Raw genomic sequence first — 50,240 nt, forward strand, 5'->3', positions numbered from 1 at the left:
GCACACCCCCACGACGGCCTCCTGGACCGCGCTCCTGCACGGCGGGGCGGGCGGAGCCCCGAGCGGGCCGTACGGCCGGCTGCCCGGTCCGTACGGCCCGCTCGGGGCTCCGGCGGCGTCAGAGGTTGCCGCGCTTCTCCTGCTCGCGCTCGATGGCCTCGAACAGCGCCTTGAAGTTGCCCTTGCCGAAGCCCATGGAGCCGTGCCGTTCGATCATCTCGAAGAAGACCGTGGGCCGGTCCTGGACGGGCTTGGTGAAGATCTGCAGCAGGTAGCCGTCCTCGTCGCGGTCGACGAGGATCTTCAGCTCCCGCAGCGTCTCCACGGGGACGCGGGTCTCACCGGCCCATTCGCCGAGCGTGTCGTAGTACGAGTCGGGGGTCTCCAGGAACTGGACTCCGGCGGCGCGCATCGCGCGCACCGTCGAGACGATGTCGTTCGTGGCGAGCGCGATGTGCTGGACGCCCGCACCGCCGTAGAACTCCAGGTACTCGTCGATCTGCGACTTCTTCTTCGCGATCGCCGGCTCGTTGATCGGGAACTTGACCTTCAGGGTGCCGTCGGCGACGACCTTGGACATCAACGCGCTGTACTCGGTGGCGATGTCGTCGCCCACGAACTCCTTCATGTTCGTGAAGCCCATGACCTTGTTGTAGAAGCCGACCCACTCGTCCATCTTGCCGAGTTCGACGTTGCCCACGCAGTGGTCGATCGCCTGGAAGTTGCGCTTGCCGGGCTCGACGATCGGCTTCGCCGGGACGTAGCCGGGAAGGAAGACGCCGTCGTAGCGGGACCGGTCGACGAGCGTGTGCCGGGTCTTGCCGTAGGTGGCGATGGCGGCGAGTACGACGGTGCCGTGCTCGTCGCTCTCCTCGTGCGGTTCGGCGAGACCCTGCGCGCCCTGCGAGACGGCGTACTCGTACGCGGCACGCGCGTCGGGCACCTCGATGGCCAGGTCGACGACGCCGTCGCCGTGGGCGGCGACGTGCTCGTTGAGGAAGCGTCCCCAGTCGGTCGACGGCTTGATGACGGAGGTGAAGACGAAACGGGCGGAGCCTGATTCGAGCACGTAACTGGCGGTCTCACGGCTGCCGTTCTCCGGGCCGGAGTAGGCGACGAGCCTCATGCCGAACGCCGTCGAGTAGTAGTGGGCGGCCTGCTTGGCGTTGCCGACGGCGAAGACGACCGCGTCCATCCCCTTCACCGGGAACGGGTCGGCCTGCCGGGCGTCCTCGTGCGATGCCGGCGCGGGAGCTGCGTGGGTCTCAGTCATGACTTCAGGCTCCCGCCGTTCCACAAGGTGCGCAATACTTCGCGTATTTACTGAGCACCTTGCCTAGTGATCACCCGTCTTAGCGGGTCTATCTGTACAAGGTGCCCAGAAACTTGGTTACGGAGGGGGAAGCCTTGGGTATTGATCGACTCGACGGAAAGCTGCTCGAACTCCTCGCGGACGAACCGAGGATCGGCGTGCTCGAGGCGTCGCGGCGTCTCGGAGTGGCGCGCGGCACCGTCCAGGCCCGGCTGGAGAGGCTCCAGTCGCAGGGCGTGATCCGCGGGTTCGGGCCCGACGTCGACCCGGCCGCCATCGGCTACCCGGTCACGGCCTTCGCCACCCTGGAGATCAAGCAGGGCCAGGGGCCGGACGTGCGCGCGCACCTCGGCTCCGTACCGGAGGTGCTCGAGCTGCATACGACGACCGGGCACGGGGATATGCTCTGCCGCCTCGTGGCACGGTCCAACGCCGACCTTCAGCGGGTGATCGACAGGGTGGTCGGTTTCGCGGGGATCGTCCGGGCCTCCACGGCCATCGTCATGGAGAACCCCGTGCCGCTGCGGATCGTGCCGCTGGTGCGCCAGGCGGCCGGGTCGGCGGACGCCCCGGACGTGCCGGGACCGCCCTCCCGGCACGGCACGCCCTGATCACGAACAGGCTCCGACCTGCCCGGACGTGATCTCGCTGTGACACGGAGGCGGTAAGCAGTGCTGGTGGCGCACGCGGCGACGCAGGTGCCGTGTGCGACGCAAGCGACGGAAGCGACGGAGACGAATGAAGAGGCGAGGGGTGCCAGAGTGAGTTTCTGGGAGTATCTCGGCAACCGGCATGCCCAGTTGCTGGCGGATTCGCTCCAGCATGCGAGCGCCGTCCTGCAGTGCATGGTGGCCGCGACCGTCATCGGCGTCGTCATCGGCGTCGTGACGTACCGCAGCGAGTGGGCCGGAGACGTCGCCACCATCACGGGCGCGACGATCCTCACGGTGCCCTCGCTGGCCCTGATCGGCCTGCTCATCCCGCTCGTCGGGCTGGGAGTGGCGCCGACCGTCATCGCTCTGACGCTGTACGGGCTGCTGCCGATCGTGCGGAACGCCATCGTCGGGCTGCGCGGCGTGGATCCCGCGCTGGTGGACGCGGCCCGCGGCATCGGCATGTCCCGGCTGCGGCAGCTCGTCAAGGTCGAACTGCCGCTGGCCTGGCCGCCGATCCTCACCGGCATCCGCGTCTCGACGCAGATGCTCATGGGCATCGCCGCCATCGCCGCCTTCGCCTCGGGTCCCGGCCTGGGCAACAGCATCTTCCGCGGCGTGGCCTCGCTCGGCAGCGCCAACGCCCTCAACCAAGTGCTCGCGGGGACGCTCGGCATCGTCGTCCTCGCCCTGCTCTTCGACGCCGCGTACGTCCTCATCGGACGCCTGACCATCCCGAGGGGGATACGTGCCTGAGACACCGGAGAACACGACAGCCGGCACCGGCCCGGACAGCGGCGGCGGCAGCAGCGCGGCCGGGAGCCCCGGCGAGGTCTCGCTGACCGCCGGCGGAGGCGGGGGCAGCCGGCAGTCCGGCGCCCCGATCAAGCTGGAGGGGCTGACGAAGCGCTACTCCGGCTCGTCGTCGCCCGCGGTCGACGACGTGAACCTGGAGATCAAGGCCGGCGAGATCGTCGTCCTGGTCGGCCCGTCGGGCTGCGGCAAGTCGACCCTGCTGAAGATGGTCAACCGGCTGATCGAGCCCACGTCGGGACGTATCCGCATCGGCGACGAGGACGTCACCGACATGGACGCCGTGAAGCTGCGGCGCAAGATCGGCTACGCGATCCAGTCCTCCGGCCTCTTCCCGCACATGACCGTCGCGCAGAACGTCGCGCAGGTCCCGAAGATGGCCGGCTGGCCCAAGGCCCGCATCAAGGCGCGGGTCGAGGAGATGCTCGACCTCGTCGGACTCGACCCGGCCGAGTTCCAGGGCCGCTACCCCCGCCAGCTCTCCGGCGGGCAGCAGCAGCGCGTCGGCGTCGCCCGCGCTCTGGCCGCCGACCCGCCCGTGCTGCTGATGGACGAGCCCTTCGGCGCCGTCGACCCCATCACCCGCGACCATCTGCAGGACGAACTGATCCGGCTGCAGCACGAGTTGCGCAAGACGATCGTCTTCGTCACCCACGACTTCGACGAGGCGATCAAGCTGGGCGACCGGATCGCGGTGCTGCGGGAGCAGTCGCACATCGCCCAGTTCGACACCCCCGAGGCCATCCTCACCAACCCCGCCGACGACTTCGTCTCCGGATTCGTCGGAGCGGGCGCGGCCCTGAAGAGGCTCAACCTGACCCGCGTGCGCGACGTGGGGATCGTCGACTTCCCCACCGCGACCGTCGAGGAGCCGCTGGAGACCATCTCCGGCATGCTCAGCACCGGCACCACCAACGAGGTGCTGCTGCTGGACCGCAAGCAGCGCCCGTACAAGTGGCTGCGGCGCGGCGACCTGGCGCACGCCAAGGGCTCGCTGGCGCGCGCGGGGACGCTCGTGCACGACACCGTCACCCGCGACGCCACTCTCAGGGACGCCCTGGAGGCCGTGCTCACCGACAACGCCGGCCGCGTCGCCGTGACGGGCAGGCGCGGCGAGTACACGGGCGTCGTCGACATGGAGACGCTGATGAACTCCGTGCACGACCTCCTGGACGCGGACCGGCTGGAGGCCATCGAGCATCAGCACAGCGTGAGCGACCAGCAGGCCCGCCGCACGTACGCCGCGCAGGAGGGCCTCACGTGAGCGGAGAGACCCCCGAGAAGCCCCGGACCGGCGCCGCGGACGCCCCCGAAGGCGGCGACGCCACGCGGACCGCGGCACGCGTCCCCGCACAGACGACCGCCGCCCGGGCCGCTGGGACCGCCGGGGCCGTCGCACTGGAGGCGCCCGGGGAGGCCGTCGCCGCGGCCCCCGCCGGAGGCGAGCGGATCACCGCGCGGCTCACCTGGCAGAAGCTCACGATCCTGCCGGGCCTCATCGCGCTCGTACTGATCGGCACCTGGCTGTGGTTCCGAGGCGCCGAACTCGACGCCATCGCCCGCAACTCCCTCGCCGACGGCAACGTGAGTCTGCGCATCCGCCAGCACATCGAGATGACGGCGATCTCCACGTTCTTCGTGCTGATCATCGCGATCCCGCTGGGCATCGCGCTCACCCGCCCGTGGCTGCGCAAGGCGACACCCGTCGCTCTGGCAGTGGCCAACCTCGGCCAGGCGGTTCCGTCCCTCGGCCTGCTGGTGCTGCTGGTCTTCTGGCTGAACATCGGCCAGACCACCGCCGTGGCCGGCATGGTCGTCTACGCCGTACTGCCGGTGCTCGCCAACACCATCGCCGGGCTGCGCGGCATCGATCCCCAACTGACCGAGGCGGCCCGGGGAATCGGCATGTCGCCGCTGGGCGTACTGGGCAAGGTCGAACTCCCCCTCGCCGTACCGCTGATCCTCGCCGGCGTCCGCAACGCCCTGGTACTGAACGTCGGTACGGCGACGCTGGCCACCTTCATCGGGGGCGGCGGGCTGGGCGACCTGATCGCGTCGGGCATCACCAACCAGCGCATGCCGGTCCTGATGCTCGGCTCGGTCCTGACGGTCGCCCTCGCCCTGCTGGTCGACTGGCTCGCCTCGATCGTCGAACTGCTGCTGCGCCCACGCGGCTTGGAGGGATCGTCCTGATGCGCACGCTGCAACCGCGCCGCGGAGAACGGCAGCCCGGCACTCCTCCCCACGGCCGGGGACGCCGGTACGGGCGGACGTACACGCTCGCCGCCGGAGCGACCGCCCTGGCCCTCACCGGCACCCTCAGCGGATGCGGGCTCGTCAGCGGCAGCCCGCTCGCCGACAACGTGAAGCCCGGCACGGTCGGCGCCGGGCAGCCTCTCAAGGGTGCCCAACTGACCGTGACGTCCAAGGAGTTCACCGAACAGATCATCCTCGGGAAGATGATGGGCCTCGTCTTCCGGGCAGCCGGGGCGAAGGTCGTCGACCGCACCGCCGTCCAGGGATCCATCGGCGCCCGCTCAGCCGTCGAGTCCGGCACGGCCGACGGCATGTACGAGTACACGGGCACCTCCTGGATCACCTACCTCGGCCACACCAAGCCGGTTCCCGACCCGCGGGAGCAGTGGGAGGCGGTGCGCAAGGAGGACAGGAAGCACGGCATCGAGTGGTTGCAGCCGTCCGTCCTCGACAACACCTACGCGCTCGTCATCAGCGACCAGCTGCAGAAGAAGTACGGCACGAAGACCCTCTCGGACGTCGCCGAACTCACCCGCAAGAACCCCAACGCGGCGAGCATCTGCGCCGACAGCGAGTTCGCCTCCCGCCAAGACGGCCTGAAGGGCATGGCCAAGAAGTACGGCATGAGGTTCCCGGCGGGCCAGGTGCACAAGATGGCCGGCGGGGTGGTCTACACGCAGACCGCGAAGGGCAAGCCGTGCGCCTTCGGCGCTATCGCGGCGACCGACGGCCGTATCCCGGCGCTGAAGCTGAAGATCATCGAGGACGACCGGAAGTTCTTCCCGAACTACAACGTCGCCCCCGAGATGAACAGCGAGACGATGAAGGAGCACCCGGAGATCGCCGGGCTGCTCGCGCCCATCACGAAGAAGCTCAACAACAAGATGGCGCAGGAGCTCAACGCCAAGGTGGACGTCGAGGGCCAGGACCCGCACGACGTCGCCAAGGACTGGCTCGTGAAGGAAGGCTTCATCAAGACCGGCTGACGGGCGCCGGGTCGACCCCGCGGCAGGGTGCCGGGCTCAGCAGGCCGGCACCCTGCCGCCGCTCTTGAGCGCCTTCAGGGCGTCGAGCGCCCCGTCGAGGTCGGTGACCGGCACCAGCCGCAGCCCCTTCGGGAGTTCGGCCTCCGCGTCGGCGCACTCGGCCTTCGGCACGAGGAAGACCGAAGCGCCGTCCCGCTTGGCCGCCTTCGTCTTCAGCGGCACCCCGCCGACGGGGCCGACCGTGCCGTCCGCCTTGATCGTGCCGGTGCCGGCGATCGTCCGGCCTCCGGTGAGACCGCCGCCGCTGCCGTCGCCGTCGATCTTGTCGATGACGCCGAGGGAGAAGAGGAGACCCGCGCTGGGACCTCCGACGTCGGCGAGCCGGAGCGAGACCCGCACGTCGCGGGAGGACCGGTGCAGCTGCCCCAGCGCCGCCTTGACCGCCGCCTGCTGGGACTGGCGCATCTCGTCCTGGTTGTGCTTCTCGACTTCTTCGGTCGTGTCACCCTCCGGGTAGACCGCTTCGCTCGGCATGACCGCCCGGTCCGTGCGGAACCAGCTGCTCAGCACCTGCGGCAGCCGCACCGTCGCGTCCGGCGGTGTCGCCGCGATGGTCGTCATCAGCAGCTTCCCGCCGTCCTTGCGCGACACGGCGCGCCCGTCCGCACCGGAGACCGTGATGACCGGCTTGCTCTTGTTGTCTCCCAGCACGTTCGCGGTGAGCCCCGGCTGCGCGAGCGACATCGGCAGCGGAGCCAGCGCGGCCACGGCGACCAGCGCGGCGAACGGGACGGCGCAGATCACCAGCGTGCGCCCCCGCGCCGTCAGACGCAGCGGCGAGCGCACCAGGGAGACGAGCCGGGAGCGGAGACCCGGGCGGGTGGCGGGTGTGTTCACCCCGGCAACCTAGCAATGCGCGCCGCGGTCGCTTCTCCCCGGCCGCGGTTCCTCACCTCAGGGCGTCGGCGACTTCCTGCGCCGCGCGCACCACGCGCTCCCCGACCTTCTGCGGGACGGAGTCGGTGAGCATGACCACGCCGACGCTTCCCTCGATGCCGGTGACGCCCAGCACCGGCGCGGCGGCACCTCCGGCACCTGCCTCCAGCTCGCCGTGCGTGAGCACGAACCCGGGCCCGAGGTCCTTGTCGGGTCCGCGGCCGGCGAGGATGGCGCGGCCCGCCGCGCCACGGTCCAGCGGGTGCCGGAAACCGGTGCGGTACGCCACGTGGTAGTCGGTCCAGCTCGGCTCGACCACGGCGACCGCCAGCGCCTCCGTGCCGTCGACGAGCGTCAGATGGGCCGTCGCTCCGACCTCCTCGGCGAGCGACCTGAGCGCCGGCAGCGCCGCCTCCCGCACCAGCGGGTGCACCTGCCGTCCCAGCCGCAGCACGCCCAGGCCCACCCGGGCGCGGCCGCCCAGATCGCGGCGGACGAGCGCGTGCTGTTCGAGGGTGGCCAGCAGCCGGTAGACGACGGTGCGGTTCACGCCGAGCTTGTTGGACAGTTCCGTCACGGTCAGACCGTGATCGGTGTCGGCCAGCAGTTTGAGGACACGCAGTCCCCGGTCGAGCGTCTGGGAGGTCTCCGCGGTCACGACGCTCCTCTTCTCGGTGATCGGCAGCACGTGGGGTGAGGGGGGGGTCGCTGCCGGATGGGGCGTGGTGTGACCGGCAAACTTAGCGACCCGCACCGCTCACCGGAAGACTCTGTCCAGAATCCGGTCACATCTGATCAGATTCGAACCCCTCAGATGACGCCCTGCGCGAGCATCGCGTCCGCGACGAGCTCGAAGCCGGCGATGTTGGCTCCCGTCACGTAGTCGCCCGGCACCCCGTACCGCTCCGCCGTCTCGTGGCAGGAGTCGTGGATGTGGCGCATGATCTCCGCGAGCCTCTGCTCGGTGTGGGCGAACGTCCACGAGTCGCGTGAGGCGTTCTGCTGCATCTCCAGCGCGCTGGTGGCCACACCTCCGGCATTCGCCGCCTTGCCCGGCCCGAACGCCACACCCGCGTTCCGGAACACCTGCACGCCCTCGGGCACCGTGGGCATGTTCGCGCCCTCCGCCACGGCCTTCACCCCGTTCCGCACGAGCTGCACGGCGTCCTCGGAGGTCAGTTCGTTCTGCGTCGCACACGGCAGCGCCACGTCGCAGTCGACCGCCCACACACTGCCGTCCGGGACGAACCGGGCGCTGGTCCCGCGGCGTTCCGCGTACTCGGCGATCCTGCCGCGCTCGACTTCCTTGACCTGCTTGAGGAGTTCGACGTCGAGGCCCTTCTCGTCGACGACGAACCCGCTGGAGTCGGAGCACGTCACCACCATGGCGCCCGACTTCTGCGCCTTCTCGGCCGCGTAGATCGCGACGTTCCCCGAACCGGACAGCGCCACCCGCTGCCCCTCCAGGTCCTCGCCGCGGGCGCGCAGCATCTCCTGGGCGAAGAGGACGCAGCCGTAGCCGGTGGCCTCCGTACGGGCCTGCGCGCCGCCCCAGCCGAGGCCCTTGCCGGTCAGCACACCGGACTCGTAGCGGTTGGTGATCCGCTTGTACTGCCCGAAGAGGTAGCCGATCTCCCGCCCGCCTACGCCGATGTCGCCGGCCGGCACGTCCGTGTACTCGCCGAGGTGCCGGTACAGCTCCGTCATGAACGACTGGCAGAAGCGCATGACCTCCGCGTCCGAGCGGTTCTTGGGGTCGAAGTCGCTGCCGCCCTTGCCGCCGCCGATCGGCATGCCGGTCAGGGCGTTCTTGAAGACCTGCTCGAAGCCGAGGAACTTCACGATCCCGATGTTCACCGACGGGTGGAACCGGAGTCCGCCCTTGTACGGGCCGAGGGCGCTGTTGAACTCCACCCGGAAACCGCGGTTGACCTGCACGCGCCCCGCGTCGTCCACCCACGGGACGCGGAAGACGATCTGCCGCTCCGGCTCGCACATCCGCTCGACGATCGCCGCCTCACGGAACTCCGGCCGCCGCTCGAACAACGGTCCCAGCGACTCCAGCACTTCACGGACCGCCTGGTGGAACTCGACGTCGCCGGCGTTCCGCCGCACCACCTCCCGGTAGAACGGCTGCAGCATGTCCCAACGGTCCGATGCCATCTGTGAGGTACCTCTTTCTGCGCGCGTCAAGGGCCCCGGCGATGGTGGTTCCACCCCGGTCCGGAACATCCGGTCGAGCCCCCGGGCGGGTCTTCCCTGGCCAGAGCACCCGCAAGCGTGAGAGTCCCCACACGCCGGTCGCACACCCCCGCTCCCCCACCTCCACGGCCCGCCTGGCCCCTCGCCGACAGAAGGCGCGACTCCCGACACACGGACACGTCGCCACCCGACGCGGAAACGCATCGTCACTCCCCGCCGGAAGCCGCCGGACGGCAGGAGGGGACGGGACGCGCAGGCGCGCGCGTCCGGACACTCAAGCGTGATTTCCGGCCCGGGCCCCCACGACCAGCACCAGAACGACCCCGGGTTGCCCGGGCCCTAAATCAAGGGGACTCCCCGCCGAAGGCAGGGGAAGCGTCCGGACCCGCACGCCGGAGCGGCACACCCCCAAAACGCCCACACGCCCCGCCGACGACCAGACCGGACCGCACGCGCACCCGCACCCGCACCCGCACCCGCACCCGGCGGATCACCGCATACGCACGGCCCACTCACGCACCTTCGCGATCCGCGCCTCGATCTGCCCCGCCGTCGCCTCGGCGCTCGGCGGCCCGCCGCACACGCGCCGCAGCTCGTTGTGGATGACGCCGTGCGGCTTGCCGCTCTGATGCACGTAGGCGCCGACGAGAGTGTTCAACTGCTTGCGCAGTTCCAGCAGTTCCTTGTGCGTGACGACGGGCCGCCGGTCCGCCGGCAGCTCCAGCAGGTCCGCCTCGTCTGCCGGCCGCTTCCTGCTGTGGGAGATCTGCCGTGCCTGGCGCTTCTGCAGCAGCGTCTGCACCTGCTCCGGTTCGAGCAGCCCCGGAATCCCCAGGTAGTCCTGCTCCTCCTCGCTGCCGGGGTGCGCCTGCATGCCGAACTCGGCGCCGTCGTACATGACCCGGTCGAAGACGGCGTCGGACTCCAGCGCCTCGAACGGCAGTTGGTCCCCGTCGCCGGTGTCCTCGTCCTGTTCCCGCTCCGCTTCCTTCAGCAGGTCCGCTTCCTCGGCGTACAGGTCGTCCTCCGCGGCCTTCTTCGGCTTGTCGAGGACGTGGTCCCGTTCGACTTCCATCTCGTTGGCGAAGCCGAGCAGCGAGGGAATCGTGGGCAGGAACACGGACGCCGTCTCGCCACGCCTCCTGGACCGTACGAACCGGCCGACCGCCTGCGCGAAGAACAGCGGCGTGGAGATCGTGGTCGCGTACACCCCGACGGCCAGCCGCGGCACGTCGACCCCTTCGGAGACCATGCGGACGGCGACCATCCACCTGTCCTGCGAGCCGCGGAAGTCCTCGATGCGCTGCGAGGCGCCGGTGTCGTCGGACAGGACGAGCGTGGCCTTGGCCCCGGTGACGTCGCGCAGCAGCTTCGCGTACGCGCGTGCCGAGTTCTGGTCGCTGGCGATGACGAGTCCGCCCGCGTCCGGGATCGACTTGCGCACCTCGCTCAGCCGCCGGTCGGCCGCGCCCAGCACGGCGGGCATCCACTCGCCGTGCGGGTCCAGCGCCGTGCGCCAGGCCTGCGAGATGGCGTCCTTGGTCATCGGCTCGCCGAGCCGGGCCTCGATCTCGTCGCCCGCCTTGGTGCGCCAGCGCATGTTGCCGCTGTAGGAGAGGAAGATGACGGGCCGCACGACGCCGTCGCCGAGCGCGCTGCCGTAGCCGTAGGTGTAGTCGGCGACCGACCGCCGCACTCCGTCCCCGTCCTCGGCGTAGTCCACGAACGGGATGGGGTTGGTGTCGGAGCGGAAGGGGGTGCCTGTGAGCGCGAGCCGGCGCGTGGCGGGTTCGAACGCCTCCTGGCAGGCCTCGCCCCAGGACCGGCTGTCTCCCGCGTGGTGGATCTCGTCGAGGATGACGAGCGTCTTGCGGTGCTCGACGCGGTTGCGGTGCAGCATCGGCCGCACTCCGACGCCCGCGTACGTCACCGCGACGCCGTGATACTCCTTGCTGAGCGGTCCGGCGCTGTAGTCCGGGTCCAGCTTGATGCCTATCCGCGCCGCTGCCTCGGCCCACTGCTTCTTCAGGTGCTCGGTCGGTGCGACGACGGTGACCTGCTGCACGACGTGGTGGTGCAGCAGCCAGGACGCCAGCGTGAGCGCGAAGGTCGTCTTGCCCGCGCCGGGGGTGGCGACGGCGAGGAAGTCGCGTGGCTGCTGCTGGAGATACGCGTCCATGGCACCTTGCTGCCAGGCGCGCAGCTTGCTCGCGGTGCCCCAGGGCGCACGCCCCGGGAAAGCCGGCGAAAGGTGGTGGCTGGAGGCGGATGCGCTGGTAGTCACGGTCTCCGGGAGGGTCGGGGCGGCGGCGAAACGACCGGTTCAGCCTACCCGCGCCGCGTCCGCCGTCTCCGGGGAGCCCGGTTCACGGCCGGCGTGCGGACGCGTCCCGCCAGCCCCTCCCGCGCCCCCGCCCGGAACCGCGGCTCCGACGCGACCACCGTGCCTGGTACGAGGGTTGGGAACCCGCACTCGCGAACCCGCACATGCGGACGCGCCCCTCATCGTGTTGGCCGCGTCCCGGCCGTCCAACGGGCCTTCGCTCCTCGCGCCGTCCGCCGGGTCTCCGCTCCGGGCCTCCGCTCCTCGCGCCTCAGGCGGTCAGCAGGACCCCGCCGTAGGAGACCCCCGCGACGACCACCCACGAGAAGAGGCCGAGCGCGGCGACGCGGCCGCCCGTACGCGCCAGCGTCGGCAGGTGCACGGCGCTGCCGAGGCCGAACAGGGCGGCGGCCAGCAGCAGTTCCTGCGCGGTGTGCGCCGCTTCCAGGGCGCCCGCGGGAAGCCATCCGGTCGTGCGCAGCGCGACCGCGAGGACGAAGCCGGCGACGAACAGCGGTACCAGGGGCGGACGTCGGGCCTCTCCGCCGTCGCCGCCACTGCCGTCACCGCCGCTGCCGCCGGCCGCAGCGCCGGCACGGCGGGCCCGCACGGACAACACGACCGCGGCGACCAGCGGAGCGAGCAGCGCGACCCGCATCAGCTTCACCAGCACGGCCTGGCCGAGCGCATGGGGACCGGCGGTCTGCGCCGCGGCCACCACCTGCCCGACGTCGTGGACGCCCGCGCCGACCCAGCGGCCGAACTGGCCGTCGTCCAGGCCCAGAGGATGGTGCAGCAGCGGCAGCAGTGCGATGGCGAGCGTGCCGCACAGCGTGACGAGCGCGACCGAGGCGGCCACGTCCCGCTCCTCGCTCCTGCGCACCTCGCTGACGGCGCAGATCGCGGAGGCTCCGCAGATCGAGTACCCGGTGGCGATGAGCAGCGGCTGGTCGCCGGGGAGGCCGAGCCGCCTGCCCAGCCACTGCGTGCCGAAGAACGTCGTCGCGACCACGACGATCACCATGGCGACGGTGGCCCAGCCGAGGCCGAGGACGTCGCCGACGCTCAACTTCAGCCCCAGCAGCACCACTCCGAGCCGCATCAGCCGCTTCCCCGCCATCGAGAGCCCGGGTCGCGCCGCACCGCGCACGAGAGGACGTACCAGGGGCACGTGGGCGGCGAGGATGCCGAGCACCACGGCAGCGGTCAGCATCGGCACCGGCGGCAGCAGCATGTGCACCGCGACGGCGGCGGCGACACCCAGTGCGGCGAGGGCCAGTCCGGGCAGCTTGCTCGGCGGCGTCGCGGGTTGCGCGGGCCGTGCGGGTGGCTGCGGCCGCTCCGGCGCCGCGGGTCCGCCCTCGCCGGTCCTCCCGCCGTCGGCCCCGGGCGCTTTGCGCGGCGCGTGCCCTTCGTCGCCGCGGACGTCCGTGCCGGTGTCGGAGGACGCGTCGGGACGCTCCCCCAGCAGCGACATCAGCGGTCCGCCGGCAGCTCGTACACCCGCCGGACGCTGCTCCCCAGCCGGGAGATGTCCGCCCCGTACACGTGGATCGAGATCGCCTTCTCCTGGCAGCCGTTCCACACCCGGTGGATGTCTCCGGGCGGCGCGAACCCGCACACGGCGCCGGTGGGGTTGACCACGTCCTCGGTCGCGACGAGCCGCGCACTGCCTCCCGGCTCCTCGGCGGGGAGCAGCCGGTAGCGCCGCTCGTGCTCCTCGCCGCGGTGAACTCCCGTGACGCACCAGGACACATGGTCGTGCACGGACGTCGCCTGGCCGGGCAGCCAGACGAGCGCCACGACGGAGAAGCTCCCGTCCGACTCGGCGTGCAGCAGATGCTGGCGGTAGCGCTCCGGGTCGCCCTCCTGCTGCGCGGGCGTGAGCAGGCCGTCGGAGCCCTCGCAGCCCAGGTGCGGGGCGAGCTTCTCGCCGACGAGATAGGCCGTGACGTCGGGCGCCATACCGCGCCCCACCACCTCGCGCACTTCCTCCACGAAGGAGTCGAGCCGCGCCGAGGTCGGTGTCCGCGTGCTCCTGCCGGTGGCGCTCGCCGTGTGGTGCGTCGTCGAAGTGGCCATGACGGCAGAGTGCTGTCGCGGAACCATCACGTCCAACGACGGTTTGTTGCGTGATCCCCAACCAGCGCTTATGGATGCGGGGTCGGCGTCGTGGTCGTCGTGGGGTCCGACGCCGGGCGGTACGCCCCGACTCGGCGGGGCGGCCCGGTCGGCGGACCGTTCGGGCTGCGGGGTCCGGGCAGCGGGGGTGCCGGTCAGCAGCCGACCCGGTTCTCCGACACCGTCCTGAGCTCGTCCAGCACCATGGCCGTGGCCGGTATCTCCAGGTGCTCGCGCAGCACGTACGCCGAGACCTGGCGTCGGGACGCGGGATCGAGGGCGCGCCCGGTGACCTTGCGGTGGACGAGGAACGACAGCACGAGCCCCGGCATCATCGCGATGCCGAGCCCCTCCGCGACGAGGCTCTGGACGACGAGGGTGTCGTCGGTGGTGAACGCGATGTCCGGTGCGAAGCCCAACTCGGCGCACTCGTGCAGGAAGTTGGCCCTGCAGCGCAGGCAGCCGGCGATCCAGCGCTCGTCCGCGAGCTCGGCGAGTTTGACGGCGCGGCGCCTGGCCATGGGGTGACCGGACGGCAGGAGGACCGTCAACTGGTCCTCCATGAGCGGGATTTCGATCAGCTCCTCCGGAACCTGCTCGTGCAGCCCGGGATAGGTGAACGCCAGGGTCACGTCGCATTCGCCGTCCACGACCCGGCGCAGCGAGTCCGGCGGCTCGCCCTCCTGCAACTCGACGCGTACAGCGGGGTGTTCAGCGGCCAGCCGGGCGAGGGCCTCCGGTACGAGAGTGGCCGCGGCGCTGGGAAACGCGCACATCCGGACCCGTCCGGCGCGGAGCCGCGTGATCGCGGACATCTGGTGCTGTGCGGCGGAGATGCGTTCCAGGATGTCCCCGGCGTGCCTCTCCAGGGCCTCCCCCGCCTCCGTGAGCCTCATCCCCCGGCCGACCCGGATGAACAGCGGTGTGCCGACCGAGCGTTCGAGGGCCTTCATCTGCTGCGTGATGGCGGGCTGGGTGTAGCCGAGGGTCCGCGCGGCCGCCGAGTACGAACCGGTGCGGACCACCTCGTGGAAGGTCCGTATGTGCCGCGAGTCGAACATGGCTGAACCATAAGCAGAATTTGGGCCGGCCCACTACGACGGCGACACGGCCTCGTGCGCGGCCCTGTTCCAGGTGCTGGTACCGAATTCAGGCGGGCCCCCGCAGCCGTCCCGCCACTGCCACGCCCACCGCGCACACCAGCGCCGAGACCGCGTACACGGCGAGGAACGCCAGCGGCTGCCCGCCCGCCGCGGCCCCGGCGGGTTCCGCCCCGTGCACGCCGACACTGACCGACCCGCCCCCGCACGCCGCGAACGCCGCACCGGTGGCGGCGAGCAGCACCACGTTCGAGAGGCTGTCGGACATCTGCAGCGCGGCGGAGTTCTTCCCCACCTTCTCCGGCGCCGACAGCTGCAGCAGCAGCACACTCGTCGCGCCGATGACCAGGCCCATCCCGTAACACGCCACGGCCATCGCGACGGCGAGCGTCCACACGGGCACCGTCTCCAGCAGTACCGCGGGCGCATACGCCACCCCGCCCGTGACCAGCACCATTCCGCCCTGGGCCAGCCGCTCCCGGTACGGGCCGAGCCGCGCCCGCGACTGCGTGAACGAGCCGAGCGCCCACGTCCCACCGCCCGCCGCCAGCGCGAGGCCCGCCAGCGTGACCGACAGTCCGCGCTGGCTGACGAGCATCAACGGCACGAAGCTCTCCGCGACGACGAACCCGCCCGCGGCGATACCCCGCAGCAGCACCACCGCGGGCAGCCCGCGGGCGGCGCGGTACGTCCCCCGTGGAAGCAGGCGCAACGCCGCCGGTACGAGGAGAGCCGCACCGGCCAGCGCCGGGACGATCGCCGGAAGGCTCAGCTCCTGACCGGCGTACTGCAGCAGCCCCGCGCCCACGGCCAGCGCCCCGGCGTACTTCAGACGTCCGCGATCCCCGGCCCCCGTTCCGGAACCGGAACCCGTTTCGGTGCCGGGTCCTTGCGCGGGCACGTCCGCTCGGGGCGGGCCCGACGCGGAGCGGCGCAGCGCGGGCATCATCACGGCCAGCGGGACCGCCACCAGCAGCGGGATGCCGAGGAACACCCAGCGCCAGCCCAGGTGCTGCGTAACCGACCCGGCGATCAGCGGCCCTACCACGGCCGGTACGACCCATGCCGCCGCGAACGACGACATCACCGGCGGCCGCAGCCGTTCCGGATAGGCGCGGCTGACGGTGACGTACAGCGCCACGATCACCAGCCCGCCCCCGATGCCCTGCACCGCGCGCCCCAGCACGAAGATCCACATCGTGACGGCCGTACCGGAGAGGACCAGACCCACCGCGAACGCCCCGATACCCGTCGCCACCGGCGGCAGCGGCCCGCGCCGGTCGCACCACAGGCCGGAGACGACCATCCCGAGAAGGGCGGTCGTGAACAGCGCCGAGAAGGCGAAGGCGTACGCGGAGACCCCGTCGAGTTCGTCGGCCGCCACGGGCATGGCAGTCCCGACGGCTGTCGCCTCGAACGCGATCAGGAAGACGACGGAGACGATGCCCAGCGTCAGCGCGCGGTAGCCGCGGCTGAGGACGGTCGCCTCCTCGAGCAGCGGCGCGGACGGCCGACCCTCCGCGGGCGGCCGCCCGCCGCCTTCCGCGCCGGGACGGGAGCCCTCGCCAGGACGGGAGCCCGCTTCGCCGCCGGCGGAGACGGCGGTCCCCGCGGCGTCCCGCCTGCGCCTGCCGTCCGTGGCGATCTCTCCGCTCTCCCCCGGTCCGTCCTCGTACGTGGCCATGAGGGCACGCTATGGGGTCCCGGAGTCCTCGGCCTGTGTCCGGGGGTGGTTCCCCTGTCAGCCGATGGTCCTAAGCCGCCTCTCCCCCATCGGCCTGCCGCTCTCTTCGCACCGCCTCGCCGGCCGCGACGCCCGAGGGGAACCGCATGTCACGGTGGAGGGCGTCTTTTTGGGGCACCCTGACACCTATGCCGCACTTCACCTCGTACGACGAGGCCGAGCTCAGCTACCGCGTCCTGGGGGACGCCGCCACCGGCTGGGACCGCCCGCCCCTGGTCTGCCTCGCCGGCGGCCCGGCGCGCGACGCCGCCTACCTGGGCGACCTGGGCGGACTGAGCGCGTACCGGCGCCTGATCGTCCCCGACTCGCGGGGCACCGGCGCGTCCCCGCCCGCCGCCGACCCGGCCGAGTACGCCTTCCCCCGTCTCGCCGAGGACGTCGAGGCGCTCCGCGCGCACCTGGGCCTCGAACGGTTCGCCCTCCTCGCCCACGACGCCGCGGCGGCCACCGCCCAGACGTACGCCGCAGCACACCCCGGCCGCCTCTCACACCTCGTACTCCTCAACCCCGGCTCCCGGCTGCAGGGCGAACTCCCCGCCGACGCACGGGAGATCTTCGAGTCGCGCGCCTCCGAGGGACCTTGGTGGAAGGAGGCGCATGAAGCGGTGCGGCTGCTGGAGGAGGCCACCGACATGCCGGAGATCCGCCGGCTGCTGCTGCGCGCCGCGCCCATGGCGTACGGACGGTGGGACGCCCCGCAGCGCGAACACGCCGCGCAGGAAGGCGAACAGCTCAACCCCGTTCCGCGGGCGGGCTTCTGGCAGGGCGTCGACGACGCCGCATGCGACACCATCCTGGACGCGCTGCCCGAAGTCGCGGCTCCCGTACTGGTGGTGACCGGGGAGCTCGACGCGGTGACCGGCATGCGCGCGGGCGAGGTCGTCGCGAACTCCTTCCCGGACGCCCGTCTCCACACCCTCAAGGGCACGGGCCACTACCCCTGGATCGACGCCCCGGGCTCCCTCACGCGGCTGCTCAGGGACTTCCTCTCCTCGTAGGGCGGAGCGCCCGGTACAGGAGCGCGATGCATCTGGACAGCGTCCTCATGCGGGAGCGGAACCGTCACCGGCCACGTCGTCCGGCTGCTGCACGGCGAGGATCTCGCCCGGGGTGCACTTCAGGACGTCGCAGATCGCCGTCAGCGTCGAGAAACGGATCGCCTTGGCCCGGCCGTTCTTGAGCACTGACAGGTTCACCACCGTCACGCCGACCCGGTCCGCCAGCTCGGTGAGCGTCATGCCGCGATCGGCGAGCAGGCGGTCGAGGTGGCACATGATGCGGTGCTGGTCCGCGGATACAGCCATGCTCAGACCAACCCGTCGACGTCCTGGGCGAGTTCCGTGCCCCTGCGGAACACCTCGGCGAGCGCCAGGAGCAACAGGGCGATGAACAGGGGGACTTGAGGAAGGGAGAAGGCGAAGGCCCCGACGGGCGCGTCCGCACCGTCCAGGCCGAGCCGCTCCAGGACCAGGCCCGACGCGAGCGCAGGGGCGGCGGCCATGCCGAGCGAGCCGAAGGCAGTCAGCACGGCGAGACCCGCGACCCGGACGGCGTTGCCCTGGCGGAAGGGGTCGCCCTCGGCGATCGACAGCAGCAGCCTGCGCAGCAGCAGAGCGCCCGCGAAGGCACAGAGACCGAGGACAGCGGAGTCCGCTTTCGCCAGGGCCTGTTCGGCTGCCGTCGAACCCCACGAACGCAACTCCGTCGGTCCGGTGCCCACTTCGAGCCAGCTGCTCCTCGGGGCGTCCGCGATGTTCAGCCGGATCCCGTCGCCGGCCTTCGAATCGGGGACGGCCAACGGGGCTTGAGAACCGGCTCGCGTCTCGCGCGCTGTCTCCACGCTCAACCCGTCGGCTGTACGAACCTCTACCGGGACGCTCACGTCGGCGGGCGCCTGCGTCATCCCGTTGACGTCGTAGACGACCCCCGCGACGCCCGCGATCAGGCCCAGCCACAGCACCGCACCGGCAAGCCGCCGTACGAAGCGTTCACTTGCGAAGCGCCGGGGCTTCCTGCTGCTGATGTATTCGGAGATGCCCATGGGATTCCTCGGCTCGGGCTGCGGCGACTGCCGCACGCGACGAAGGGCAGGCACGAGCGGGAGCCCGTCCACGCGGCGGAACCTATCGTTAATCGATGTTATCGACAAGCGATAGGGGTGGGGGTGCGGGGGTACCCGCCACGGCATCCCGCGCATAGGATCACAGGCCACGAGAGGCGACCAGCCCGTGCACCGAGCCGCCGCAGGGCAATAAACCAGAACTGCCCCGACCGATGCGGTGTTGCGGTGGCCACCCCGCGCGCCCTCACAACAGGGACGCAAAGGGGGTGAAACTCTTTCACCTCCCTCATGTAGCGTCTCCCGGACACAAGCTTCGATCACACCGACGCGGCAAACGGGGAGTGCAGAACGGTGAGTTCAGAGTTTCGGATCGACATCCCGCGCGTTCAGAAGATGGTGGACAAGCTCAGCGAGTCCACCGAGCGGATGCAGCAGGCGAGGACACGCCTGAAGAAGGTGGGGCCCAAGACCCTTGGCACAGACGGCCTTGACGACGCCTGCGACACCTTCCAGTCGGAGTGGGAGGACGGCATCAAACGCATTGAGGACAGCGCCAAGGACATCAAGGACCGGCTCCAGACCACGGTTGATGCCTACAAGGCGGGCGAAGAAAAAGAAGTCAAGAGCTACGGCAAGGGCTGAACGATACGGGGGATAAGTCATGTCCTGGCGCAGCATGTTCATCGAGGACGACAGCGGGTGGCCCGGTCTCGGGTTCAACCCGGCCAAGGGCGACGCGGAGGCGATCGATCTACTCGCTTCGGACGTCAAGGCCGTCGGCGACGAACTCGAAGAGCTGAACGATTTGATCAAGTCGGTGGGCGAACGTGGCGGCGCCTGGGAAGGAGAAGCCGCCGACAGGTTCACCAAGAAGCTCGGCGAACTGCCCAAGTACCTGAAGCAAGGCACCGATTCCATGCAGGACTGCGCTAAGGCTCTGCGCACGTGGCACGGAAAGCTGCAGGACTTCCAGCAGCGGGCGGAGCGTACCGAGGCGGACGCCGTCGAAGCACGCAAGCGAGCCGAGCAGGATGCCGACAGGTACAACGCCCTGGTACGGCGGTACGCGGGTGTGACCATGGAGGCCGATCAGGTCAAACGCGTCAACACAATGATGGAGGACGCCAAGGGGGACGTCGACCGGGCCAACGATCGGCTTGAGCAGCTCATCCGCGAGGGCGAGAAGATCCTGGCGAGCTGGAAGGACCGGGCGGGTGAGGCCGAACGAGCCATCCTGAAAGCCTCTGAGAACCACCCGCCGGACCTCGGCCTCTGGGACCGCATCACGGACGCTCTTTCGGAGGGCTGGCGTGACTTCAAGGAGTGGCTGATCGACAACGCCGACGCCCTGTCCAACTGGTCAGCCGGCCTCGCCGCGGCGGCAATCGCTGTGAACGCCATTCCGGTCGTGGGACAGGTGGCTTCCGTCGTCCTGGCAACAGCCTCGTCACTCTGTGCGGCAGGGGCCATGGCCGGGCACTGGATGGACAACGCGCGCGGCGGCAAGTCTTCCGGCTGGCAGATCGGGCTCGATGCCTTGGGCGTGCTCCCAGTCGTCGGCGGCTCGGTCAAGGGAGCCATCGCCGGAGTAAAAGGGGCAACCGGCCTTGCGGGCAAGGTCGCAGGAGGTACCCGTGGCCTGACGGGCACGGTCATCGAAGAGGGTGGCAAGAGGGCGAACCTCATCTATGAGGGTGTGGAGAATCCCCTCAGCATGAAGTTGATCAACGGCGGTCTCAAAAAGGCCTTCGGCAAGGCGGACGACGTACTGCCACCCGGCCCTACGCAAATGGTGGTGAAGACCGGAGCTGCCATCAAGGGGACCTGGGATTCGCTGACGGGCTCAGCGGGGGAAGAGACGACTGCCCCGGCCCCTTCTAGCAGCAAGTTCCATCAGACCCTCGCAGCTTGAGGGGCGTCAGACCACAGGAGCTGCAAGCACTGTCATGCATTTCCCGGACGCATCCACGGCCGCGCCCCGGCCACAAGGGGCCTATCGCCCGCTTGACGATTCAAAGCTCCGCATCGGGTGGATCATGCCGCCCTTCTTCCATGAACTGCCGGTCGACGCTCCTGACGCCGATTCGGCAGCGGAGCGCCTGCACTCCCTTGCTACCACCCTCTTGGCCGAGCATTCAACAGACGACCAGTACGCTTTCGCTCTGCTCCTCGGGGCCCAATTGGAACCTATGACAGAGAACAACGTCATCTACGCCGGTCTGAGTTTCCTGGAGGTGGACGGGCAACCCACGTCCTCCACCGTGCTCGTCGCGCAACTTCCGCGTGACGGCGGTGGCGATGACGAGACTGTCCTCACCACCTTGCAGGACACGCTGAAGAGCACCTACACCGATGACGAGGTCGAGCAGACGGATCTGCCTTGCGGGCCGGCCGTCTCCCGGATCGGGAGGGCGCCGTTCGTCGTGGAGAGCACCTCGACCGGTGAAGTGACGCAGGTGGAGAGGCAGCTCATCCAGACGTACGTTCCCCTTCCCGGAACAGCGGAGATGCTGCTTTTCGAACTGGGCGTGTTTTCCCCCGAGGGCTGGGAGCTGCATTCCGAGGTGTTCGCCGAAGTCCTGAAGACGATCGACTGGGCCACGGACCAGGAGATCGCCGAGGCGGCGATGCTCGCGCAGAGCGGAGGAGCCCGACTTGAGGCCGCCGACGCTCTGGGAGAGACCGCCAAACGGGGACTCGACAGGATCTCGGACGAAGTTTTGCGGGCCGTAACCGATCGCGAAGGGATAGCCAGGGAAGACGAGCGGCTTTCTGCCACAGTGTGCTCGGCCTGCTGGGACAAGGGCCTCCGCTCTCCCTGCGTGGGGCACCAGGCATGGCAGCTGAGCGGCGTGGGCGAGAGCGAGCTGGAAGCGGCCCTGCCACGCCTCGTCGCCCACTTCTCAGAAAGCGGGTGGAGGGTGGAGGATCTGCGCACGGACGGTCTGCGTGCTCAGACGGAGGAGCATGCGGTCAAGGCCTCCACCGAACCCGTTGCGGGCAGGCTACTGGCCGAAGTCTCATCGGTGTGCAATCGGCTGTCCAACCAAACTGTGGCCGACGACTTCGGGTAATCAGTCCCACCGCTCTTTCCGAGCCGACAGGACCGAGTGTGCGGCGACCGGACGAACAGGGTGATCACCATGGCAACAAGGAAGCTCTTGCAGCGCGTCACCGAGGCGGTGCCGCAGGGTGAGGAATTCGTAGCGGCCTTCCAGTCGGAGCCCGCCTCCGTCGACGGAAAGCAACCCATCGCTCCCAAGGAGCACCGGCCGCAGGTCTTTGTGGGCATGAACCGGCCCAGCGACTCCTGGGGGACGGTCTTCTCAGTGCTGGGACGACTGTTGACCAACGATCTCTTCAACTACTCGGCACCCATGAACAGCGATGCCGGTCAGCGCGAGAAGTGCAGGCAAGAGGGCGCAGCGTTCTTCGGTGACTGGACAAGTAACGCAGGCGAACTACTCGCCGCGCTCCAGCCCCAGTCCCGTACCGGTGTGATCAGCATGCTCACGGTGACCACTCACAGAGCCCGGGTAATCTACATCCAGCGGCGCCGAGGCAGCATGTACCGGCTGCGGGACGGTACAGAGCTGGGCTGGTCATGGCCGCTCGATCAACTCGCCTGGGTGCGTCAACGTGCGGGCAAAAATGTTCAGTTCGGCTTCCCGGACGGGTCGTGGGCCAGCGTGGTGGCGCACACCGCTGACGACCTGCAGCGCTATTTTCCCCATATGCTGCCGAAGGCGGCCGACATCCCGCGGTGATGCGCTTCCGGAGCTCAACTGGGCAGCCGAGTTGAGCTGAGCTGGTGAACGCTAGCGGGTTGCAGGCGCAGATTGCCCCACCCCCCGCCCCGTCACTTCTGTAGCCGCACCGGTTACAGCCCGGGGCTGGCGCAGACGGCGACACGGCCACCGAAAAGCGGTTGCGGGCGCTCCATGCTCCGGCGAACCATGCGGGACACGGCCGGTGTTGACGGAATGGAACCGTGCCCGAGGAGCCGTCTCCCCACCCCACCCGCCAATGCGAAGTACGGAGCCATGAGTTCGACGTCCCCCTCGCAACCGTCCCCGCGCGACCGCGCCCTGACCGCACCGACCGTCTCCGTGGTCTTCGTATGCCATGACGGAGCCGGCCGCGTCCTGCTGGCCCTCCGTAGCGCCGGCGCCCGTGACGAGCCCGGAACGTGGGACGCCGGTGCGGGCGCCCTGGAACACGGCGAGACGTTCGAGGAAGCCGTCACACGCGAGGTACGCGAGGAGTACTCGGCCCCTCCGCACGCGATCGAGACGCTCGGCGTGCGGAACGTCCTCCGCGGTGACCCCGTTTCGCACTGGGTGGCGGTGGTGTTCGCCGTCGAAGTGGACCCAGCGCAGGTCGCGATCGGCGAACCCCACAAGTTCGACGCTCTCGACTGGTTCGACCCGGAGGCCTTGCCGCAGCCCTGCCACTCTCAACTTGCGGCGGCTATCGGTCTCTTCACCGCACGACAGCGCTGACGGCGGCCAACGAGCAGCGAGCAGCGACCTCAACGAGCCACAACAGCCGCGTAGTTGCGCGCAGACGACCGCACCGGACTGCGGACGTCCCGCCACCTCGTAACCGTCCGCTCACGACCCCTCGTGGCGGCTGATCATGGCGTGCACAATGCCCCGATGGTTTCCAACAGACCCCTCCCAGCCCCTGCCCCGGCCAGCACTGGCCGCACGCCAGCCGTCGACGGACAAATTCGGCGCCCCTGTCCCCATATCGCCGCGAACGAAGGGGTGACGGTCGGCATATGATCACCGACGGCTTCCATTACCTCGGCGTTCTGCTCGCGCTGTCGGGCGGCATCGTCTACGTGACGCAGCGGCGGGACTACCGCGTCTTCAAGTACGTACCGGGCTTCGTCCTGCTGTACTTCGGAGCCGCGGCGCTGAACACGGTTGGCGTCTTCGGCGACTCGAAGTCGATCGACAGCGCGGGCACCGCGGTCAAGGACGCCCTGCTCCCCCCCATGATCTTCCTGCTGCTGTTCAAATGCGACCTGCGCAAGATCGTCAAGCTGGGCCCGAAGCTGCTGCTGACCTTCTTCGTCACCGCGCTGAGCATCGTGCTGGGCTTCGTCGTCGCCTACGTCGCCCTCAAGAGCGCGCTGCACCCCGAGGCAGGCAAGGCACTCGGTGCGCTGGCCGCGTCTTGGACGGGCGGTTCGGCCAACATGGTCGCCGTTCAGGGCATCGTGCACTCTCCGGAGAACATCTTCGGCTACGTGCTCATCGTCGACACCGTCCTCTACTCCCTGTGGCTGCTGCTGATGTTCGGCTCCGCCGGCTTCTCCGAGCGTTTCAACCGCTGGACCCGGGCGGAGACCACCCACCTCGATGCCCAGGCCACGGCGGAGCAGGAGCAACGCCCCATCGACCTGGCCTCGATCATGACGCTGATCGGCTTCAGCCTCGCCCTCTCCGCGGCGGCCGGCTGGGCGGGCAGTGTGCTGCCGGAGCTGGGCGAAGTCGTCAACGCGACGACCTGGGCGATCCTCATCGTCAGCGTCCTCGGGCTCGTCGTCGCGTCCACGCCGCTGGGCAGGACCGCCGGCTCGTCCGAGATCGCGACGGTGATGCTGTACGTCGTCATCGGCATCATCGCCTCCGGTTCGGACTTCTCCTCGCTGACTGAGGCTCCGCTGTACCTGCTCGCGGGCGTAGTGGTCCTGCTCGTCCACCTCGTCGTCATGGTCGTGTACGCGAAGCTGGCGCGCGCGGAGCTGTTCAGCCTCGCCGTCGCCAGTACGGCCAACATCGGCGGCGTGGCCTCCGCGCCTGTCGTCGCCAGTGCGTTCGACCGTCAACTCGTTCCCGTGGGCGTGCTGTTCGCATTGCTCGGCGCCTTCATGGGGACGTTCGTCGGCCTGACGACCGTGGAACTGCTCTCGGCCCTCTGAGCCGGACACGGGCGGCCGACGGCGGTACACCGTGCCGCAGCCGCTCCGGCCACCGCCGCTCCGCCGTCCCGCACCATTTGGGTGCTGCGCGGCGGAGCGGGGCGTGCCGGACCGGTCCGGGAGCGGCCGTGCGGGTCTCACCGCTCGCCACCTTCTCCGTCCGAACTCGCCGCGCTATCCGTCCCGTTCGCCCGCTCCCTCCGGTGCGGCGGGGCGGGCAGACGAGCGCCGCGTGACTCGGCGACCCGGAGCGCGTCGCGCAACGCCTCACCCAGCCGACGCACCAGGAAGCGCAGTTCCTGCTCCTGGACACGCTGGCAGCTCAGCAACCCGCCCGCGTAATCGAGCAGTTCGGCTCCGAGTCGCAGTTGCATCAGCTCCATCTCGTCGGCGAGCGCGTCGATGAGTCCGTCGCCGTCGGAGGAGAGGTAGCAGGGTTTGCCGTCCTCCCCCGGCCAGGGGAGCAGACGGTGGTCACGGTGAGTTCCCTCGTTCATGCCCCCACCCTGCTGACCGGCCCTTACGCTCACGAGTGACGACTCCGGTACGCAGCGTGGCGTACCGTCTGGGGAACGGTGAGCACCATGACCATCGACAGCGCCCAACCGCCCGCCGCCTGGCGCTACTGCGGCAACCAGCTCAAGCGGTGGCGCCTTCAGACCGACGTCAGCCGCGACGACCTCGCCCGCGAGGCCGGATACAGCCACGAAGCCATCAAGTCCATGGAGCAGGGCCGCCGGAGGCCCACGCGCCGCGTGTTGGAGATCGCGGACGACATGTGCGAGGCGGGCGGCAAACTCCGCGCGGCGACGGACTACTTGGAGCCGGAGAAGTACCCGGCGCGTACCCACGAGTTCATGCAGGCGGAGGCCTCGGCCGTCACCCTGCACTGGTACGAGAACGTGTTCGTGCCGGGTCTGCTGCAGACCGAGGACTACGCACGCGCTCTACTGGAGGCGCACTGCCCGCCGTTGGACGACGAGACCATCCAGCAACGCCTGGCCGCGCGACTCCAGCGCCGCGACAAGCTGGCGCAGAAGCCGAGGGCGATCTTCACCTTCGTCATCTACGAGGCTGCTCTGCGCACCCTGGTCGGCGGGCGGGACACGATGCGCCAGCAGGTCCAACACCTCATCGACGTCGGCCAGTTGCGCAACGTCTCGATCCAGATCCTGCCGTTCGCCACGGGGGCGCACGCGGGCCTGAACGGCCCCTTCGTTCTCCTGGAGACGGAGGACGGCGAGCGCTACGCCTACGAGGAGAGCCACGAGATGCGGCACCTCTACGGCGACCGTGAAAAGCTCCGAGTCATCGAGGAGCGGCATGGCATGATCCGCATGCAGGCGCTCGGCGCCGAGGAGTCGACGCGGTTTCTCAGAAGGGTGGCAGAGCAGCTATGGAAAACCGACTGACGTGGGTCAAGTCGAGCTACAGCGGCACCGAGGGTGGGGCATGCGTCGAGGTGGCGGCGAGCCGCGTCGCAATCCACGTCCGCGACTCCAAGTCCGCCTACAGCCCCGTCCTCACCGTCCCGGCACCTCAATGGGCAAGGTTCGTCCGCTACGCCGCCGCAGCGCACGAAGCCTGAGGGGACGCCGGCCTGGTTCGCGTCGACCGCTCTCTCTGACGGTCGGCGCGACTCGGCCCTCCCGCCCGTCCAACGTCGCTGTTCTTACGGCGCGGCTGTCGTACCGTGCGAAGCTGCACCGCGCGCAGGCGACGGTGACGTGCCGGCCGCCGCAGATCTACGCCCTTCCTCAGGGGGCCTTGTCCCACGGCTCACCAAGGATTCCGTCATGGCTGCAGTGCAGCGCCGTGAGCGCGGCGACCATCCGCGGGTCCCAGTCGCCCGAATTCACCGTCAGATGGAAGTGGTTGTCCATCCCGCTCCCGTAGTCCAGTACCCGGGCGCCACCGCTGCGGTAGCCGATTCTCCGCGGCATCCGGAAGAGGTCGCCGCTGCCGCCGACAAGGGCAGCTACCCCCAGCACGCACTGCAAAGGGAAGATCAGCCACCACACGCACCACCAGAACCAGCGGCCCTTGTACCCCACAGCCGCAGGCCCGCCGTCCTGCTCGACGGACCAGCGGGTACGGATGTGTCCGCCGCTGAAACTCCGCTCCCTCGTGGCGCTCCCGACGAACTCCCCCGCCGCGCCGTACACGTCGTAACGCATGGGGTTCGCGTCCTCTGCCGAGACGGAGAAGACGCGAGCCCACAGGTTCTGCCGCTGCAGATCCGCCCACATCGCGAAGGAACGTATGCCGCGCTTACGCACCGCCTTGTATTCCTCGACTCCGCCCTTCGGCAGCTCACGGTCGAGATATACCTTGTGGCCGACGCCTTTGAGGGGCGCCCCCACCAACTCGTACCGGGCACGCCCGTCGTCGGCCGGCGCCGCCTTCGACTCGCGACGCCCCTTCTTCCCCGACTGCGCCTCCTCAGACGGCACTTGAGCGCGCCGCAACGTGACAGTTGCACCCATGAATGGGTCCCCCTCCTCGCCGTGCGTGTTCCTACTCGTGCCTGAGCGCTGCCGTATCCGCGGAGACTGCCTCGGCAAGCCGAGGGCAACCCTGAGAGCGAAAACGATCAGGCACCGTATGTGCGCTGCCCTGCGCGACACGTGACTTGAAAGACCGACCTGATACAGGCTCCGACCGTTGACCCGGGCCGTGTCAGCTCCTGATTCGGCGCGCCCTCGCACGGCAGAGAGCAACCAAGCTGATCGTTACGTGAGCAGCGACGCCGGGAAACGACGAGACATGCCACCTCAGCCAACCAACACCCGCTCGCCGGCGGCTCCCTGCCGTCTCAGAATTGAGCTGGCGAAGGTACTCCTCAGCCGCTGCCTCTGCCGTACCTGCGAGCGACGGACAGCTCTAACTCGGAGCCTGCTCGGCTAGTTGTACGGCGGCTGCTGAGGCGGAGCCGTCGGCTGCTGGCCGTACGGCTGTTGCTGCTGTGGCATGCCGTAGCCAGGCGCCTGGTGCGGCGGGTACGGGTAACCACCTGGAGCTCCGGGACCGCCGGGGCCGTTGTTCCGGTTCCTTTTACGGCGCCGGACGAGAACGATGGTGAGCACGATGGCGCCCACGAAGAGGAACGCGAGAATTCCCGTGATGGTCCACAGGATCACGAACTCCCGATCCTGCTTTTTCTCCAAAGCAAGATCTTCTTCGGTCTTCTGTGACCCGGTTTGCTGACCAGCGTTCTGCTCAGGGACAGCCAGTGGCCCGTTTTTGGAGCCCTTCGGTACATCTTCTTGGAGTGCAGCAAGGGGGCGGATGGAACCGTAGCCGTACCGCTCATCCGGGACCTTCGCACCATTTTCGCCAGCCGGCAGCTGGGCCGTCTGAGTCAGACGATTCACGACCTGACCTGCCGTGAGGTCGGGATGCTTTGCCCGAACGAGGGCGGCCGCAGCCGACGCGTACGCCGTGGCGTCCGAAGTGCCGTCGCCGATTCCGTAACCGTTCAGGTCCGAGGCCCCGCCCGTCGTAACGACCTCCACCGCCGGGGCCGTGAGCAGCGTTTCCTTACCCCTATTTGAGTTCTTCCAGATCTTTCCGTTCCGCTGCACACCTCCGACGGGGACCACTCCGGGGTGCGCAGCGGGATACTCAACCGCTCCCCCGTCGTTTCCCGTTGAGGCGAAAACAGGGACATTCTTACGCAAGGCGTACGCGATAGCTTCGGCTTCAGTCTCTGTCTTGATTCCGCCACCTTGCGAAATGTTGATTACTGAGGCACCTTGATCTACCGCATATTTGATGGCGTTTGCACCACCGGTTGCGTCGGACCCATCAGCACGAATCGGCAGGATCTTCGCCTCAGGGGCCAATCCCATTACGCCAGCCGAATTGCCAGGGCCGTGACCGTGACCTGCGATGATCCCTGCCATGGCAGTACCGTGGTTTGCACCTCCACGGGGAGAGCCGGAACCACCACCATCAATGAAATCTCTTCCCTTGAGGACGTTGCCCTTGAGGTCAGGGTGATCGGCATTGACGCCATCATCGATTACCGCGATGACTTGGCCCTTGCCCTTGGTGATTTTCCAGACGGACTCAGCTTCGAGATAGTCCAGCGCCCACTGGTCGTCCCTAACCTGGTCGGCTGCAGCGTTAGGTGCCGTTGCGCAGACCAACACGCCAGTCAATGTTGCTCCGGCGATGACGCGCAGACTTCGCTTGACGTCCATCTATCGAGTCCTCCTTGTTCCAGCTCAGCTGGCAACTAGCTGCCCCCGCGAGCTTGTGGTACTTCGAGTTGCCGGAACCTCGTCAGCCGACTGTCGGCAGGGCTACGTCCCGCCGCTTGGGTAGGTCTCTTGATCCTCGACGAGGTAGTCCGGGCGCTCACCCTGATCGTTCTTGTCCTGCTTACGCCGGGCGCCATTACACGCGACCCCGCCACGGTTCGAGTGCAGACCCGCGCCACCCTGACGAGCAGCGCCGTTGTCGCGAAGGCCGACGCTGGCAAGCCCGGCGCCGTGCGCCTTACAGAAGATCCGCGCTTCGCGTTAGTTGCGAGTGAGGTCGACAAGATCCGTCACTAGTTGTGCGGGGGCTGCTGAGGTGGCGCTGGCATCTGCTGCTGTGCGTACCGCTGTTGCTGCCGTGGCATGCCATGCGCGGGCGCCTGGTGCGGCGGGTAGGGGTAGCCGCCGGGAACTCCAGGCCCACCGGGACCGCCGAAACCACCGCTGTTCCGATTCTTCTTGCGGCGGGACCTCGCTACGAGGAGGACGAGTACGCCGATCGCCACGAGGGCCACGACGCCGATAACGGACCAGGCGATCAAGAACTCCCGGTCAGCCTTCTTCTGAAGAGCCTGAGACTCCTTTTTCTTCTGCGCGCCCTTGGATTCCTGCTTGATCTGTCGAGGGAGGGAAAGAGGCCCGTACTTGGAGCCCTTGGGCACGTCTGCTTGCAATGCATCGAGCGGGCGAATAGCACCGTAGCCGTACCGCTCGTCGGGAAGCTTCGCGCCTTTCTCTGAGGCAGGCATCGAAGCCGTCTCGGTTAGGCGGTTGACGACCTGCCCGGCCGTGAGATCCGGATACTTCGACCGAACAAGAGCAGCAGCCGCAGCGGCGTAAGCGGTCGCGTCGGAGGTCCCTGTGCCGTAACGGTAGTAGTCACTATTCTCGCCACCAGCCGTGAGGACTTGCGTGGCCGGTCCCGTCAGGAGCGTCTTCGGCCCCCTGTTGGACTTGCTCCAAATTTCCCCATCCTGCTTAACGCCACCGACAGGAACGACCCCAGGATAAGCGGCGGGGTATTCAATCGACCCGCCAGAGTTCCCAGTTGAGGCGAAGATTGGCACATTCCTCTTCAGTGCATATGCGATCGCATCAGCCTCATCCAGGTCGCTGTTGTCGCCACCCCGTGAAATGCTGATAACGGACGCGCCCTCATCGACGGCATATTTGATGGACTCACTGAAACCGTTTCCATCCTCCCCGCTGTCGCGGAGTGGCAGGATTTTAGCTTCAGGGGCGAGCCCCATGATCCCGCCTGCACTGCCCGGGCCGTGGCCGTGGCCAGCGATCATGGCAGCCATACCGGTACCGTGATCTTCACCCCGTTTCGGAGCGGTAGAACCACCGTCGATGAAGTCTTTCCCTTTGAGAACATTACCCTTGAGGTCAGGGTGCTCAGCGTTGACTCCATCATCGATGACGGCGACGATCTCGCCCTCACCCTTTGTGATTTTCCAGACCGACTCAGTGTCGAGAGCGCCGAGCACCCATTGCTTGTCTCTAACATCATCTGCCGCTGCGCTGGGCGCTGAAGCGACGATTAGCGTCCCAGCCAACGCCGCACTGCCGATTAGCTGCAGGGTCCGGGTAATGCCCATCTGTCGAGTCCTCTTTGTGCGCGGAGGGGTGCGGCCGGCAGGCCGCACCCCTGGGATTGAAGTACCTCGTAGTGCGCCGGGGCCCCGTCAGCCAACGCGGGCGGGGCTACGTCCCGCCGCTCGGGCATCCAGGTCTCCTCGTCCTCAACGAGGTAGTCCGGACGCTCGCCCTGGTCGTTCTTGTCCTGCTTACGCCGGGCGTTGTTACCGGCGACACCGCCACGGCCCATGACGCCACCGGCGTTACGGCCAGGCTCGATGCAACACCTTCGCGGCCCGAATGCAGGGCGGCATCACCCTGCCGAGCGCATGCCTGGCGAGGGGCCCTCTCTGACAAGTTCGAAACTTCCCATCAACTGCACAGAGGGCAGCAGGATTCGTCACTAGTTGAGCGGGGGTTGCTGCGGGGGTGCCGACATCTGCTGCTGAGCGTCCGGCTGCTGCTGGTAGTGAGGCATGCCGTAACCGGGTGCCTGGCCGGGCGGATACGGATAAGGACTCGGGCCAGCAAGCTCGACATTCCGCTTCTTCTTCCTTCGGCGTCGAACGAGAAGGATCATCAGGATGATTCCACCCACGAAGAGAAGCGCAAGTACACCCGTGATGACCCAAAGGATGACGAACTCTCGGTCTGCTTCCTTCTGCTGAGCTTGAGACTCCTTCAGTTTTTCCGCTTCCTCCAGATCACTCTTGATCTTCAACGGGAGAGACAACGGCCCATACGCGGGCCCCTTGGGAACATCCTCCTGCAGCGCCGCTAGAGGGCGAAGCGCACCATAACCGTACCGATCGTCGGGGAGCTTCGTCGCCTTCTCGGAGTCGGGCATCTCAGCGGTCTTAGTCAGGCGATTGACAACCTGACCGGCCGTCAACTTTGGGTACTTTGAACGGACGAGCGCAGCGGCAGCAGACACATACGCAGTTGCGGTAGAAGTTCCATCTCCGATCCCATATCCGTTCAGATTTCTGGGACCCCCCGTACTTACGATGTCCACAGCTGGAGCGCTCAGAAGTGTCTGCTTGCCATTGTTGGAGTTATCCCAAATCGTGTTGCTTTTTTCCAGCCCCCCAACGGCAACCAACCCCGGATACGCGGCAGGATATTCAACAGACTTGCCCGAGTTGCCGGTTGAGGCAACAATAGGCACATTCTTCTTCAGCGCGTAAGCGACCGCTTCCTCATCATCTACGGAATATTTCCCGCCACCTTGCGAAATGTTGATCACCGATGCACCGTGATCAACCGCGTACTTTACGGCCTTGTCAAATTGCAGAGAGTTTGACGCGTTGGCACGAATTGCCAGCACCTTAGCTTCCGGAGCCAAGCCCATGACGCCGTCCCGGTTCCCCAAGCCATGACCGTGTCCGGCGATGATGCCTGCAATGCCCGTGCCATGGTTGTCACCGTTCTTCGGCGCAGTGGAACCGCCATCGATGAAGTCCTTACCTTCGATGACATTGCCCTTGAGGTCAGGGTGTCGGGCATTGACTCCGTCATCGATGACTGCGACTGTCTGCCCTTTTCCTCGGCTGATTTCCCAAACGGACTCTGCGTCGAGAGACTTCAATGCCCACTGATCATCCCTAACCTGATCCGCTGTCGCGGGCGGCGCTGACGCGAAGACCAGTGCCCCAGTCAGGGATGCGCTGCCAATGACGCGCAGAATCCGGGTGATGCCCATCCGTCGAGTCCTCTTTTGTGCGGCGGAGGGGTGCGGCCAAATGACCGCACCCCTGAGCTTGTCCTACACGTAGTCTGGCGGTTCCCGTCAGCCGACTGTGGGCGGGGCTACGTCCCGCCGCTCGGGCATCCAGGTCTCCTCGTCCTCAACGAGGTAGTCCGGACGCTCGCCCTGGTCGTTCTTGTCCTGCTTACGCCGGGCGTTGTTACCGGCGACACCGCCACGGCCCATGACGCCACCGGCGTTACGGCCACGCTCGCCCGCCATGGCACCGCCACGGCTCGAGTGCAGACCCGCACCACCCTGACGAGCGGCACCCTTGCCCTGCTCCGGCGTGTCGAGGACGCCACCGCGCGACTTCGCCAGGGGACCGCGCCCAGCAACGTTCTTGCCGCCCCTGTTGCCTACGCCCCCGGCAGCCCCGCCGCGACCGCCGGCTCCGATGCCGCCGGCGACTCGCTGACCAGCGCCGCCACGAGCGCCGCCAATACCAGTGCGGCTGCCCGCACCGGCTCCGGTGACACTCCGATTACCGGAAGCCTTACCGACAAAGCCGGGGCCGCCGACGGGGCCGCCTCCTACAGGACCGGCACTCGCAGACGGGCCTCCGGTCACTCCCGCAGTGGGGCCAACCGACTTGGCGCCACCACCGGTGCCCGGAACAGCGGTGGGTGTGCCACCCTTGATCCCGTCGACTTTGGTGGCCGCGCCAGGCGTCGCAGAAACCGTAGGCGACTTCGTCTTCGGGAGACTCTTCCCGACTACGCTTCCCGTCTTAGAGGCGCTCGCAACTGCCGTCCCAGGACCCGAACCGTCCGAAGTCACAGGGACCGGTACGGGCGCAACACCTCCGGGCTCCCCCGGGTACCCGTCATCGCCTCCACCCCGGCCAGGCTTCCTCTTCTCCCACGTCCCCATTGTCTTGGTCTGGGACGAGTAGGTGAGGGCCAGTGTCTCCATCAGCGCGGCGGCCTTGAGCTGCTCTTCCTTACCGGCAGACAGGTCACCATCGTGATTGTCCAAGGCGCTCTGCGCGCCTTGGTTACCGCTGATCTCACTCCGCCACTTCTCATCGTCACGACTGAATCCATCGCCGATCTTGTCCATCGCGCTACCCAGGCCGCTGGGCTTCTCGATCGCGTCGACCTTCGGCTTGATATCGCTCAATTGCTGACCAGCGTTGCGCATAGCGATAGAGGTGTACTCAGCGTACTTGGCGCAGTCGGAGATCTGCTTACTGATCTTCCGTGCCGTCTTTGCGAATTCGTCGGCCGACTCACCCTCCCAGTGCTGAAGCACATGATCGACGGCCTTGTCAAAGTCACCCTTGACACTTCCACTGCCGCCAACGAGGTGGTCGTTGATGTTCTTCCAGGCATCGGCTACCTCGAGGACCTGGTCCGGCTTAGCGGTGGCAAGCATCTCCTTCATCGAGTCGATGCTCTCCCGGGTCGCGAACGGTGTCTTTACATCGCCCGCGTAACACATGTTGCCGGTATCGGTGTACTTGTCGAGCCCTGTGTCGTCACCCATGTCGTCCTCGCCCCCTGACCGCTAGTTTCCCGACCCGGAACGGCCGTTATCCATGCCGCTCTTAGCATCGTGCTCGGCGTCTTGGTACTTGCCGTGCGCCTTCTTCGTGTTCGTGCCGAAATCATCGATGACTCGGTTGATGACGGTGACGATCTCCTGGATATGCATCTTCATTTCATCATGCGCACCGGTGAGTTCGGTGCCCTCCGTGAAACGGGGGCTTCCGAGAGCTCCCTTAGGGAGGTTGGTGCCGTACTTGCTCTTGGTCACCGACCCGTCCATGGCCGTCTTCACACGACCGAGCTTCCGTACGGTCTCCTCGAGCTCGCTGAGATCGACCCGCATCTCACCCACGGCTGCGCCCTCCCCGTTCCTTCTCCGTCATGCGTTCCCGCATCCACCCGTGCACACCGACTGCGTACCAGAGGCCGTCCCGGCCCACTCGGACAGTTGAGCCGCAAAGACAGTACCGACCCATGGTGCCGTAAGACGCTCACTCGCACACCCTAGTAACACCCACTGACACCGGGTCACCACCCCTACGATCTTGCCTGCCCCCGTCGACGCGGAATCGAGCCCTACACGCGATCCCCCCTGCATGCTGCGAGAACCCGCCAGGGAGCACGAAAGCGGACCCGGACCCAGGAGAGGCGAAGTGGGCAAATGCCGCACGTCGCGCGGCTACTGACTGGATCACCGATACCGGATCGTGATGCGCCACAACGAATGCTTGCCCCCTTGCGGACTCGGTTCGCCCCCAGGGCCAGAACCCGGAGCTACAACAGGGAAGCGTCAGCTGGCATTCGGCCCCGAGATCCACGACCTTGACCCCCCGTTCAGTGGCCCCTGGCAGCAGCAGCCGAACGTCCTCAGGTGGCGCCCTTCACGATGCCGCACACGATGAGTCCGAGGAGGCCGACCCCCACCAGCGGGAACGTCATCCAGGAGAACGCCGGGGGCAGCGAGCGCAGAGCCCCGGCCGCACGTGGTCCCGGCCACCTTCCGGCGATCAGGCAGAAGAGGGCAGGACCGAGGGCGCAGAGGCCGCCGAAGAGGTATCGGAGGCCGGCAGCCACGGCGCTGGTGAGCGACGTCTCGTACGAGTATGTGTCGATCTGCACCACGTCGATCCGGTCCCCCTTGACGTACGGCTCCTCGGTCTCGACCTCCGCGAAGTCCGAGTCCTTGGTCTTGCCGTCGTCAGAAACGAAGACCCCTTCACACTCCTGGGGCGCCCTTCTCGTGTCTCCCTCCGCACAGCGCTCGACCGTGATCGTCCCCGCGATCGACTTGCTGAATGGCTCCTGGATGCCGGACACCACGCCCGCGTAGCCGAGCCCGAGCGCCAGAGCGAGCAGGAGCAGGCCGATCAGCCGGGCCCCGAAGGCACGCATCCCGCGGCCCCGGCCAGCAGCCGGCCCCGGGGTCCCGGAGACCTCTGACTTGACCATGCGTTCGGTCACCACTTACGTAATCCCCCTGAGCGCGGCCGCCCTTCAGCGACTGGCCGCGAGTTCGGTTGCCTTCGGCCCGTGGTCGGGCTGCGCCCTGCTTGAGCCGCCGTCCGGGATGAACTTGGCTGCCTTGCTGCTGAGTTGGTGCGCCACAGCCCCCGGCGCCCCGCCCGTCACCCGCCCTGGACCGCCGCCTGGGGGCGGATCGGGAGGCGGTTGACCGGGCGGCCCGTGGCTGCGCGGACCGCGGAGGCGACCGCCGCCGGGGAGACGACCACCGGGACGGCCGACGCGGCCTTCGCGCCGAACGGCGCCACGACGTCCTGTTCTTCGACGAGTTTGACGATGCGGATGTCCGGGGCGTCCAGCGCCGTCGGCAGCGCATAGCCGGTGAAGTCGGGGCGGCGTACCACGCCGCGTGCGATGCGCAGGTGCTCTGTGAGGGCCGCTCCGACGCCCTGGGTGACGCCCGCCTCGATGCGCGCGCGGAGCTGACGCGGGTTCAGCACGCGTCCCACGTCCTGCGCGACGGCCATCTCGACCACCCGTACGGAGCCGAGCTCGATGTCGACGTCCACGACGGCGCGTACGGCCGCGAAGGCCATGCCGACGAAGGCGTCGCCCTGCCCGGTCTCGTCGAGCGGCTCGGTCGGGTGGGGGCGGCACTGGGCCGTCGCCCAGAGCTCCTTGCCCTCCAGGGCTTCCGCGACGGTCGTGGAGAGCACTCCGTCGTAGGAGGTGATCTTCCCGTCGGACACGGAGAGCAGTTCCGCCGTCATCCCGAACTTCGAGGCCAGCGGCTGCAGTAGCTGCGAACGCACCATCTTCGCCGCCCGCTCGACCGCGCCGCCCGACACCCAGGTGTGCCGGCTGTGGGCGCCCGCGCCTGCCGGCGGCTGATCGGTGTCGACGGAGGCGACGTGGACCTCGTCGATGCCCAGCGTCTCCTGGACGATCTGACGGGCCAGCGTCGTGAAGCCCTGCCCTGATTCGACGGCGGCGCACATCACCGTCGCCACGGGCCCGTTGACCTTCACGGTGGCGGTGGAGACCTCGTCGGCGCCTTCCGCTCCGAGCATGTGGACCATGCCGAGCGCGTAGCCGACGCCCCGCCGTACCGCGCCCGGCTCGCCGGCGCCTTCGGGACCGCCGGGCAGCAGCCAGTCCCGCGCGGGGCTGTCCTTGGGCAGCGGCGGCAGCGGTGCTTCCCGTACGGCGCGCAGGAGTTCGGCGACGGGCGCGGGGCACGTGACGGTCTGGCCGGTGGGGAGCAGGTCGCCCGTCGCCATGACGTTGCGCATGCGCAGCTCGGCGGGGTCGATGCGCAACTGGGCGGCCAGCTTGTCCATCTGGCCCTCGTACGCCGCGCAGACCTGCATGGCGCCCTCGCCCCGTACGTGGCCGGAGGGCGGGTTGTTGGTGCGTACGGCCCAGCCGTCCACGGACGCGTGGGGGACGACGTACGGCCCCGCCGCGAAGGAGACGGCCGCGGCGAGCGCGTCGGCGCTGGTGTCCGCGTACGCTCCGGCGTCCATCAGGATCTGGGCCTCGACCTTGACCAGCCGGCCCTCGCTGTCCGCGTGGTGGCGGTAGCGCAGCAGGGTGGGGTGGCGGTGCGCGTGGCCGAGGAATGACTCCTCGCGGGTGGCCGCGATCTTGACCGGGGACCCGGTCTTCATGGCCAGCAGGCCCAACGGCATCTGCAGGCCGGTGTCTTCGCGGTCGCCCATCGCGCCGGGAACGCCGGTGACGACGATCTTCACCTGTTCCGGCGGCAGGCCGAAGCAGGCGGCGGCCAGGTCGCGGTCGGTGTGGGGGTCGGTGGAGGCCGTGTAGATCTCCACGCCGCCGTCGGGGCGCGGCACGGCAAGCCCCGCTTCGGCTCCGATGGGCGCGGGGTCCTGGCGGCCGATGCGGTAGAGGCCCTCCACGACGACGTCGCCCGTGATGTCCGGGTCTCCGAAGCGCAGCGGGATGTGGCGGATCAAGTTGCCGTCGGGGTGCAGCGGTTCGGACTCGAAGGACTTCTCCGGGTCGGTGACCGCTTCCAGCGGCTCGTACTCGACGTCGATCGCGGCGGCTGCCAGCCGCGCGGTGTCGGGGTGGTCGGCGGCGACTGCCGCGACGGGCTCGCCGTAGTAGCGCACCAGGTCGCGGGCGAAGGCCGGCTGGTCGGCGATCTTGCGTCCGTGTCCGGCGTCGCCCGGCACGTCCTCGTGGGTGACCACGGCGTGCACACCGGGGAGTTCCGCCGCCTGCGTGGTGTCGATCGAGATGATGCGGGCGTGCGGGTGGGGAGAGCGCAGCACGGCCGCCCACAGCAGGCCTTCCGCCCACAGGTCGGCGGCGTACGGGAAGGTGCCCTCCGCCTTGGCGGGTGCGTCGACCGAGGGGAGGGACGCGCCGATGCCCTTGGTGACGGGTCCGTCGGCGGGTTCGTGCGGCAGAGGCGTGCCTTGGGAGGGAGTCGCTGTGACGGCGCCGGGACCGTCGGCCGTGCTGGTCATGCCGCTGCCTTTCCGCATCGTCCGCCGCGCCGTACGCGCCGTACGCGTCCTTCTCCTCGTCGTCCCCCGCCTCGGGTGCGGCCACGCGTGCCGCCGCGTGTGCTGCTAAGGCGTGTCCTTTGGATCTTCGCGGGCTCGTGGCGTACAGCACGCCCGTCTGCTGCGCTGCCGGAGCCGCCCGAGTACTCCCCTGGCCTTCGGCATGGGGGACCCCAGCACGAGGGCGATCCTCCGCCTGGCATCCGGACGCACCGGACGCCACTCGCCGAACCACGAAGATCCCAACGACGCACCCTAGGTGCGGAGGTGCCTGCCGGGTCTCCGCCGGCGCTCTCGCCCGGCATCCCGGCACCGCACCGCGGTTCGGCGGTGCTGGACCGTCTGCCCTGGGGCCGAACGCGTGACACGGGGAAGCCGGGACGCCTCATGCGCCGCTCCCCGGGGGGTAGTAGGCGCCGCCGGCGCCCGGGCCCGCCTGGTGCGGGATCCGCGCCTGCTGGGCCTCCATCCGCTCCTGGGCCTCCGCCTCCGCTTCGGCTTCCTCTTCTTCCCGCGCGGCCTGCTCCGCCCGCTCGCTCACGACTGTGCGGACGGCTTCGAGCACGCCGCGGTAACCGGAGCAGCGGCAGAGGTTGCCGCAGATGGCCTTGCGGGTCTCCAGCTCGCTGGGGGCGTGGTTGCCCTCCAGGAGGTCGTGCACGGTCATCGCCAGCCCGGGGACGCAGAAGCCGCACTGGACGGCTCCGGACTCGGTCAACGCCCGCTGGACGTCGGAGAGTACGCCGTCGACCGCGAGGCCCTCCACCGTCCGGATCTCGCTGCCCGCGGAGGTCGCAGCGGGCACGAGGCAGGAAGCCACGAGGCGGCCGTCGACCTGTACGGAGCAGGCGCCGCACTCCCCTTGCGAGCAGCCGTCCTTGGCGCCGGCCAGGCCGAGGCGCTCGCGGAGCACGTACAGCAGGGATTCGCCGATCCACGCGTCGGTGACGGGCCGGTCGGCGCCGTTGACGTGCAACACGTAGGAGACGTGGGGGTGTTCGCCGCCGAGTTCGGGTGCCAGCTCGACGGATGGGGCCTCCGAGACCGTCCCGTCGGCGGGCGGGGCGCCGGACGCGGAGTCGGGGGCCGCCGTGCCGGCGGACGCCGCGTCAGGGGGTGCGGAGCCGTCGTCGTTCGCGGTGCCCGCGGTGCCGTCTGCGGCGGCGCCGCGTGAGGGGGACGCGCCGGACGGCGCCGCGCCGCCTGCCGCCGCTCCGGACCGACTGCCGTTCGTCTCCGCCGAGTTGCTCTGCCCGGCTGCCTCTCCGGCCGGGCCGTTGCCGCTGCCGGGGCCGTCCTGGCCGGTGGGCGACCACTGGCCGCCCGCAGTGGCGCCGTTGCCGCCGCCGGACGAAGGAGTGAAGGGAAGTCCCGAACGCACCGTGCCCAGGCGGAGGTTGCCGCCCTCTGTTCCGTCGTCGGAGGCGCCTGCGCCGTTCCCCGTGGGAGCTCCGCTGCTTCCGGTACCGCTTCCGCTTCCGGGGCCGCCGTCACCTCCGCGGCCGGTGTGGCCTTCGGCGCCCGGCCCCTGCGGGGCGCCCGCAGCCGGCGCTCCGGCGCCGTCGTGGGGCGACGCCGCGTAGGCGTGCCCCTGCCCCTGGGGCGGCGGTGCGTCCGCGTCCGGCCCCGGGGTCTCCCCCTGCCCCCCGAAGGGCACCTGCCGGTGGGCGTGCGCCTCCGCGTACCGGGCCTCGCCGCCCGGGTCCTGCCGGTACCGCTGCTGCTGCTCCTGCCGGCGCTCGGCCTGCTCCTGAGCGAAGGACGTGCCCGGTCCTATCGGCTCCGCCTCGTCGCCCGTGCCGCCGCCCGAGCCGAGCGGACGCCGCAGCGTACGCGCCTCGTGGGAGCCCGCGAGCGCCGCTGCCGCCCCCTGCCCCGTGGCCGCCGAGGACGCGCTCTCGCCGTCGTGCTGCTCCGCGGGAGCCGACGGGAAGGACGACTGCACCCGGTAGTTCTCCTCCTGCGGGTGTCCCTGCTCCCGGGCGTGCTCCTGCCCGTACTGCTGGCCGTACTCCTGGCCCTGCTGCCCGTACGGGGGGCCGCCCCGCCCGTCGCGCGGCCCGCCGGGCGGCTGCTGCCCGAAGGGCATAGCCCAGTTCCCGGTTGCCGCCGGATCGGTGGTGGGGCCGGGCACCGGCGGGGCGGGCTGCTGCCCCGCCGCCGAGGGGTCGAGGGGCGGCGGCGTGTAGCCCCCCTGCCCCGTTCCGGGTGCGGCCAGCGGGCCCCAGGCGTCGACGCCTGCTCCCGGCGGGGGAAGCGGGCCGCTCGGCAGCTGCACGAAGGCGGTGGCGTCCGCGTCGTACTCGCCGCCCCAGCCCTCCTGCGGGTACGACTGCGGCGCGCCCTCGCCGTACCCGTATCCGCCCCCGTACGTCTGGTCCTGCCGCTGCGCGTGGCCGGCGTCCTGGTTCGCGTTCGGGTGGGGACGGGCGTTGGGGTCGCCGTGCGGATTGCCGTTGCTCATGCGAGCGCCCTCCCGAGTCCTCGGCGGGCCAATGTGGCCACCGTACGCCGCAAATGGAGTGCCGCGGGCGGAAGTACGGGAGCCTCACCGCCGTCCTCCGGCGGCGGAGGATCGGGAATGCACGCCATCGCGACATATTCCCCGAAAGCGTTCAGCGCTTCCGGGGCGAGCCCGCGCTCCCCGTCCCAGTCGATGAGCGAGGCGATCCAGCGCTCCGCCTCCAGCGGACGCAGCGGCATCGGCGCGACCGCGCCGACCGCGCAGCGCACTCCGCGCCGCAACGGGTCCAGCACGACGGCGACGGAGGCCAGGGCCCTGCCGGGGCCGGTGCGTCCGGTCGCCTTGAGGAAGGTCTGAGGGGCGTGGAGGAGCGGGACGCGTACGTGTCCGACGATCTCGCTGGGTCGCAGCATCTCCACGTTCGCCAGCAGATGACTCACCGGGATCTCACGCCGCGACCCCTCGGGGCCTGCGACGACGAGCGTCGCCTCCAGCGCGGCGAGCACCGGCAGCGTGTCCCCCGTCGGGGCGGCGCTGACGATGTTGCCGCCGAGGGTGCCCGCGTTGCGGATCTGCGGAGGTCCGGCGGCGCGTGCGCTGGCGGCGAGGGCGGGGATGAGCGCGGAGAAGTCGGGCCGTCCCATGCGGGCGTGCGTCAGGCCGGCCCCGAGCAGGGCATGCCCGTCGAGGTACTGCCAGCCGCGGATCTCGCTGATGCGGCCGAGACCGACGAGCGCGGTGGGCCTCAGCTGGCCCGAGTTGACCCCCGCCATCAGATCCGTGCCGCCTGCGACGGGAACGGCCGCGGGCACCGTGGAGAGCGCCGACACGGCCTCGTCCAGAGTGGTCGGCAGCATGACTGACGGCACAGCCTGTGGCGCATGTTGTTCATGCTGTGCGTGCGTGCTCAACCCAGCCGCCCCTTCCCCGGTCCGTCCGGCCGCCGTGCCCGTACGGTACGTGCTCACAGCCCGGACGAGGCAACTCTGGCACATCTCGGCGGACAGTCGGACCGGGGGCCCGGTAAGGGCTGGTCCGGGTGGTTCCGTCTGTCGTCGTCATCCTCGTCCCATGTCCGGTGAGTTGGCACCTAATCCCCTGCTCACACGATCAAGTGGGGATTTGCCACTCCGGGGGCCTGTTGCGGGGATCCGGGCACCTGTACGGACTTTCGTGCTAGGGACCAACGCCGCGAAACGACGGCACCGGCACACAAGTTGTGCACGTTCCGCAACCAGGTGAGCACTTTCGGTTACAGACGGTGGTTCCTGGTCACCGGGGTCACGTCGACGGCGGTGCGCCCTCGGCCGGCCGCCCCTGGACGCCGGGGCGGCGCTGCCACGGATGCGGGCCTCCCGGCGGCCGGTAGTCGACTCCCATCGCGTCGAGACGCGCGTAGTGGGCCTGCTCCATGCGGCGCTCGAAGTCCGCGAAGTCCCGCTCCGGCGGGGGCGGGAGGCGGGACCACGCCACTTCTGCGAACGCGGCCAGGCGCGGGAACGTCTGGTAGTCGACGCGCTGCTGGTTCTCGGCGCACTCTGTCCACATGTTGGCCTGCGCGCCCAGGACGTGGTGCTCGTACCGGGTTCCCGCCAGCTCCGGCGGCACCGGCTCGAACCGGTAGACGTCCTCCAGGGTCCGCACGTACCCGAGCGGCACCGGCTCGTCCGCGCCCGCGTCCTGGCGGTGGTCCAGGTACACGTGCTGCTCGGGGCACATCACCACGTCGTGCCCGGCGCGGGCCGCCGCGACGCCGCCGGAGCGGCCGCGCCAGGAGGAGACGGCGGCGCCTTCCGGCAGGCCGCCGGCAAGGATCTCGTCCCAGCCGACGAGGCGGCGTCCGCGGGCGGCGAGCCAGCCGGCGAAGTGCCGGGCGAACCACGACTGCAGCGCCTCCTCAGGCGTCACGCGGACGGCATCGTGCCCGTGGCCCGGGGCCGGCCCGTCCGCCGGCAGCCCCGCCTCGCGGATGCGTGCCTGCGCGGCGGGAGAGGCGCGCCACTGGTCCTTGGGGCACTCGTCGCCGCCGAGATGCACGAAGCGGGACGGGAAGATCTCCAGGACCTCCTCCAGCACGCCCTCGTAGAAGCGCAGCACCGCCTCGGTGGGTGCCAGGACGTTCGGGCTCACGCCCCATTCCGTCCACACCCGCAGCGACTTAGTGTCGACGACGTCGGTGTTGCCCAGCTCCGGATATGCGGCGACGGCGGCCTGGGAGTGGCCCGGGACGTCGATCTCGGGGACGACGGTGATGTGGCGCTCGGCGGCGTACGCGACGATCTCCCGGAGGTCGTCCTGCGTGTAACGGCCGCCGTGTGCACGCTCGTCCCACATCGGCGTCCCGCCGCGGTCGCGGCCCCCGTGGCCGACGCGGGTACGGGCGCGGGTCGCGCCGACGCCGGTCAGGCGCGGGCTGCGCTCGATCTCGATGCGCCAGCCCTGGTCGTCGGTGAGGTGCAGGTGCAGCACGTTGAGCTTGTGCGCGGCGAGCAGGTCGAGGATGCGCAGCACGCCGTCCTTGGGCATGAAGTGGCGGGCCACGTCCAGCAGGTACCCCCGCCACGCGAAGCGGGGCGCGTCCTCCACGCGGAGCGCCGGGATGCTCCAACTCCCCTCCGGGGGCGCGATTCTGGCACGGCGGAACGCGGCGGGGCCGAGGAGTTGCCGCAGGGTCTGCGCGCCGTGGAAGACGCCCGCCGGGGAGCCGCCCGTGACGGTGACGCGCCGGGCCTCCGACTCCAGCACGTACCCCTCCGGGCCGAGCCGCTCCCCGAGCGGACCGTCCGTGCGGAGGACGATCGCCCCGCCGTCCGGGGCCGGCCGGCCCGCTGCCGGCGGCAGCTGCACTCCCGCGGCCGCCCCGAGCGTGGCCCGCAGCCAGCGCGCGGTGTCCTCGGCGCCGGGTGCGGCGTCGAGCGCGGTGCCGTGGCCGAGCACGAACGGCGGGCCGGCCGCCGGTACGAACTCGCGCGGCGCGGGGACGAGACCGGTCGGGGTCACGCCGGACTCCCTTCTGGGTATGGCAGCTTCGGGACGGGATGTGCCGGTGCGACGGTCGTTCGCGCTCTGCAGGCGCTCAGTCCTTGACCGCCCCTCCCAGCCCGGAGACCAGCCGCCTGTGCACGAGGACGAAGAAGACCAGCACTGGCAGCGTCATCACCGTGGACGCGGCCATCACCCCGCCCCAGTCGGGTGTCTCGGTGTCGAAGAAGACCAGCAGGGCCATGGGCAGGGTCGAGTTCTCGGTCGCGGAGATGATGAAGGACTTGGCGAAGAGGAAGTCGTTCCACGTCGAGATGAAGGAGAAGACGCTCGTCGCCACGAGCCCCGGGAAGACCAGCGGAAACAGGATCTGCCAGAGAAAGCGCGCCCGGCTCGCCCCGTCGACCGTGGCCTGCTCCTCCAGCGCCTCCGGGACGGCCTTCACGAAACCCCGCAGCATCCACACCGCGAACGGCAGCGAGAACGCCAGGTGCGGAAGTACCAGCGAGAGCAGCGAGTTGAGGACTCCGGCGTCGCGCATCAGGAAGAACATCGGAATCGTCAGCGCCTCGACGGGCACCATCTGCGCCACCAGGAAGAGCACGAGCAGCGTCGTACGGAAACGGAACCGGAAACGCGCGACCGCCGTCGCGGCGAGGAATGCGATCAGCGCCGAGGCCACGACGACCGTGACCGCGACGAGCACGCTGTTGACGAAGTACCGCCCGAATTCCTGCTGTTCGAAGACGCGGCGGAACGCGTCCCAGGAAGGGTTCAGCGTCCACGGCACGGGGCGGCCGGAACGGATCTCACCGGCGGGCCTGAACGCGGAAAGCACCATCCAGTACAGCGGAAAGGCGACGGCGAGAGCTACGAGAACCGCGGTGGTCTCCGCCGCGAGCCGCCACGGCCTCTTCGGTGCCCGACGCCGGCCGGCGCGGCGGCCGTTCGGCGCTTTCTCCGAACCGGAAGCGTGGGTGCCCCGCTGCCGTACGGCTGCGGCGCGTTCCGGACGCAGCTCCGTCACAGCACCTCGCCTTTCCTCCGCAGCAGCCGCAGATATACAAGCGTGACGCCGAGCAGGATCAGCAGCATCACCACGCCGATGGCAGCGCCGAGTCCGTACTGCGAGGACGCGAACGCCTTCTGGTACGCGTAGACGTTCAGCACCAGGTTCTGTCCCGCGATGCCTCCGCCGTCCGTCATCACGTAGATCTGCGTGAAGACTTTGAAGTCCCAGATGACCGACTGGATGGTGACCACGAGCAGGATCGGCCGGAGCATCGGCGTCAGCACGCTGCGCCAGGTGCGCCACTGGGACGCCCCGTCGAGCGCGGCGGCTTCCAGCACCTCGGCGGGTACGGCTCTGATGCCCGCGTAGACCGTCACCATGACGAGGGGGAAGGAGCACCACACCACTTCGAGCAGCACGAGCGTGAAAGCGCTCATGCGCCCGTACGTCCAGGAGAAGTCGCCGAGCCCCAGCACCCTGTTGACGGGCCCGGAATCCGGGTCGAAGAGGAAGACCCAGACCGTCGAGCCGGTGACGGCGGGAGTGGCCCATGCGCCCAGGGCGGAAAGCATGAGCGCGAGGCGGGGCACGGCTCGCACGCGCGTGAGCAGAACCGCGAGCGCACAGCCGACGGTGAGGGTTCCCAGCACGCACGCGGCGGCGAACAGGACGGTCGCCGACAGGACTTCCCAGAACTGCCTGTCGGAGAAGAGCCCAGCGTAATTGCCCAGCCCCTGGAAAGTGACCGGTTCGCCGCCGCTGACCTGTGCCTGGGTGTATTGCAGCAAGGAGATGAGCCCCAGCTGGTACACGGGGTACACCAGCAGTCCTGCCAGCACGGTCAGCGCGGGAGCCAGATACAGCCAGGGAGTCCAACTCCCTTGCCGCACAGGTGAATTCACCCGCCGTCGGGCCGGCTCCGCGGGGGCGGGCCGGGGGGCGGAAAGCGGCAGGCTCACTCGGCGAACGCCTCGTCCATCTTCTCCGCCGCTTCGCGGGCCGCCGCGCCCACTCCGCGCTTTCCTCCGGCGATCTGCTGGAACATCGACGGAAGGACGAGGCCCGCGTCGATCTCCGCCCAGCCGGGCGTCGCGGGCACGAACTCGGTGCCCGCGTCGAGCGTCTTCACGAACGGCTCGACGAACGGCTCGTCCTTCGCGGCCTGCCGGCGTACGTCGGTGAATGTGGGGAGGAATCCCATGGCGTCGAAGAGCTGCTTCTGGGTCTCCTTGCCCGCCAGTTCCCGCATCAGCCGGACCGCCAGAGTGCGGTGCGAACTGCTTTTCAGGACACCGATGTTGTTGCCTCCCGCGAAGGCCGGTGCGATGCTGCCGCGCTCGGCCCCGGGCAGCGGTACGACGTCGTAGTCGCCCTCGGCCTCCCCGGCGTCCACGGCCTTGCGGTTGAAGTCGCCTGCGACGGCCATTCCGGCCCTTCCGGCGGCGAAGGCCTCGACGGTGTCGTTGCCTCCCATCGCGGCGCACTTCGCCGCGGGGCAGTTGCCGTCCCCGAAGAGCCGCGTGTAGGCCGCGATCCCCTTCTTCGCGCGGGCGCTGTCGATCGTCGCGCGGTACCGGCCGCCGCCCCGCTCGGCCAGCTTCCCGCCGTGTGCCCAGATGAACGGCATCGCGCCGTAGGTGTAGGCGCCGCCGACGGCGAGCCCGTACATGTCCGGGTTCTCCGCCCGTATTCTCCGCGCCGCGGCAGCGACTTCGCCGAGGGTCCGCGGGACTTCCAGTCCGAGGTCGTCGAAGACGTCCGTGCGGTAGTACAGCGCCCGCACGCCGACGAAGAGCGGCGCCCCGTAGACCTTGCCGTCGACGGTCACCGACTCCTTCGCGGTGGGGTCCGTGTCGCGGGCCTGCCGCCACTCCCCGAACTCGCCGCTCACGTCGGCGAGTCCGCCGTTCTCGACGTAGCCGGCCGTGTCCGTGTTGCCGTACTCGATCAGGTCGGGCGCCGAAGCGGGGTCGTTGAAGGCGCCCTTGATCTTCTCCGCACGGCTGTCGACGGGGATGTACCGCACGTCCACCCGCACCCCGTCGTGGCGCTTCTCGAATCTCCGCGCCACGCCGTCGACGACGCGTTCCTTGGGCTTGTTGCCGACCTCACGGAACAGCCACACCCGCAGGGTGCCGCTCTTCTCGTCCTTCTGCGTCCCGCCACCGGACGCGGACGGCGCACAGCCCCCCAGCAGCGTCCCTGCCATGGCGATTGCCGCCAACGAGGCGGCTGTCCGTACGGCCAACTTCACGGCGAGTCCCCCAACCCTCTTCAGGTGTTGCAGAATTCGCAACGCAAGTTTCGCGTCGCACAACTCCGCAGGAGGGTACGAGCCGCCGCCGGACCGGGCAATAGGTCTCGACCAATTGACTGCCGCCTACTGGTCCGCGCCACCCGGCACACGACTGCGGCGCACGCCCCGGCGCACGAGAAAGCGCGCCCCGCCCGCCCCCGTGCAGGGAGCGGGCGAAGCGCGCTGTGAGCCTTGCGCACCGGCGCCTGGAACCGGAGCGGTCACCAGGCCGCACGAGCGGGGCCGACCGAGAGTCTCCGGCCGGGTGGACGGGGGAACTCCCGCGCGCCCGGCGAGCACCCGGAGGGCGGGCCCTGCCCGGGGCCCGGACCTGCGACGGGCCGGGAAGCCCGGGGAAGGGCGACTACGGACCAGCGGGGCAGAAGAGCGGCCGCCCGGCGGTCACTTGCCGTCGCCCTTGCCGCCCTTTCCGTCCTTGCCGCCGCCCTTGCCGCCGTCGGCGCCCATGGTCTCGTAGATCTCCTTGCACATGGGGCAGACCGGGTACTTCTTCGGGTCGCGGCCCGGCACCCAGACCTTCCCGCACAGCGCGACGACAGGCGTGCCGTCCATCGCGCTCGCCATGATCTTGTCCTTCTGGACGTAATGGGCGAACCGTTCGTGATCGCCGTCTCCGTGCGACGTCTGCGGGGTCGGCTCGACGAGCGTGCCGGTGCCCGTACCGCGCTCAGGCTCAAGAGTGCTCATGCGCACCAAGCCTAATTGAGCGAGGCGTCGTCCGGGTACGTGGCCACCATGGCCAGTTCGCTGCGCTGACGTCGCAGCACGGAGCGCCACAGCCGCTCGGGCGCCGGCGAGGAGACGTCCCCGGGTTCCGACTCCACCACGTACCACGCGCCCTCCGAGAGCTCCTTCTCCAGCTGCCCCGGCCCCCATCCGGCGTATCCGGCGAAGATCCTCAGCGAGCCCAGCTCGGCGGCCAGCAGCTCCGGCGGCGCCTCCAGGTCGACCAGGCCGATGGCGCCGTACACGCGCCTCCAGCCCAGCGGCCCGTCGCCCTCGTACCCGGGGCGGGCCTCGGGTGCCGGACCGGACCCCTCCCCGCGCCCGTCGCCGCTGTCGCCGCTCGCGGGATCACCGCCGGCGACGGCGCGACTGCCGTGCGCGGCCGGCACGACGGCGACGCCCAGCGCGGCGTCCAGCGACACGGGCCCGCCCTGGAAGACGACGCCCGGCTCGCCGGCCAGCGCGGCCCACGGCTCGAGGATGTCGCTCACGTCGACGGGGGTCGGGCGGTTGAGCACCACGCCCAGCGAGCCCTCACCGTCGTGGTCGAGCAGCAGCACCACCGCACGGTCGAAGTTCGGGTCAGCCAGCACCGGGGTCGCGACCAGCAGCCGCCCGGTGAGCGAAGACACCTCGGTCATGGCCCAATGATCCCGCAACCACGCCGTCCGTGGGAGCCAACGGCCGGATCGACCACCTCACATCAGGCATACGCCCAGCTCAGAGCTCTCAAGCAGGTCCGCTCCCGCAGCCGGCCCGCTCCGCAACTCGGTCACAAACGGCCGCTATCCACTCACACACCGTGAAAGTGTCCAACTGTGACGGTTCGCCTCTCTCCCAGCCCTTACGCGGCGGGGCGGGAGGGCCATTACGATGACCTTTTGCCCCATGACTGCTGAACCGGGCGGCAGAGCAACGCGCCCAGTCCCAAATCGTCTTCAGGAACGCGGAGATCCATGACCGACGACGTCCTGCTTGTTCACGGCGGCACCCCGCTCGACGGCGAGATCCGCGTCCGCGGCGCCAAGAACCTCGTTCCGAAGGCGATGGTGGCCGCGCTGCTGGGCAGCGAGCCCAGCCGTCTTCGCAACGTCCCCGACATCCGCGACGTCCGCGTCGTGCGCGGGCTCCTCCAGCTCCACGGCACGACGGTGACGGCGGGCGAGGAGACCGGCGAGCTCGTCCTCGACCCGTCCCACGTCGAGAGCGCCAACGTCGCCGACATCGACGCCCACGCGGGCTCGTCCCGCATCCCGATCCTCTTCTGCGGTCCGCTGCTGCACCGGCTCGGCCACGCCTTCATCCCCGGCCTGGGCGGCTGCGACATCGGCGGCCGCCCCGTCGACTTCCACTTCGACGTGCTGCGCCAGTTCGGCGCGACGATCGAGAAGCGCGCGGACGGCCAGTACCTGGAGGCGCCGCAGAGGCTGCGCGGTACGAAGATCCGGCTGCCCTACCCGTCGGTGGGCTCCACGGAGCAGGTGCTGCTCACCGCGGTCCTGGCCGAGGGCTCCACCGAGCTGAGCAACGCCGCGGTCGAGCCCGAGATCGAAGACCTCATCTGCGTCCTGCAGAAGATGGGCGCGATCATCTCGATGGACACCGACCGCACCATCCGCATCACCGGCGTCGACAAGCTCGGTGGGTACACGCACCGCGCGCTTCCCGACCGGCTGGAGGCGGCCTCCTGGGCGAGCGCCGCGCTCGCCACCGAGGGCCAGGTCTTCGTGCGGGGCGCCAGCCAGCGCGAGATGATGACGTTCCTCAACACCTTCCGCAAGGTCGGCGGCGCCTTCGAGGTGCTCGACGAGGGCATCCGCTTCTGGCACCCCGGCGGCCCGCTGAAGTCCATCGCGCTGGAGACGGACGTCCACCCGGGCTTCCAGACGGACTGGCAGCAGCCGCTCGTCGTCGCGCTCACCCAGGCCACGGGCCTGTCGATCGTCCACGAGACGGTCTACGAGTCCCGCCTCGGCTTCACCTCGGCGCTGAACCAGATGGGCGCCCACATCCAGCTCTACCGGGAATGCCTGGGCGGCTCGGCCTGCCGCTTCGGGCAGCGCAACTTCCTGCACTCCGCGGTCGTTTCCGGCCCGACGAGGCTGCAGGGGTCGGACCTGGTCATCCCCGACCTGCGCGGGGGCTTCTCGTATCTCATCGCGGCGCTCGCCGCGCAGGGCACGTCCCGCGTGCACGGCATCGACCTGATCAACCGCGGCTACGAGAACTTCATGAACAAGCTGGCGGAGCTGGGCGCGAAGGTGGAGCGCCCGTAGCGCGTACGGTGCCGGGCGCGGCCGCCGTCGTGCGTACAGCACGTCGTCCCGCGCGAAGCACATGTGAGAACGCACACGAAGGGGTGGTCACCCGGTACCGGGTGACCACCCCTCGCCGTACGTGCTCTGAAGCGGCCGTCGACCGCTCCAAGCTGCTTACTTGCCCTTGGCGGCTTCCTTGAGCTTGGAGCCGGCCGACACCTTCACGCTGTAACCGGCCGGAATCTCGATCGGGTCGCCGGTCTGCGGGTTCCGCGCGGTGCGCGCCGCACGGTGAGTGCGCTCGAAGGTGAGGAAACCGGGGATGGTGACCTTCTCGTCGCCCTTGGAGACGACCTCGCCGACGGTCTCGGCGAGGGCGGCCAGAACGGCGTCGGCGTCCTTACGGGTCACCTCGGCGCGCTCGGACAGAGCGGCCACCAGCTCACTGCGGTTCATAACTCGTTACTCCCGTGTTCTTCTTGCCGATGAGGCGTGAGATCGAAGCCGATGCTGCCAGGGCCCTCGGACAGTCCCCTGACCAGGGTCTGTTTTCAGACCCTCCCGCCCCGTGGGGAACCCCCAGGAAATCCCCAGGAGATGTGTCCCGGAAATGCATCCTGCCCCTACGTGCCGCGGGAAAGCCAATCCGGCACCTGCTGACAGCTGCGGAGTCACACGAGCGGCGGCGATGGCCTCGCTGCGCTGACGCCCCACAGGCTTGTGTCTGCCGCAACCCTAGAGGGGCCGTAGTGGCCCCGCACCTCGCGACGCGCCGTGCTGCCTTGCGGCAGCGGGGCTCCGCGACGTCCGCCGGGATCGCTTCTGGCGATGAACTCACCGCGCCGTGAGTACCCGGTACGGACCGCTCAAACCGCCGGAACGGGCTAGGGCGTGTCCGCAAAGTCATGTGGTGAGCCAGAGTTGTAGGCAGGCGATGGTGACCATGGCCTGGTAGTGGCG

45 protein-coding genes are annotated in these 50,240 nt (G+C 69.4%); 16 read left to right on the forward strand and 29 right to left on the reverse strand.

What is annotated here, in order from left to right; translation table 11 throughout:
- Positions 1 to 118 precede the first annotated feature (118 nt).
- The gene (gene hppD, locus IEY56_RS23700; RefSeq protein WP_189039300.1) at positions 119 to 1,273 is read right to left on the reverse strand and encodes a 4-hydroxyphenylpyruvate dioxygenase; all 1,155 of its coding nucleotides are present in this window, start codon (positions 1,271 to 1,273) and stop codon (positions 119 to 121) included.
- Positions 1,274 to 1,407: 134 nt separating this feature from the next.
- Between hppD and IEY56_RS23705 the strand changes: the two genes are divergently transcribed.
- The 5 genes from IEY56_RS23705 to IEY56_RS23725 all read left to right on the forward strand — a co-directional run bounded on the left by IEY56_RS23705 (position 1,408) and on the right by IEY56_RS23725 (position 6,020).
- A complete protein-coding gene (locus IEY56_RS23705; protein WP_189039301.1) occupies positions 1,408 to 1,923 on the forward strand; it encodes an Lrp/AsnC family transcriptional regulator in 516 nt (171 codons plus the stop codon).
- Positions 1,924 to 2,073: 150 nt separating this feature from the next.
- On the forward strand, positions 2,074 to 2,721 hold the full coding sequence (locus IEY56_RS23710; RefSeq protein WP_189039302.1) for an ABC transporter permease: 648 nt from the start codon (positions 2,074 to 2,076) through the stop codon (positions 2,719 to 2,721).
- On the forward strand, positions 2,714 to 4,042 hold the full coding sequence (locus tag IEY56_RS23715) for a betaine/proline/choline family ABC transporter ATP-binding protein (RefSeq protein WP_373292173.1): 1,329 nt from the start codon (positions 2,714 to 2,716) through the stop codon (positions 4,040 to 4,042). The genes IEY56_RS23710 and IEY56_RS23715 overlap by 8 nt, the downstream gene beginning before the upstream one ends.
- Before the next feature lie 134 nt (positions 4,043 to 4,176).
- A complete protein-coding gene (locus IEY56_RS23720; protein WP_189039337.1) occupies positions 4,177 to 4,971 on the forward strand; it encodes an ABC transporter permease in 795 nt (264 codons plus the stop codon).
- A complete protein-coding gene (locus IEY56_RS23725) occupies positions 4,971 to 6,020 on the forward strand; it encodes a glycine betaine ABC transporter substrate-binding protein (RefSeq protein WP_189039303.1) in 1,050 nt (349 codons plus the stop codon). Before IEY56_RS23720 ends, IEY56_RS23725 begins: the two co-directional genes overlap by 1 nt.
- A 36-nt stretch (positions 6,021 to 6,056) precedes the next feature.
- On the opposite strand, the gene IEY56_RS23730 is transcribed toward IEY56_RS23725, so the two are convergent.
- The 8 genes from IEY56_RS23730 to IEY56_RS23765 form a co-directional block, all read right to left on the reverse strand.
- A complete protein-coding gene (locus tag IEY56_RS23730; RefSeq protein ID WP_229712157.1) occupies positions 6,057 to 6,848 on the reverse strand; it encodes a S16 family serine protease in 792 nt (263 codons plus the stop codon).
- A gap of 121 nt (positions 6,849 to 6,969) precedes the next feature.
- Positions 6,970 to 7,614, reverse strand: coding sequence for an IclR family transcriptional regulator (locus IEY56_RS23735; RefSeq protein WP_189039304.1), 645 nt, complete (start codon positions 7,612 to 7,614; stop codon positions 6,970 to 6,972).
- Between the two features lie 152 nt (positions 7,615 to 7,766).
- Positions 7,767 to 9,119 carry an NADP-specific glutamate dehydrogenase gene (gdhA, locus tag IEY56_RS23740; RefSeq protein WP_189039305.1) on the reverse strand — a complete coding sequence of 451 codons (1,353 nt, stop codon included), beginning with the start codon at positions 9,117 to 9,119 and terminating at the stop codon, positions 7,767 to 7,769.
- A 529-nt stretch (positions 9,120 to 9,648) separates the two neighbouring features.
- Complete coding sequence (locus IEY56_RS23745; RefSeq protein WP_189039306.1) at positions 9,649 to 11,442, reverse strand: DEAD/DEAH box helicase; 1,794 nt, start codon at positions 11,440 to 11,442, stop codon at positions 9,649 to 9,651.
- 310 nt (positions 11,443 to 11,752) lie between these two features.
- Entirely contained in the window at positions 11,753 to 12,958 is a 1,206-nt protein-coding gene (locus IEY56_RS23750) for a YeiH family protein (protein WP_189039307.1), read from the reverse strand.
- Positions 12,958 to 13,563, reverse strand: a complete 606-nt coding sequence (locus IEY56_RS23755; RefSeq protein ID WP_189039308.1) for a cysteine dioxygenase family protein — start codon at positions 13,561 to 13,563, stop codon at positions 12,958 to 12,960. The genes IEY56_RS23750 and IEY56_RS23755 overlap by 1 nt, the downstream gene beginning before the upstream one ends.
- A 194-nt stretch (positions 13,564 to 13,757) precedes the next feature.
- Positions 13,758 to 14,663 (reverse strand): LysR family transcriptional regulator, encoded by a 906-nt coding sequence (locus IEY56_RS23760; protein ID WP_189039309.1) that lies wholly within the window; start codon positions 14,661 to 14,663, stop codon positions 13,758 to 13,760.
- An 88-nt stretch (positions 14,664 to 14,751) separates the two neighbouring features.
- Positions 14,752 to 16,386, reverse strand: coding sequence for an MFS transporter (locus IEY56_RS23765; RefSeq protein ID WP_189039310.1), 1,635 nt, complete (start codon positions 16,384 to 16,386; stop codon positions 14,752 to 14,754).
- Positions 16,387 to 16,574: 188 nt separating this feature from the next.
- On the opposite strand from IEY56_RS23765, the gene IEY56_RS23770 reads away from it, so the two are divergent.
- The gene (locus IEY56_RS23770) at positions 16,575 to 17,444 is read left to right on the forward strand and encodes an alpha/beta fold hydrolase (RefSeq protein ID WP_189039311.1); all 870 of its coding nucleotides are present in this window, start codon (positions 16,575 to 16,577) and stop codon (positions 17,442 to 17,444) included.
- A gap of 45 nt (positions 17,445 to 17,489) precedes the next feature.
- On the opposite strand, the gene IEY56_RS23775 is transcribed toward IEY56_RS23770, so the two are convergent.
- Positions 17,490 to 17,750 carry a helix-turn-helix domain-containing protein gene (locus IEY56_RS23775; RefSeq protein WP_189039312.1) on the reverse strand — a complete coding sequence of 87 codons (261 nt, stop codon included), beginning with the start codon at positions 17,748 to 17,750 and terminating at the stop codon, positions 17,490 to 17,492.
- A 2-nt stretch (positions 17,751 to 17,752) separates the two neighbouring features.
- Positions 17,753 to 18,487: a DUF2975 domain-containing protein gene (locus IEY56_RS23780; RefSeq protein WP_189039313.1), complete on the reverse strand. Its 735-nt coding sequence runs from the start codon at positions 18,485 to 18,487 to the stop codon at positions 17,753 to 17,755.
- 372 nt (positions 18,488 to 18,859) lie between these two features.
- Between IEY56_RS23780 and IEY56_RS23785 the strand changes: the two genes are divergently transcribed.
- The 6 genes from IEY56_RS23785 to IEY56_RS23810 all read left to right on the forward strand — a co-directional run bounded on the left by IEY56_RS23785 (position 18,860) and on the right by IEY56_RS23810 (position 24,440).
- On the forward strand, positions 18,860 to 19,150 hold the full coding sequence (locus IEY56_RS23785) for a WXG100 family type VII secretion target (RefSeq protein WP_189039314.1): 291 nt from the start codon (positions 18,860 to 18,862) through the stop codon (positions 19,148 to 19,150).
- A 34-nt stretch (positions 19,151 to 19,184) separates the two neighbouring features.
- Positions 19,185 to 20,420 (forward strand): putative T7SS-secreted protein, encoded by a 1,236-nt coding sequence (locus IEY56_RS23790; RefSeq protein ID WP_189039339.1) that lies wholly within the window; start codon positions 19,185 to 19,187, stop codon positions 20,418 to 20,420.
- 34 nt (positions 20,421 to 20,454) lie between these two features.
- Positions 20,455 to 21,582 carry a hypothetical protein gene (locus IEY56_RS23795; protein ID WP_189039315.1) on the forward strand — a complete coding sequence of 376 codons (1,128 nt, stop codon included), beginning with the start codon at positions 20,455 to 20,457 and terminating at the stop codon, positions 21,580 to 21,582.
- A 69-nt stretch (positions 21,583 to 21,651) separates the two neighbouring features.
- A complete protein-coding gene (locus tag IEY56_RS23800) occupies positions 21,652 to 22,275 on the forward strand; it encodes a hypothetical protein (RefSeq protein WP_189039316.1) in 624 nt (207 codons plus the stop codon).
- Positions 22,276 to 22,551: 276 nt separating this feature from the next.
- Positions 22,552 to 23,010, forward strand: coding sequence for an NUDIX domain-containing protein (locus IEY56_RS23805; RefSeq protein WP_189039317.1), 459 nt, complete (start codon positions 22,552 to 22,554; stop codon positions 23,008 to 23,010).
- A 281-nt stretch (positions 23,011 to 23,291) separates the two neighbouring features.
- The gene (locus IEY56_RS23810; protein WP_189039318.1) at positions 23,292 to 24,440 is read left to right on the forward strand and encodes a DUF819 family protein; all 1,149 of its coding nucleotides are present in this window, start codon (positions 23,292 to 23,294) and stop codon (positions 24,438 to 24,440) included.
- A gap of 137 nt (positions 24,441 to 24,577) precedes the next feature.
- Here the strand turns inward: IEY56_RS23810 and IEY56_RS23815 are convergent, their stop codons facing one another.
- The gene (locus tag IEY56_RS23815; RefSeq protein ID WP_229712148.1) at positions 24,578 to 24,937 is read right to left on the reverse strand and encodes a hypothetical protein; all 360 of its coding nucleotides are present in this window, start codon (positions 24,935 to 24,937) and stop codon (positions 24,578 to 24,580) included.
- Positions 24,938 to 25,024: 87 nt separating this feature from the next.
- Between IEY56_RS23815 and IEY56_RS23820 the strand changes: the two genes are divergently transcribed.
- Both IEY56_RS23820 and IEY56_RS23825 read left to right on the forward strand, forming a co-directional pair.
- Entirely contained in the window at positions 25,025 to 25,852 is an 828-nt protein-coding gene (locus tag IEY56_RS23820) for a helix-turn-helix domain-containing protein (protein WP_189039340.1), read from the forward strand.
- Positions 25,837 to 26,028, forward strand: coding sequence for a DUF397 domain-containing protein (locus tag IEY56_RS23825; protein WP_189039319.1), 192 nt, complete (start codon positions 25,837 to 25,839; stop codon positions 26,026 to 26,028). The genes IEY56_RS23820 and IEY56_RS23825 overlap by 16 nt, the downstream gene beginning before the upstream one ends.
- 169 nt (positions 26,029 to 26,197) lie before the next feature.
- On the opposite strand, the gene IEY56_RS23830 is transcribed toward IEY56_RS23825, so the two are convergent.
- On the reverse strand, positions 26,198 to 26,926 hold the full coding sequence (locus tag IEY56_RS23830; RefSeq protein WP_189039320.1) for a hypothetical protein: 729 nt from the start codon (positions 26,924 to 26,926) through the stop codon (positions 26,198 to 26,200).
- Between the two features lie 417 nt (positions 26,927 to 27,343).
- Positions 27,344 to 28,645 carry a S8 family serine peptidase gene (locus IEY56_RS23835; protein ID WP_189039321.1) on the reverse strand — a complete coding sequence of 434 codons (1,302 nt, stop codon included), beginning with the start codon at positions 28,643 to 28,645 and terminating at the stop codon, positions 27,344 to 27,346.
- A 129-nt stretch (positions 28,646 to 28,774) separates the two neighbouring features.
- Between IEY56_RS23835 and IEY56_RS23840 the strand changes: the two genes are divergently transcribed.
- Positions 28,775 to 29,002: a hypothetical protein gene (locus IEY56_RS23840; RefSeq protein ID WP_189039322.1), complete on the forward strand. Its 228-nt coding sequence runs from the start codon at positions 28,775 to 28,777 to the stop codon at positions 29,000 to 29,002.
- Here IEY56_RS23840 and IEY56_RS23845 read toward each other — a convergent pair.
- The 14 genes from IEY56_RS23845 to IEY56_RS23910 form a co-directional block, all read right to left on the reverse strand.
- The gene (locus IEY56_RS23845; RefSeq protein WP_189039323.1) at positions 28,999 to 30,306 is read right to left on the reverse strand and encodes a S8 family serine peptidase; all 1,308 of its coding nucleotides are present in this window, start codon (positions 30,304 to 30,306) and stop codon (positions 28,999 to 29,001) included. The two genes, IEY56_RS23840 and IEY56_RS23845, sit on opposite strands and share 4 nt — an antisense overlap.
- A gap of 383 nt (positions 30,307 to 30,689) precedes the next feature.
- Positions 30,690 to 31,988, reverse strand: coding sequence for a type VII secretion-associated serine protease mycosin (mycP, locus tag IEY56_RS23850; RefSeq protein ID WP_189039324.1), 1,299 nt, complete (start codon positions 31,986 to 31,988; stop codon positions 30,690 to 30,692).
- Positions 31,989 to 32,075: 87 nt separating this feature from the next.
- Positions 32,076 to 33,521: a hypothetical protein gene (locus IEY56_RS28680; protein ID WP_229712149.1), complete on the reverse strand. Its 1,446-nt coding sequence runs from the start codon at positions 33,519 to 33,521 to the stop codon at positions 32,076 to 32,078.
- 21 nt (positions 33,522 to 33,542) lie between these two features.
- On the reverse strand, positions 33,543 to 33,875 hold the full coding sequence (locus IEY56_RS23860; protein WP_189039325.1) for a hypothetical protein: 333 nt from the start codon (positions 33,873 to 33,875) through the stop codon (positions 33,543 to 33,545).
- A 515-nt stretch (positions 33,876 to 34,390) separates the two neighbouring features.
- Complete coding sequence (locus IEY56_RS23865) at positions 34,391 to 34,972, reverse strand: hypothetical protein (RefSeq protein WP_189039326.1); 582 nt, start codon at positions 34,970 to 34,972, stop codon at positions 34,391 to 34,393.
- 176 nt (positions 34,973 to 35,148) lie between these two features.
- A complete protein-coding gene (locus tag IEY56_RS23870) occupies positions 35,149 to 37,482 on the reverse strand; it encodes a xanthine dehydrogenase family protein molybdopterin-binding subunit (RefSeq protein WP_189039327.1) in 2,334 nt (777 codons plus the stop codon).
- 424 nt (positions 37,483 to 37,906) lie between these two features.
- The gene (locus IEY56_RS28685; protein ID WP_229712150.1) at positions 37,907 to 39,985 is read right to left on the reverse strand and encodes a (2Fe-2S)-binding protein; all 2,079 of its coding nucleotides are present in this window, start codon (positions 39,983 to 39,985) and stop codon (positions 37,907 to 37,909) included.
- Positions 39,982 to 40,842 (reverse strand): FAD binding domain-containing protein, encoded by an 861-nt coding sequence (locus IEY56_RS23880; protein WP_229712151.1) that lies wholly within the window; start codon positions 40,840 to 40,842, stop codon positions 39,982 to 39,984. The genes IEY56_RS28685 and IEY56_RS23880 overlap by 4 nt, the downstream gene beginning before the upstream one ends.
- A 424-nt stretch (positions 40,843 to 41,266) precedes the next feature.
- Complete coding sequence (locus IEY56_RS23885; RefSeq protein WP_229712152.1) at positions 41,267 to 42,985, reverse strand: beta-N-acetylhexosaminidase; 1,719 nt, start codon at positions 42,983 to 42,985, stop codon at positions 41,267 to 41,269.
- Between the two features lie 76 nt (positions 42,986 to 43,061).
- Positions 43,062 to 43,994 carry a carbohydrate ABC transporter permease gene (locus IEY56_RS23890; RefSeq protein WP_229712153.1) on the reverse strand — a complete coding sequence of 311 codons (933 nt, stop codon included), beginning with the start codon at positions 43,992 to 43,994 and terminating at the stop codon, positions 43,062 to 43,064.
- Positions 43,991 to 44,932, reverse strand: a complete 942-nt coding sequence (locus IEY56_RS23895; RefSeq protein WP_373292176.1) for a carbohydrate ABC transporter permease — start codon at positions 44,930 to 44,932, stop codon at positions 43,991 to 43,993. Before IEY56_RS23895 ends, IEY56_RS23890 begins: the two co-directional genes overlap by 4 nt.
- 2 nt (positions 44,933 to 44,934) lie before the next feature.
- Complete coding sequence (locus IEY56_RS23900; RefSeq protein ID WP_229712155.1) at positions 44,935 to 46,233, reverse strand: extracellular solute-binding protein; 1,299 nt, start codon at positions 46,231 to 46,233, stop codon at positions 44,935 to 44,937.
- A gap of 444 nt (positions 46,234 to 46,677) precedes the next feature.
- Positions 46,678 to 46,983 carry a DUF3039 domain-containing protein gene (locus tag IEY56_RS23905; RefSeq protein WP_045866999.1) on the reverse strand — a complete coding sequence of 102 codons (306 nt, stop codon included), beginning with the start codon at positions 46,981 to 46,983 and terminating at the stop codon, positions 46,678 to 46,680.
- An 11-nt stretch (positions 46,984 to 46,994) separates the two neighbouring features.
- Positions 46,995 to 47,663, reverse strand: a complete 669-nt coding sequence (locus tag IEY56_RS23910; RefSeq protein ID WP_189039330.1) for a YqgE/AlgH family protein — start codon at positions 47,661 to 47,663, stop codon at positions 46,995 to 46,997.
- A 315-nt stretch (positions 47,664 to 47,978) separates the two neighbouring features.
- On the opposite strand from IEY56_RS23910, the gene murA reads away from it, so the two are divergent.
- The gene (gene murA, locus IEY56_RS23915) at positions 47,979 to 49,298 is read left to right on the forward strand and encodes a UDP-N-acetylglucosamine 1-carboxyvinyltransferase (RefSeq protein ID WP_045866948.1); all 1,320 of its coding nucleotides are present in this window, start codon (positions 47,979 to 47,981) and stop codon (positions 49,296 to 49,298) included.
- Between the two features lie 156 nt (positions 49,299 to 49,454).
- Here the strand turns inward: murA and IEY56_RS23920 are convergent, their stop codons facing one another.
- Positions 49,455 to 49,736: an HU family DNA-binding protein gene (locus IEY56_RS23920; protein ID WP_045866949.1), complete on the reverse strand. Its 282-nt coding sequence runs from the start codon at positions 49,734 to 49,736 to the stop codon at positions 49,455 to 49,457.
- Between the last annotated feature and the right edge of the window lie 504 nt (positions 49,737 to 50,240).

Source organism: Streptomyces daqingensis (assembly GCF_014645895.1).
Taxonomy (GTDB): Bacteria; Actinomycetota; Actinomycetes; order Streptomycetales; family Streptomycetaceae; genus Streptomyces; species Streptomyces daqingensis.

Excerpts from the sequence above, each read along its gene's own strand:
- IEY56_RS23830 (WP_189039320.1), bottom strand. The coding sequence starts at position 26,926 with ATGGGTGCAACTGTCACGTTGCGGCGCGCTCAAGTGCCGTCTGAGGAG.
- IEY56_RS23765 (WP_189039310.1), bottom strand. The coding sequence starts at position 16,386 with ATGGCCACGTACGAGGACGGACCGGGGGAGAGCGGAGAGATCGCCACG.
- IEY56_RS23725 (WP_189039303.1), top strand. The coding sequence starts at position 4,971 with ATGCGCACGCTGCAACCGCGCCGCGGAGAACGGCAGCCCGGCACTCCT.
- IEY56_RS23815 (WP_229712148.1), bottom strand. The coding sequence starts at position 24,937 with ATGAACGAGGGAACTCACCGTGACCACCGTCTGCTCCCCTGGCCGGGG.
- IEY56_RS23775 (WP_189039312.1), bottom strand. The coding sequence starts at position 17,750 with ATGGCTGTATCCGCGGACCAGCACCGCATCATGTGCCACCTCGACCGC.
- IEY56_RS23810 (WP_189039318.1), top strand. The coding sequence starts at position 23,292 with ATGATCACCGACGGCTTCCATTACCTCGGCGTTCTGCTCGCGCTGTCG.
- IEY56_RS23800 (WP_189039316.1), top strand. The coding sequence starts at position 21,652 with ATGGCAACAAGGAAGCTCTTGCAGCGCGTCACCGAGGCGGTGCCGCAG.
- IEY56_RS23805 (WP_189039317.1), top strand. The coding sequence starts at position 22,552 with ATGAGTTCGACGTCCCCCTCGCAACCGTCCCCGCGCGACCGCGCCCTG.
- IEY56_RS23920 (WP_045866949.1), bottom strand. The coding sequence starts at position 49,736 with ATGAACCGCAGTGAGCTGGTGGCCGCTCTGTCCGAGCGCGCCGAGGTG.
- IEY56_RS23780 (WP_189039313.1), bottom strand. The coding sequence starts at position 18,487 with ATGGGCATCTCCGAATACATCAGCAGCAGGAAGCCCCGGCGCTTCGCA.
- gdhA (WP_189039305.1), bottom strand. The coding sequence starts at position 9,119 with ATGGCATCGGACCGTTGGGACATGCTGCAGCCGTTCTACCGGGAGGTG.
- IEY56_RS28680 (WP_229712149.1), bottom strand. The coding sequence starts at position 33,521 with ATGGGTGACGACACAGGGCTCGACAAGTACACCGATACCGGCAACATG.
- murA (WP_045866948.1), top strand. The coding sequence starts at position 47,979 with ATGACCGACGACGTCCTGCTTGTTCACGGCGGCACCCCGCTCGACGGC.
- IEY56_RS23870 (WP_189039327.1), bottom strand. The coding sequence starts at position 37,482 with ATGACCAGCACGGCCGACGGTCCCGGCGCCGTCACAGCGACTCCCTCC.
- IEY56_RS23755 (WP_189039308.1), bottom strand. The coding sequence starts at position 13,563 with ATGGCCACTTCGACGACGCACCACACGGCGAGCGCCACCGGCAGGAGC.
- IEY56_RS23790 (WP_189039339.1), top strand. The coding sequence starts at position 19,185 with ATGTTCATCGAGGACGACAGCGGGTGGCCCGGTCTCGGGTTCAACCCG.
- mycP (WP_189039324.1), bottom strand. The coding sequence starts at position 31,988 with ATGGGCATCACCCGGATTCTGCGCGTCATTGGCAGCGCATCCCTGACT.
- IEY56_RS23760 (WP_189039309.1), bottom strand. The coding sequence starts at position 14,663 with ATGTTCGACTCGCGGCACATACGGACCTTCCACGAGGTGGTCCGCACC.
- IEY56_RS23750 (WP_189039307.1), bottom strand. The coding sequence starts at position 12,958 with ATGTCGCTGCTGGGGGAGCGTCCCGACGCGTCCTCCGACACCGGCACG.
- IEY56_RS23770 (WP_189039311.1), top strand. The coding sequence starts at position 16,575 with ATGCCGCACTTCACCTCGTACGACGAGGCCGAGCTCAGCTACCGCGTC.
- IEY56_RS28685 (WP_229712150.1), bottom strand. The coding sequence starts at position 39,985 with ATGAGCAACGGCAATCCGCACGGCGACCCCAACGCCCGTCCCCACCCG.
- IEY56_RS23865 (WP_189039326.1), bottom strand. The coding sequence starts at position 34,972 with ATGGTCAAGTCAGAGGTCTCCGGGACCCCGGGGCCGGCTGCTGGCCGG.
- IEY56_RS23825 (WP_189039319.1), top strand. The coding sequence starts at position 25,837 with ATGGAAAACCGACTGACGTGGGTCAAGTCGAGCTACAGCGGCACCGAG.
- IEY56_RS23905 (WP_045866999.1), bottom strand. The coding sequence starts at position 46,983 with ATGAGCACTCTTGAGCCTGAGCGCGGTACGGGCACCGGCACGCTCGTC.
- IEY56_RS23845 (WP_189039323.1), bottom strand. The coding sequence starts at position 30,306 with ATGGGCATTACCCGGACCCTGCAGCTAATCGGCAGTGCGGCGTTGGCT.
- hppD (WP_189039300.1), bottom strand. The coding sequence starts at position 1,273 with ATGACTGAGACCCACGCAGCTCCCGCGCCGGCATCGCACGAGGACGCC.
- IEY56_RS23880 (WP_229712151.1), bottom strand. The coding sequence starts at position 40,842 with ATGCTGCCGACCACTCTGGACGAGGCCGTGTCGGCGCTCTCCACGGTG.
- IEY56_RS23835 (WP_189039321.1), bottom strand. The coding sequence starts at position 28,645 with ATGGACGTCAAGCGAAGTCTGCGCGTCATCGCCGGAGCAACATTGACT.
- IEY56_RS23795 (WP_189039315.1), top strand. The coding sequence starts at position 20,455 with ATGCATTTCCCGGACGCATCCACGGCCGCGCCCCGGCCACAAGGGGCC.
- IEY56_RS23820 (WP_189039340.1), top strand. The coding sequence starts at position 25,025 with ATGACCATCGACAGCGCCCAACCGCCCGCCGCCTGGCGCTACTGCGGC.
- IEY56_RS23910 (WP_189039330.1), bottom strand. The coding sequence starts at position 47,663 with ATGACCGAGGTGTCTTCGCTCACCGGGCGGCTGCTGGTCGCGACCCCG.